Consider the following 57,671-nt stretch of genomic DNA (forward strand, 5'->3'; position numbering starts at 1 on the left):
TTTCCGGTACATCTGCAGCGCTCAGCAGTTGTAGCAATCCGCGATTGCCCTGATCGAGGCCACTTTATCGGGTCTCTATCGCTGAAACAAGCTGCGCTGCAGTGGATCTGGCTTTTTCAGGAGTCCCCAATTATGCAAGAACCAACCCAGAATTGGATTAGAAGTTGAACTATTATTGTAGTACAACAGTAAATGCCTGAGCGCTACAAATGTTAAAAACGCTGCCAAGGGAAATGGAAGTAGCAATATAAAAAGAAATTGGTTTGGGGCGTACCCCATCAGCTGGCTGATCTCTGATTGGGTAAATTGCTTACTAAAAAAGACGTGCAGGATAGGAAGAAGTGCCAAAAGCCAAACTAAAGCTGTTGCCGCCAGAACCCAGATCATAGACAGTCTCCTTGAGTTTCTCATGGTTATTCATCAGAAGGGGCAACGCGACCGAAATCGATTACAAGCATACACAACTGATCATACCTTTATTGCATAACAGGGGTAGTGCCTAACGCTGCCCCTGAGTGGCAGGCAAGGGGCTTAAGGTGGCGATGCAGAGAGTGGCTGGCGGCCTGACCACTCGAGGGGCTGGTTAGACAGCTATCATTACATTGTCAGCAATGCGTGCGGGCAATTGCAAAGCAAGCAGCGATTTAGATGTCAATACTATTGCTTGCCAGGGATTGCACAAGATTATAGACTCAGATGCAGGCTCTACTTGGAATGACCAGTAACAAATACAAATTGACCAACGCCTCTGAGTCTGGCCTTATCTCAGAAAGCAGCTCCAGCATGCTGAGGATCCCTAGAATAGAGTTTGGCATCCACATGGCCTTGAGGCGGCATGAATGTCCCGCACGAATGCATAACCACCATGGTATCAGTGCGATTTGCCCTGGATCGGAAGTACGCCAATGCATCAATCACCTTACTTACCACTACAATAGTATTAATAACTGCTTTAATAAATGTGATCTTGCCTGGTCCTGCGCGAGCAGAGATGGCCGGAGGGTTTAACGTTATATACTCCAACAAGACTTGCTATAGAAATGACATCCCTGCACGTTGCGACGTCTATTATTCACCAAAGGACGTGACATGGCGGGTTCACTGGAAGGATACTGGACTCATCGAGTATTATCTAAGGAGAGGTGGCAATTGGATTGAAGTCAGAAACTCTTACGGAGATAGAACTGGGGTCGCCGAGCTAATACCTGACAGGCAGATACTTCGCCTCATACGCACGGGGGGAGGGACGATCGGAACGGTAAAGATCTTTGACTTGGAGTAGATAGCGCTAAGCGCTTAGGTCGTGTTATTGCCTGTCTAACGCTGAATGGACGGGTCCTCATATTAAGGGCTTTTCCACTGTTTTTGCCGCCTATGCGTGGGTGCCTCTTCCGGCCGGCCCCCTTGAGAACGTCTGCTCTGCAGTGGTGCTTAGGTAAGTTGGATCCTTTCCGGCTTCGATGGGCGGATCCGCCTATAACAGTTCGGTGTGTTACAGAAGGTCGGCGGGGCTGGTCACCCCCAATGGGCCCCTGTTCAGCACGTGGGTGTAGATCATGGTGGTGTTGACGTCGTTGTGGCCCATCAGCTCCTGAATCGTGCGGATATCTTGGCCGCGCTCCAGCAGGTGGGTGGCGAACGAGTGCCGGAAGGTATGACATGTGGCAGGTGTCACGATTCCTGAGGCGAGCACCGCCCGCCGCACCGCCTTCTGGATCAGGCTGGGATCCAGGTGGTGCCGCCCCTGCTCTCCGGTATCGGCATTCTGCCAGCGGTGGTGTTGCGGGAACACCCATTGCCAGCCCCATTCCACTGGGGCATGGGGATATTTCCTCGCCAATGCGTGGGGCAGCTCGACCCTGCCATACCCCTCGGCAAGATCCTGGCGATGCATCCTGCGCACCCCCTCCAGATGTAAACGCAGCTTCTCTCCGACCGTTGCAGGCAACATCGTGCGCCGATCCTTGCCGCCTTTGCCCTGCCGCACCGTGATCTGCCGGCGCTGAAAATCCAGGTCATGCACTCGCAATCGCAACGCCTCCATCAACCGCAGCCCTCCCCCGTACAGCACGCCAGCCACCAGTGCTTCCACCCCGTCCAGTTGCTCCAGCACAGCTCGCACCTCCTCAACCGTCATCACCACCGGCAGCCGCCGCTTCGTCCTCGCCCTCACCACCCCCTCCAGATCCAGATCCCGCTCCAGCAACTCCCGATACAGAAACAGCAGCGCCGAGAGGGCCTGGTTCTGGGTGGATGGGCTCACCTGCCGTTCCACCGCCAGATGGGTGAGAAAGGCATTCACCTCCTCGCTGCCCATCTCCCGCGGATGGCGCATGCCATGGAATTGCAGGAACCGTCTCAGCCACTGCTCGTAGGTTGCCACGGTGCGCTTCGCGTAGTGACGCGCCTGCAGCTCTTCGCGGTAGCGCTGGATCAGCCCCGGCGGGCGTGGAGTGTTCGCCATCCCTCGGCTCTGGCCCACCACAACAGGATTGCCACCTCAGCCATGGACAGGCCTTTGCCCAAACCCGTTTCAGACCCAAGCCCATGGGCAGCGGTTGTTGCCCCTGTTGGCCACTGAGCTTCATGATGGAACCATGCCCTCATTCGCAAGCCGGCATCGGCCCGCACGCTCGATGGACATCCCCTTTTCCCTCACCCTCAGCTTCGACGACCTCGAAGTGCTGCTGCTGGTGGAGAACGGCGGCGCTTCGCCGCTGGAGGTGGAGGAGTCGTTGGGATTGGAACGGCATCAGACGAAAGCCCTGTTTCGCCACCTGGTACGCCGCGGTCTGCTCGATTGGCAGGGCAGCCCCCATGCCCAGGGTGCTCTGCCCTGGCCCTGGCGCTTTGGCTCCACCGTCTTTCAGCTCACCCCGTTGGCCCGCAGTCTGCGGCGCGATCACGACTTCTCTGACACAGCTTTTGCCGCTTCTATCTTGCTCCCCGCATTGAAAGACAAGGTATGAGAATGGCGATAGTCTGTTCCATTCTTCTTGCCACAAATCCGCCTGACGGCGTCGGTCAGATGTGATTCGGCCATGGCCATTGATTGGTTAGTCCTTGAAGGATGGTCCTGGCGACGAAAGCCGGCCGCGCAGCGGCCAGGCAGAGGGCCATGGCCGCTGACCCCATGCCTTCCCTGAACCAGAACCAGCGGCTACCGGGATGAGCTCGAGAATCGACTGCTGGCAATCAGATCAAAGCGAACCCTGAGAATCCCTCAAGCGCCCGCGGCCACCCAGCTGCCGTGCAGGCCGTGGGGGATGGCCAGGGGCAGCTCCAGCACCGCCTGCTCGCCCATGTCGGCGGCGTTGAGGATCACCAGATCGCTGGCGCAGCGGGCGCCGTTCCACACCACACAAAGCAGCCAGCCATCGTCCTCGGCGGCGGCATCGGCGCCGGGCCGGGGCACGAACACCGGCTCGCTCACGAACCCCCTGGGAGCGGCGCTCCATACCCGCCGCTCGCCGCTCACCAGATCAAGCTTCTCGATCGCCTGCAGGGGGTCGTTGCCCCGCTCCCGCTCGGCCACCGCCATCCAGGCGAAGCGGGGCTCGAGGCCCTGGCGGGCGGGGTGCACGGTGGCGAACTCGCAGCAGCGCTGCTCCAGCCAGTGCTGGCGCACCGCCCCGGCCGGATCGGCCTCGGCCCGCTCCAGATCGATGCGGCAGCGCAGCAGCTGGCCCTCGGGAATGCTCTCGAAGTCCACCGACCTGAAGTCGGTGTCCGGCCCGATCGAGGGGAAATCGGCGTAGTAGAGGGAATCCACCACCAGCTCGCCGCTGGCGCCATCCTCGAAGGCGTTGAGGTGGTGGAACACGAACCCCTCCGGGGCCGGCACCCGCAGGGGCTGGGGGTGGCGCTCGGCGGCGGCGCTGCCGGGCCGGGGGATCAGCCAGAACTGGCCGGCCTCGCCGGGTTTGGAGGCCAGGCACTGGGCGGCACCCTTCTGGCCGAACACGTAGGGCAGGGGGTTGAAGGCAATGGCGTTCTGCAGGAACACCGCCCACTGGGGGGTGATGGCGAAGTCGTGCAGGAAGGCGAAGCCACGAAAGCTGTCGCGGCGCTCGGCCAGGAGCTGGCCGGCGCGCACGCCGCTGCCCGGATCATCGGCAACGGCGAACTCCATCAGGCGGATGCTGCTGGTGGGGCCGGCCTTGACCCCGAAGGTCACCATCCGCCGCTCACCGTGGTGGCCGGGATCGAAGCGGGGGTGGGCGCTGAAGGCCTCGCCGGGCTTGAGCACGCCATCGAGCAGGGTGATGCCCCGGGTCTCCAGGGTGTCGGGGTCGAGGGCGTGGGGTTCAGCCGCCTCCCACAGGGCCAGGAGCTGATCGCCCAGGCGCACCACGTGGGTGTTGGCGATGTTCTTCAGCCGCAGATCGAAGGCGTTGGCCAGGGCCCCTCCGGGTTTCTGGGTGCCGAACACGCCCCGGTACACAAACCGGCCGGCCTCCTCCTCGGCCTGCCAGCCGGCGGTGCGCACGAAGCGGTTGCTGAGCTGGGCCTGGCCGCCCTCAAAGCGCAGGGCGGTGATCATGCCGTCGCCGTCGAAGGGATGGTGCACCCAGCGCCCACCCCGCTCCAGGCGGCCAGGACCGTTGCGATAGAGACAGCCGCTGAGCTCGGGGGGAACGCTGCCCCGGGCCGCGTTGAGGGACACGGCGCTGAGCTCGCTGACCACATTGCGGAAGGCGCTGGCCCAGTCGGCCCGGTTGTAACTGGCGGACGGAGTGGGGGCCGAAGCGGTGGCGGCTGGGGTCATGCGGGAGATATCGCGGCAGCGGTTGCGAATTGTGACGAAACTAAGCCCGTATAGACGCCGTCGCGAGCCAGCAGCTCGCCATGACGGCCGGTCTCCACCACCCGGCCGCCGGCGATCACGCATATGCGATCGGCGTTGACCACGGTGGACATCCGGTGGGCCACCACCAGCGTGGTGCGGTTGGCCATCAGACGATCGAGGGCCTCCTGCACCACCAGCTCAGAGGCCGAATCCAGGGCCGAGGTGGCCTCATCGAGAAACAGGATCGGGGCGTTCTTGATCAGGGCCCGGGCGATGGCAATGCGCTGGCGCTGGCCCCCCGAGAGCATGGCGCCGTTCTCACCGATCAGGGTGTCGTAGCCCTCGCTCAACTGCTCGATGAAGCCATGGGCGTTGGCGGCCCGGGCCGCCGCCACGATCTCCTGCCGGCTGGCCCCTTCGCCACGGCCCTGGCCAGGGCCGTGGCCATAGGCGATGTTGCTGGCCACGGTGTCGTTGAACAGGAACGTGTTCTGATCCACCAGAGAGATCTGGGAGCGCAGATCGGCCAGGGAGATCTCACGCAGATCGAGGCCGTCGATGGTGATCTGCCCGGCGCCGGGGTCGTAGAAGCGACAGAAGAGATCGATGATCGTGCTCTTGCCGCCGCCGCTCGGCCCCACCAGGGCCACGGTGCCCCCGTGGGGGATCTCCAGGTTGAGATCGCGGATCACCGGCTCCTGGTTGTAGGCGAAACACACCGCCTCAGCGCGCAGGGCCTGCCGGAACGGCCCCAGAGGCCTGGGCTGGAGGGGATCCACCGGGTCGGGCTCCGTATCGAGGATGGCGAACAGATCCCGGGACGCCGCCACCCCCTGCTGGAGCACGGCGTTGGCCTTGGCCAATCCCTTGAAGGGGGCGTAGCAGAGGTAGATGGAGGTGAGAAAGGCGAAGAAGCTGCCGGTGGTGCGGGTGCCGGCGATCACGGCCTCGCCGCCGTAGAGGAGCACGGCGCTGAAGCCCGCCGCACCAAGCAGCTCCATCAGAGGCTGGTTGGCGAGCTTGGCGCGGGTGGTGCGCAGGGCCGAGCGCAGCACCGAGCGGTTCTCCTGCTGGAAACGCTCCAGCTCATAGCCCTCCATGCCGAACACCTTCACCACCCGCGAGCCCACCACCGCCTCCTGCAGGGTGCCGGCCAGGCGGGCCAGGCTCGACTGGCCGCGGCTGGAGTGGCGCCGCACCTTGCGCGAGGAGCGCAGCACCGGCCAGACGCCGAGGGGGAAGAGGATGAAGGCCACCAGGGACAGCAGCCAGTCCTGGTAGAAGGCCACCAGCACCAGCACCAGCAGGGTGAGGCTGTCCTTGGCCAGGGAGGTGAGGCCATCGACGATGCCCGTCTTCACCAGGGTCACATCGCTGAGCAGGCGGGAGATCAGGCCGCTGGAGCTGCTGCGATCGATGTAGGCCTGGGGCAGCACCATCACCCGGGCGGCGAGCTGGGCGCGCAGGTCGGCCGTGATCCCCTGGCCCACGGATTCGGTGAGGTAGGAGCCCAGGTACTGGCACAGGGCCCTCAGGCCGATCACCACCAGGATCACCCCCGGCGCGGCGTAGAGCCGGGTGCGGTCACCACTGGGCAGCACCTGGTCGAACAGGTAGCGGATCACCAGGGGCACCACCCCGGTGGAGGCCCCGTAGCCGAGGTTGAACAGGAAGGCCAGCAGGAAGGTGGGCCACAGATAGGGCCGGCCGTAGGCCAGCAGGCGGCGATAGGTGGAGCGGGGGCTGGAGCCGACGCCGGAAGCCGAGGCCGAGCCTGCAGCAGTGGCCGTGTCAGAGGAAGAGGCAGTGGTCTGGCTCATGGCAGCAGCTCCAGCAGGGCATCGGCGGCGCGGCCGGAAGCGCCGGGGGGGCCCATGCGCCCGCGCAGGTCGGCGATGGCCGCCTCCACCCTGGAGCGCTCGGCCAGCAGACACTGCAGGGCCGCCACCAGCTCGGCGGGATTGACCCGCTCCTGCAGCAGCTCCGGGAAAACCACCCGGCCCAGGACCACATTGGGCAGGCCCAACAGCCGGTGGCGGGTGACCAGCCGGGCCAGCAGATAGGTGAGCCAGTTGAAGCGATACACAATCACATGGGGGCAGCCCAGCAGTGCCGCCTGCAGGGTGGCGGTGCCCGAGCTCACCAGGCCGGCATCGGCCGCATGCAGCAGGTTCACGGTGTCGTCGGCGATGCAGGGGATCGGCAGGGGGCCACCGCCGGCCGCCCGCTCCAGCACGGTGGGATCAATGGTGGAGGCCCGCAGCAGCACCACCTGCCAGCCCTGGCTGCGCAGCCGCTCGGCGGCGGCCAGCAGGGGGGGCAGCAACAGTCGGATCTCGCTGCGCCGGCTGCCGGGCATCAGCACCAGCAGGGGACGATCCGGATCCAGGCCATGGCGCCGGCGGGTCTGGGCCGGAGCGGCGGTGACCTGAATCTCATCGAGCAGGGGATGGCCCACGTAGCGGGCAAAGGCACGGCCATGGGCGTTGAAGAGGCCCTCCTCGAAGGGGAAGATCACCGCCAGGCGATCGATGAAGCCGGCCATGCGCCGGGCCCGTCCCCGCCCCCAGGCCCACACCTGGGGAGCGATGTAAAAAAACACCGGAATGCCGCGGCGGTGGGCCTCGCGGGCCACCATCAGGTTGAAGCCGGGGTAGTCGATCAGCACCACCAGGTCGGGACACCGGCGATCCATGTGGCGCTTCAGCAGGCGCATCACCCGGTGATGACGGCGGATGCTGCCGAGGATCTCCACCACCCCGGCGGCCGAGAGGCTGCTCACATCGGCCAAAAGCTCCATGCCGGCAGCCCGCAGCCGCACACCGCCCACCCCGCTCACCTGCAGATCGGGAACGCGGCGCCGCAGGGCCTGGAGCAGGGCGCCGCCGTGCAGATCCCCGGAGGCCTCACCGGCCACCAGCAGCAGCTCGCGGGCTTCAGCCACGTCGGCCCCAGCCGCGCCGGGCCAGCACGGCCTGCACCGCGTCGGCGAGCCGGGCCACGGCCTCCGGATCGAGCCGCAGGCCCACGGGAACAACGGCGGCCCGCTCATCGGGGGCGAGCACGGCCGTGAGCCGCTGCCAGTCCTTGCCGGTGGTCACCAGGGTGGCGTTGTGCTGGTCCCGGGCCAGTTTCAACAACCGCTCCACATCGGCTCGAGCATAGGGATGGTGGTCGGGGAAGGCCTCACAGCCCACCAGCCGGCAGCCTTCCTCGCGCAGGGCAGCGAAGAACTTCTCCGGCAGGCCGATGCCGCAGAAGGCCAGCAGGGGGCGCTGACGCAGGGCGGGGGGCAGCTCCAAGCGGGCGGCGATCTGAAACCAGGGCCGACCGGCCGGCCAGGGCAGACCGGCCGGAGCGGCGCCGGCATCGTCAGCGGCGGCGGTGGCGGTGGCGGGCAGCGCACCGGTGAGCACCAGCAACTCGGCCCGGGCCAGGGCGGTGCGCCGCTCGCGCAGGGGGCCGGCAGGAAACAGCAGGCCATTCCCCAGCCGCCGCTGCCCATCCAGCACGGTGACATCACAGTCGCGGGCCAGGGGCCAGTGCTGCAGACCGTCATCGAGCAGCAGCAGATCGGCACCGGCTTCCAGGGCCCGGCGGGCGGAGGCCACCCGATCGGCACCGATCCACACCGCCAGTCCGGGCAGCCCCCGCAGCAGCTCCAGGGCCTCATCACCCACCGTGGCCGCGGTCATCCGCGGCTCCACCCGCAGCGGCTCGCGCCGGCCGCTGCCATAGCCGCGGCTGAGCAGCGCTGGCCGCCAGCCCCGCCCTGCCAGCTCCCGGGCCAGGGCGATCACCAGCGGCGTCTTGCCGGTGCCGCCCAGGGTGAGGTTGCCCACTGACACCACCGGCAGCGGCGGCTGCCAGGGCCTGGACTGGGCGCGGTGAATCCCCACCCCCAGCCCGTAGAGCCAGCCAAGGGGCCGCAGCAGCCAGGCCAGGGGGCCGGGCCGGGGCCGGTACCAGAAGCGGGGGGTGGCGAGCAGCATCAGTGGGGTGGCGACAGCTGGGCTGGCTGGGGCAGCGGAGCTGGCGGTGGCAGCGGGGCTGGCAGTGGCAGGCGCTCCAGAACTGTGGCGGCAATCTGGGCCGAGGGACCCTGCAGAGGCGGGAGCACGGCGGGCTCGGGCGGTTGCCCCAGCCAGGCGATCACCGCCTCCCAGGCGGCTGCGGCACTGCTGCAGCGCCGCAGCCAGCCGGACCGCTCCAGCTGCGCACTGATCTCGGCGAAGTTGGCCATGTCCGGCCCGCAGACCACCGGCCGACCGCCGCGCACCGGCTCGAGGGGGTTGTGGCCGCCGAGCTCGCGGCCGGCGACCCGGAAGCTGCCGCCCATCAGCACCAGGTCGGCGGCGGCGATCCACGACCCCATCAGACCGAGACCATCCACCACCACCACCGGCGGCGGCGGCGGCGGTGGCGGATCGAGGCAGGGCAGGGGATCTGCGGCCTCTTGCGCGTCACCGCAGGCCGGAGCCATCCGGCTCCACAGCTGGGCATCCAGGCCACCAGAGCGCACCTGCTCGAGCAGCTGCGGCGCCCGCTGGGGATGGCGTGGCGCCAGCAGCAGCGCCGGCCGCCGGGGAGCCAGCTGGCGGCAGATCTGCGGCCAGGCCGCGAGCAACAACGCCTCCTCACCTGGGTGGCTGCTGGCAAACAGCAGCACCGGCCGCTGCGGCCACAGCCCCCGCAGTCGCTCCTGGCTGGGGCGGTGCACCGGCAGCGGCGGCGCATCCCACTTCGTGGAACCCAGGGCCAGGGCCGCGGGCGCCCCCAGCGACCGCAACCGCTGGGCATCGGCCGCCGACTGGGCGAAACAGGCCTGACAGCGCCCATAGAGCCAGCGGCTGTAGCAGGGCAGGCGGTGGTGGCGCCGGTGGGAGCGGGCGCTGACGCGGGCATTGATCAACAGCAGGCCCGGCATCGCATGCACCAGCTCCGGCCACAGCTCCGCCTCCGCCAGCAGACCCAGATCGGGGCGCCAGTGCAGGCGGAACAGGGCCATGGCCAGCCAGTGGTCGATCGGCACGAACTGGTGCAGCACGCCGGCCGGCAACAGGTTGGGGGCCAGGCGGGCGGCGGTGCGGGTGACGCTGGTGACCAGCACGGCCGGCGGCGGCCGCCGGGCGGCGTCGCAGGCCGCGGCCAGGGCCTCAAGCAGTGGTATCAGGCTGGTGAGCTCGCCCACGCTGGCGGCATGGATCCACACCAGCGGGCCAGGGGGCCGGGGCCGGCTGGCCAGCCCCAGCCTCTCCGCCAGTCGCCCCGGCTCCTCGAGGCCGCGCCAGCTGCGCAGCAGCAGCAGCAGCAGCAACGCCGGCGTGAGCAGCACCGCCAGCAGCCGGTAGCTGAGCAGCAGCGCCTGCCGCCAGTGGCGCATCAGCGGCGGCCCCCGCCCCTGGCCAGCGCCCGGGCCGCTTTGCAGCCGGTGGCCTCGAGAGCCTCGGCAAGAGCCGTGGCCTGGCCCGGCACCAGATAGAGGGGCGTGCCCAGGGCCAGCACAGCCCGGCCGAAGGGCAGGGGCAGCACGGAGCGATCCCAGGAGCTCAGCCGCCGGCGGCGACTGAGCGCCAGGCCCACGGGCACCACCGCGCAGCCCGACTGCCGTGCCAGATGGAGCACCCCGGCCTTCACCTGCCCGGCCGGTCCGCGAGGCCCATCAGGAGTGATGCACACCGACTGGCCGCTGCGCAACCGTCGCAGCAGCTGCCGGTAGGCGACCGCACCGCCCCGGGTGGAGGAGCCTTCCACCAGCTCCACCCCGTGCATGCGCGCGGCCACCCCCACGATGCGGGCATCGCGGTGGCTGCTGAGCAGCACCGCCACCGGCCGCCGGGCGTGGAGACGCAACAGCGGCATGAACAGCACGTTGCAGTGCCAGAGGGCGTAGATCACCGGAATCTGCCGGTTCAACAGCAGGTCTTCCGCCTGGGGAGTCACCCACACCCGGGTGCGACTGGTGAGCAGCACCAGCTGGCCGTAGGCATAGAGCAGGGCACCTGCCAGCCAGGCCAGGAACGGGTTGTGGAGCAGGTTGCGTTTCTTCACCGCGGCCGACTGCCGCAGGCCTCAGGCGGAGCCCACGCCGGCATAGGAGCCGTAGAAGAACAGACCCACCACGAAGATCACGGCCATGCCGCCGGCGGTGGCCACAAGCCAGAGGGGGAGCACGCCCTCGGTCCAGCGGGAGCGCCAGGCCACAGCGGGACGGCCATCGGGGAGACGGTCGGGGATGCGACCGTCGGGCATGGCAGATTTCTTGCCGCTCATCGGATGGACTCCTGTATCAGTTGAAGAAGTAACTGGTGAACAGCACACCGGTGACGAACACCACCAGCAGACCCAGATAGAGACTGGTGCGGTTCAGCTCAACCGGGAGGTTGTTGGGGTTGGGATTGCGTTGCAGGCCCATAGGTTCGGCTGGAGGTCAGCGGTGGTGAGGTGAATGAACGGCGCGCGCGTTAACGACGCACGAACTGCATCGCAGCCAGGGCCCCCAGGAAGAACACCGTGGGGATGCCGAGAGCGTGAATAGAGGCCCAGCGCACCGTGAAGATCGGGTAGTTGCGCGGGGTGGTGGTGGGTGATTGGGTCATGGGTTATTGCAGGCGCAGGTCAAGCTGGCTGCGGCCCTCATAGCGTTCGCTCACCACGGGAGCCTTGCTTTCCTGAGCCTGGAAGTAGGCGTCCGGACGGGGAGTACCGAAGGCGTCGTAGGCCAGACCGGTGGAGACGAACAGGAATCCGGCCAGGAAGATCGCTGGCAGGGTCACCGCGTGGATCACCCAGTAACGGATGCTGGTGATGATTTCGAAGAACGGACGTTCTCCTGTGGAGCCGGCAGCCATGGCAACAAGCGTTCAGCTCAGGAATCCTAAGGGCAGGCCCTGAGGGCCCGGGAGCCTGGCAGGGCCATGGTTACAGAAGTTGGCGGGACGCGCGGCTCAGCCCACCCAGCGCAGCAGCGAGCCGCGCTCGCCGAGCACGAACCCCTTGCCATCTCCCGTGAACACGATGCGGGTGAAGTTGGAGGGCTGCTGCGCACCCACCGGATCGCGGCGCCAGGTGGTGCCGCCGTCATCGCTGGCCAGCAGGGTGCCGCTGCCGCCTCCGGCCCAGATGGTGCCGCGGGGATCCCAGGCCATGTCGAGGTAGCCATAGCCATTGGTGATCGGGATGATCGCCTTGCCCCACTGCTCGGGATCACCCACCTCCGGCCCGAAGCGCAGCTGGGCGCCGCGGGCCAGCATCCACAGGGGGCCATCAGGCTGAAAGCCCATCGACTGGAGGCGCTGGCTGCTGACGCGCTGGTGAACCTGCCAGGTGGGCTGGCCTGGATCCCAGGTGGAGAAGAAGTTGCCGAGGCTGCTCACACTCACGTAGCGGCCCTCGGGGCTGCGGCGCAGTTCCCGCACGGAGCCGGCGGCGTCCTCCACCCGGGCCTGCCAGCTGTTGCCACCGTCGGCGGTGTCGTAGACGGCGCCCACGTTGGTGGCCAGTTCTGCCTTGCCCCGGCCCAGTGACGTGATCAGGTAGGGCTCCCCGGGAAGCTTGGTGTCGAGGAACAGACGGCTCCAGTTGCTGCCGCCGTCGGTGCTGTGCAGAAGCAGTCCCGGCTGGCCGGCGATCCAGCCCTCCTGGCCGTCGAAATCGATACTGATCAGGCGGAAGTTCTCCTCCTCGGGCAGATCGAGGGCGCGCTCCTCCCAGCTGGCGCCGCCGTCGTTGGTTTCCAGGATCAGCCGGTTGCTGCCCACCAGGAAACCGTGGCTGTCATCGGAGAAGGCCACGGACAGGGGATTGGAGCCGGTGGCCAGGGGCACGGGCTGCCAGGGGCTGGTGTCGGCCACCGGCAGCCCGGTGGTGACACAACCGCTGAGACCGAAGCCCAGGCCGATCACCACCACCAGGCTGAGCAGCGGCGAGAGCAGCCGGCGCAGGGAACCGAGGAGGGCAGGCGTCATCAGCGCAGGGAGTAGAGGGACAGGAAGAAAGCGAAGGCGAGGGCGAAGGCACCGAAGATCAGGACGTTCTTCTGGCCCGGGGTGAGCCGGTTCACGCCCAACCCGAAGTTGAGGTTCTCCTCAAAGCCGCTGGGCTTGCTGCGGGGGCCGATGTCCTGAAAGGCTCCCATGCGGCTGCGGCACACCGGGCAGCGGAACCTGGCCGGGTCGAGGTCGAGAAACGGCGTTCCCGCATCGATCCCCACTTTCTTCACGCCCTCGGCGGGGTCGTACACGTAGCCGCAGCTGCGGCATTCGAAGCGGTGCACGGCGGGGTCATCCGCCGGCTCCGCTGCAGCCTGCTCAGTGGCTTGCGCGGCGGATTGCGCGGCGACGGCGCCCTCCACAGACCCATCCGGCAGGGGAACCTGGCCGGGATTGCTGCTGTCGGCGGTGGTCTCGGAGGCGGTCTCGTCGGTCACCGGGATCGGGCGCGGCTACTGGACTCTAGTAACCGCTACGGATGCCAGACTGCGCGCCAGCTTGGGTTCACCCGATGTTCGTGCTCTCCGGCTACGACGCCTTCCTGGGCTTTCTGCTGATCTCGGCAGCGGTGCCGGTGCTGGCGATCGTGACCAACAAGCTGCTGGCGCCGGGCAGCCGGGCGGGGGAGCGTCAGCTCACCTACGAGTCGGGCATGGAACCGATCGGCGGTGCCTGGATCCAGTTCAACATCCGCTATTACATGTTTGCTCTGGTCTTCGTGATCTTCGACGTGGAGACGGTGTTCCTCTACCCCTGGGCGGTGGCGTTCCACCGTCTGGGTGTGCTGGCCTTCATCGAAGCCCTGGTGTTCATCGCCATCCTGGTGGTGGCTCTGGCCTACGCCTGGCGCAAGGGCGCGCTGGAATGGAGCTGATTCCGGCCTGAGCGGATCCGCCAGCGCTGATCCCGGCACCGTCGACCCCAGCCCCGTCAGAACCCATGACACCCCCAACTCCACCTGCCACCACCACTCCGGGCAGCCCCGGCCTGGGCGAGGCCCCGTCGATCCAGGCGCTCAAAGACGTGCGCGCGGCCAGCTGCGGGCCAGTCGGCTCGCCCACGGTGACCTCGGATCTCTCCGAGAACGTGATCCTCACCACCCTCGATGACATCCACAACTGGGCGCGGCTGAGCAGCCTCTGGCCCCTCCTCTACGGCACCGCCTGCTGCTTCATCGAGTTCGCCGCCCTGCTCGGCTCGCGGTTCGACTTCGACCGTTTCGGCCTGGTGCCCCGGTCCAGTCCCCGTCAGGCCGACCTGCTGATCGTGGCGGGCACGGTGACCATGAAGATGGGGCCGGCCCTGGTGCGTCTGTACGAACAGATGCCCGAGCCCAAGTATGTGATCGCCATGGGCGCCTGCACGATCACCGGCGGGATGTTCAGTGCCGACTCCACCACGGCCGTGCGGGGGGTGGACAAGCTGATCCCGGTGGATCTCTACCTGCCCGGGTGCCCGCCACGGCCGGAAGCGATTTTCGACGCGGTGATCAAGCTGCGCAAGAAGGTGGGCAACGAGGCTCTGGCGGAGCGCGGCAACCTGCTGCCCACCCACCGCTACTGCACGGTGCCGCACCAGCTGGTGCCCACCGAGCCGATCGTGAACGGCCGCTACCTGCGCGCCGAAACCCAGCAGGCGGCCCTGGCCGCCGCCGCCGGCCTGCCCCTCGGCGCCCTCGCCGCCGAAAAAGTGACCCCATCCACCCCCCCTACCTGAAGCCATGCCTGAGGACACCACCCCAGTCCCGGTTGCCGGTGCGGTGAGCCGCTGGCTGAGCAGCCAGGGCTTCGAGCACCAGGCGCTCCCCGCCGACCACCTCGGGGTGGAGGTCATCGGCGTTGAGCCGGCTTTCCTCCCCCTGCTGGCCACCGCCCTGAAGGCCGACGGTTTCGACTATCTGCAGTGCCAGGGCGGCTACGACGAGGGACCCGGAGGGCGGCTGGTGAGCTTTTACCACCTGGTGAAGCTGGGCTGCCTGGCCGATCAGAGCGAGGCTGTGCAGCATCTTCCGGCCGACGTCACACCCCAGGAGGTACGCCTGAAGGTGTTTCTCAACCGCGACGGCGATCTCACCATCCCCACCCTCTATGGCCTGTTCCGGGGGGCCGACTGGCAGGAGCGCGAAACCTTCGACATGTTCGGCATCCGCTTCGAGGGCCACCCCCATCCCAAGCGGCTGCTGATGCCCGAGGACTGGAAGGGCTGGCCGCTGCGCAAGGACTACGTGCAGCCCGACTTCTACGAAATGCAGGACGCCTACTGAACCGGAGCGAGGCGACTGCGGCTGTTGCGGTAGAAGCGCATCACCGCCATTGCCAGGCTGCGGGGATCGTGGCGCAGGGCGTCACTGGATCGCCCGCCGTGCAGTGGCGCCTGCATCACCGTGTAACCGTGCCGGCGCAGGCGGCCGGCGTCGCACCCCACCGGTTTGGCCCCCTTGCGCCGGTATTGATCCAGCAGTTCGGTGTGCGGCAGGGTCTCCTGGGCCAGCACGGCCGTGAACAGGCGCTCCTCAACGCCAAGGCTGGCGAGCTGGGCCTCGATGGCCCTCAGATGGCCCTCCACATCAAGACCGTCGGTTTCCCCCGGTTGGGTCATCAGGTTGCAGATGTAGAGCCGCGGCGCCTTGCTGGCGGCGATGGCCTTCACCAGCTCGGGTACCAGCAGGTTGGGCAGCAACGAGGTGTAGAGGCTGCCCGGCCCGAGCACGATCAGATCGGCGTTGGCGATGGCCTCGATCGCCCGCGGCAGCGCCGGTGGCCGATCCGGCAGGCAGCCCAGGCGCACGATCGGGCTGGGTGCCCGGCTGATGGCGGATTCGCCCTCGATGCGTTCGCCGTTCTCGAGCTCGGCCCAGAGGCGCACATCGGCGGTGGTGGCGGGTACCACGTGACCCTGCACCGCCAGCACCCGGCTGCTGGCGGTGATCGCGGCCTCCAGGCTGCCGGTGATGGCGGTGAGGGCCGTGAGGAAGAGGTTGCCGAAGCTGTGGCCCTCCAGGCCGGTGCCGGCCGTGAAGCGGTACTGGAACAGGCGGGTGAGCAGCGGTTCCTCCCGGGCCAGGGCGGCCAGGCAGTTGCGGATGTCACCGGGGGGCTGCACCCCCAGCTCGCGGCGCAGCACGCCACTGCTGCCGCCGTCGTCGGCCACGGTGACGATGGCGGTGAGGTTGGAGCTGTAGCGCTTGATGCCGCTGAGGAGGGTGGAGAGGCCCGTACCGCCGCCGATGGCGACGATGCTGGGTCCGCGGTTGAGTCGGCCCTGGGCGGCGAGGGCGTCCACCAGCAGGGTGTCGCGGTCGGGAGCCAGGGCCTTCTGGATTGTGCCGAAGCTACGGCTCTGGCCGAGCCAGATCAGGCCCGCACCGATCGCCAGCACCAGCGGGCCGGTGATCTTCCGCGGCAGCACCTGGGTGATGGCCTGCAGCAGCCACTGGATACCCGCCAGGGTCCAGTAGATGGGCTGCAGATCGGCCCACACCGCGGCCCCGAGCAAGGCGATCAGCAGGCCCAGGCCCGAGGTGAGCACCCAGCGCTTCACCACCAGGCCCGGCTGCAGCCAGCGCACCGCCCGACGGGAGCGGCTCACCAGGTCGCGCTGACGGCGATCACCGCGGCCCACCCAGCCCGGCCGGGATCGCCTTCGGAGCAGCCGGCGCGGTGGGGAGGGCGAGGCGGGAGGGTACAAGGCTGAGCGGATCGGGAAGGAAGGGAGCCGGGAGGGGGGGACGGATCGAGGACTGTGGAAACTGTAGGCAGGGCAGCCGGTGCCCCCCATCGAAGCTGGCAGGATCGACAGGCATCGGGTCGCAGCCCTGAACCAACCCTCCGACACCCTGGCGGAGCTCCGCAACGTGACCATGCAGTGGGGGGACAACCGCGTGCTCGACGCGGTGGATCTCAGCCTGCGGCGGGGCGAGCAGCTGGTGGTGGTGGGACCGTCGGGATCGGGCAAATCCACGATCCTGCGGCTGCTGGCCGGGCTGCTGCTGCCCACCCGGGGCAGCGTGCTGATTCACGGCGAACAGCAGCGCTACCTGCGTCTCGATCAGCACGACCCCCCGGATGTGCGGCTGGTGTTCCAGAACCCCGCCCTGCTGGCCTCGCTCAGCGTGGAGCAGAACGTGGGCTTTCTGCTCTATCGCTTCGGCCACCTCAGCCAGGGGGAGATCCGCGAACGGGTGCGCCAGGCCCTGGAGGCCGTGGGTCTGGGGGGGATCGAGGAGCAGATGCCAGGCGAGCTCAGCGGCGGCATGCAGAAGCGGGTGAGCTTTGCCCGCGCCCTGATCCAGGACCCCAACCAGCCCGGCGATCGCATGCCCCTGCTGCTGTTCGACGAACCCACCGCGGGGCTCGACCCGGTGGCCTGCACGCGCATCGAGGATCTGATCGTGCGCACCACCGACCTCGCCGGTGCCAGCTCGGTGGTGGTGAGCCATGTGCACAGCACGATTGAGCGCACCGCGGAGCGGGTGGTGCTGCTCTACGAGGGCCGCTTCCGCTGGCAGGGAGACCTGGAGAGCTACCGCAGCACCGACAATCCCTATGTGGTGCAGTTCCGCAGCGGTAGCCTGCTTGGACCCATCCAGCCGGCGGAGGCCTGATCGATGCGCCGCTCCGTGCGTGAGGCGATCGTGGGCTTCTCCCTGCTGGCCGCCATCACCGGTGCCGTCAGCCTGACGCTGTGGCTGCGGGGACTGTCGCTGACGCGCCAGCACTGGACGCTGGAGGCACGGTTCGAGGAAGCCGACGGCCTGGCGGTGCGCTCACCGGTGGTGTTCCGCGGCGTGATGGTGGGCAGCGTGCGCTCGGTGCAGATCACGTCGGAAGCGGTGATCGCCCAGCTGGAGATCACCAACCCGTCGATCCGCCTGTCCCGGCCCACGGTGGCCGAGATCGGCCAGGTGTCGCTGCTGGGTGGGGAGGCCCAGGTGGTGCTGGTGAACCAGGGGGAGCCGCTGCCCGCCGACGCGCCCAGCCCCCGCTCGCGCGACTGTGACAGCGGGCGCATGCTCTGCGACGGCGCCACGATCCGCGGCACCCAGGGCGCCAGCCTGGCCGCCGTCACCACGAAGCTGTTCCAGCTGCTCAACCAGGCCGAAGAGGAGAAGCTGTTCAGCAAGGTGTCCGATGTGGCCGCCAGCGTGGAGCAGACGGCCCGGCAGGCCGATGCCTTTCTCCAGGAGGGCCGCGGCCTGATGCAGGAGGGCAGCGGCCTGGTGCGTGAGGGGCAGTCGTTGCTGGGCAGCCTGGAGGGCTCGGTGCAGGAGGTGCAACCCACGGTCGCCAACATCAAAGCCAGTTCCGAACGGCTGCGGCAGCTGATGGCCCGGCTCGACGACCCGCAGATGGTGGCCGACCTGCAGCAGACGGTGGCCAACGCCGAACGGCTCACGGCCCAGTGGCGGGCGGTGGGCGGCGACTTGCAGCAGCTGACCGCCGACCCCACCTTCATGAACGGACTGCGCAGCGTGTCCGTGGGCCTGGGGCAGTTCTTCGAGGAGCTCTACCCCGCCCAGACGGGAGCGGCGCGGGAGCGGGCGGAACGGGATGGCGCCGGCGACGCGCTCCCATCGGCGGGCACGCCGATCCAGGCGCCAACCAAAGCGCCAGGCCCGAAAGAGCCGGCTAAACAGCGCTGATCGCCTCCATGGCGATGGCGGCGATCGCCTGGTCGCTGGCCTTGGGCAGCTGCACGTATTTGCCACCGGCAGCCTCGGCCAGGTCTCTGCCCATGCCGCTGCCGATGAACTTGCGCTCGGTGTCGATCACCAGCAGCTTGAGGCCGAGGGCTCGGTAGCGACTGGCCACCTGCTTCGCCTCCTCCTTGAGGTCCACCGGCTTCTCCCCCTCCAGCTGGGGCTGGCCGAGCGAACGGCCCAGGGGGACGTTGCCGCGGCCATCGGTGATGGCCACCACCACCACCTGGCCCAGATCGCCGGTGGCCAGGGCGTTGGCACCCACGCGCGCGGCCTGGGAGAGGCCGTGGGCCAGGGGGGAGCCGCCACCGCAGGGCATCGATTCGAGCCGCCGCCGGGCGGCGGTGATCGAGCGGGTGGGCGGCAACAGCACCTCGGCCTGCTCACCGCGGAAGGGGATCAGGGCGACTTCGTCGCGGTTTTCATAGGCCTCGGTGAGCAGCCGGATCACGGCCCCCTTGGCGCTCTGCATGCGGTTCAGCGCCATCGAACCGCTGGCGTCCACCAGGAAGATCACCAGGGCGCCGGCCTTGCGCTGCAGCAGCTTGGCGCGCAGGTCGCCGTCCTCCACCACCACCTTGCGGTGGGGCTGCCGCTCGCGGCGGGATTTCTGGTAGGGCGCCGCCGCGCGCAGGGTGGCGTCCACGGCAATGCGCTTCACCGGGCCGCGGGGCAGCATCGGCTTCACGTAGCGGCCGCGGGAGTCGCTGAACACCGCGGCCCGGCTGCCGCTGCCGCCGGTTCGGGCCTTGGCGGCGTTGAACACGAGCAGGTCGGGGTCCACGGCCACCGCTTCGGGATCGAGCAGGAATTCCTCCGGCACCTGGGGCGGCGGCTGATCCTCCGGGGTGTCGTCGGGATCCTGCTCATCGGGCTCGTCGGGCTCGCTCTCGGGCTCTTCGGGCTCCTGCTCGTTCTCCGGCGGCTGGGGATCCTCCGGCGGCTGCTCGCCCTGGGGCGGTGGCGGAGGTGGTGGCGGCTCCAGCGGCTGCTCGGGATCGGGGGGCGGCAGCTGCAGGGCCCGCGGGGCGATCACCAGGCGCACGGCCACCTGCAGATCGTCGGCCTCCACCCGGTCACGGCCACTCAGGGCCGCGTGGGCCCGGGCCACCCGCACGGCGTAGAGCTCACTGCGGTGACCCTCCACACCGCCACGGATCGCCTCATTCACCAGATAGGCGATCTGCTCGCTGGCGATCTGCACATCCGGCAGCCACTGGCGGGCCAGGAGCAACTGGGTGGCCAGGGCATCGCTGTCCTCCTGCCAGCGGGCGCGGAAGCGGCCTGAGGCCTCGGCGTGCTCCATGGCACCGCGGCTGATTTCCACCCGCTGCTCCAGCTCCAGCACCTGGTTGGCACTGAGACAGATCGCGAAGCGATCGAGCAGGTGGTCGCGCACCGCCCCCTCCTCGGGGTTGAAGGTGGCGATCAGCAGGCAGCGGCAGGGGTGGCTCAGGCTCAGCCCCTCGCGCTCGATGCGGTTCTCACCGCTGCCCACCGCCGCCAGCATCAGATTGGTGATGCCGTCGTCGAGCAGGTTGAGCTCATCCACGTAGAGCACACCGCGGTGCGCCTCGGCCAGCAGCCCCGGCTGAAACACGGCCTGGCCGCTGGCCAACGAGGCGGTGACATCCACCGAGCCCAGCAGCCGGTCTTCGGTGATGCCCAGCGGCACCTGAACGAACGGCGCGGGGATCACCTTGGTGGGCTGCAGGGCACTGGGGTCGGCCCTGTCGGGATCGGCCCCGAGGGCAACCAGGCGGGTGCGCGTGGCGTCATCCCACTCGTCGGGTCGCTGGGGGTCGATGTTGAGGGCCGCCGGCACCGGCTGGCCGGGGGCCGGGGTGCCCAGATCGAGCACGTCGATGGGCGGCAGCAGGGCATGCAGGCCGCGGGCCAGCACCGACTTGCCGGTGCCGCGGCCGCCGGCGATCACCACCCCGCCCAGGCCAGGATCCACGGCGGCCAGCAGCAGGGCCAGCTTGAGGGTGCCGTGACCGGTGATCGCCGCCAGGGGGAAGGCGCGAGCCGCTGCGCTGGCCGCGCCGGGGGTGGCCGTGCCGCTTGCAACCATGGAACGGTCCAGCCCCTGCGTCGTGCGCGCCAGTCTCGCTGATCAGGCCGAAGCCGCTGCGGGCGGCGCCCCAGACCTGGCCATCGCCCTGGGAGCCAACCTGCCCAGCCCGGCGGGTCCACCCCTGGCCACGCTGCTGGCGGTGCGGCCCCTGCTGGCGCGGGTGCTGGCCGACTGGCAGGCGGCGTTCTGCCGTCCAGCTCCCGGCGCCGGGGGCCGTCTGATCTGGTCGCCGCTGTTCCGCACCGCACCGGTGGGTGGGCCGGCGGATCAGCCGGCCTATCTCAATGCCGTGCTGCTGGTGCGGGGTGCCGGCAGCCCCGGCTGCGCCGCCGCCTGCGCCCTTCTCGAGCGCCTGCACCAGCTGGAGCGGCGTTTCGGCCGGCAGCGGCGCGAGCCGTGGGGGCCGCGCAGCCTCGACCTCGATCTGCTCTGGTGGGGCCGGCTGCGCTGCCGCGGTGGCGACCTGGAGCTTCCCCACCCCCGCTGGCGGCAGCGGGCCTTTGTGCTGGCGCCCCTGGCGGCGATCGCGGCAGCGCCCCCCCGGCCGGAGGCCCCCACAACCTGCGCCGCCCGGCAGATCTGCGCTCCGCTGACAGGCGAACACCTGGCCGAGGCTCTGGCCGCGGCCCTGGCTGCGGCCGACGAACCGGCACCGCTGCGGCTGGCGGGCCGGCCAGGCTGGCCTGACTAGGGTGCCTGGAGCCAGGTGCTTGCCGTGGTCAGTGCCGCCGACCGGGCCCACATGCGTCAAGCCATCGCCCTGATGCGCCAGGCCGGGGTGGTGGATCGCAGCGGTGGCCCCTTCGGAGCCGTGGTGGTGCGCGATGGGACGGTGCTCGGCGCCGCCGGCAACAGCGTGCTGCGGGACCACGACCCCACCGCCCACGCCGAGGTGAACGCCATCCGCCAGGCCTGCCGCGCCGTGGGCAGCCACGATCTCAGCGGCGCAGTGCTGTATGCCAGCGGTGAGTGCTGCCCGATGTGTTACGCGGCGGCCTACTGGGCCCGCATCGCCAAGGTGTATTTCGCCTCGCGCTGGAGCGACTACGCCGATCTGTTCGACGACGCCCGCATCCACGCCGACATGGCCAGCCCGGCCGAGCAGCGACAGCTGGCTCCCGAGCCGCTGCTGCGGGAGGAGGCCCTGACGGTGTGGGCGGAGTTCCGGCAACTGGAGGACGGCGCCCGCTACTGACGCTCCGGCGGCCATGCTGGTGGCAACCGCCCAGCCGCCATGGCGCCCCTGCCGCCCCCCGAGCCCGCGCGCCACCTGGAAACCACCGCGGCCCTCGATGCCCGCAAGTTGCGCTTTGAGATCAACCGGGTGGAGTTGCCCATGGGGGTGGAGGGCCGCTTCGGGGTGATCAAGCATCCCGGCGCCTCACTGGCGGTGCCGGTGCTCAACGACGGCCGGGTGGTGATCCTGCGCCAGTACCGCTTCGCGGTGGCCGCCCGGCTGCTGGAGTTTCCGGCCGGCACCCTCGATCCGGGCGAGACGCCGCTCAGCACCATGAAACGGGAGCTGCAGGAGGAGGCGGGCTACAGCGCGACGCGCTGGGATCCACTCGGGGCCCTGCTGCCCTGCCCGGGCTATTCCGACGAGGTGATCCACCTGTTCCTGGCCCGCCAGCTCAGCCCCCTGGAGCAGCCCCCCGCCGGCGATGACGACGAAGACCTGGAGGTGCTGCTGTTGGAGCCGGCCGCGCTGGACGCCGCCCTGGCCAGCGGCGATGAATACCTCGACGGCAAGAGCGTGGCCGCCTGGCTGCGCGCCAAGCAGGTTCTGGGGCTCTGATGAGCCCAGCGCGCTGGCTGTTCTGGCACCGCCGCGATCTGCGCCTGGCCGACAACCTGGGCCTGGCGGCGGCGGCCGCCGCCACCCCTGCAGTGACGGGGGTGTTCCTGCTCGATCCGGCGATCCTGCAGGGCCCGGCCCAGGCGGGGATTCCCGGCGATCTGGCGGCGGTGGCGCCGGCCCGGCTGTGGTTTCTGCAGGAGAGCCTGCAGGAGCTGGCCGAGGCCTGGCGGGCGGCCGGCAGCCGGCTGCTGGTGCTGCAAGGCGATCCCGAGCAGCTGCTGCCCCGCACCGCCGCCGCCCTGGGCGCCGCGGTGGTGGCCTGGAACCGCGACGTGGAGCCCTTCGCTCGCGAGCGCGACCGGCGGGTGGCGCGGGCGCTGCAGGCCGATGGGCGCAGGGTGCTGGCCGGCTGGGACCAGCTGCTGGTGGAGCCCGAGGCGCTGGCCACCGGCGCAGGGGATCCCTACCGGGTGTACGGCCCCTACTGGCGCAGCTGGCGGCGGCGGGTGGAGCAGCTGGAGGCCCTGGGTTCGGCCGCCTCGGGGGGCATGGATCCCCTGGCGGCCCCGAACGCCCTGATCGACTGCGACCCCGCCCAGCTCAGCGGGCTGCCACTGGTGAGCCCGGAGCTGGAGCACGGCTTCAGCGGCGCCGACCTCTGCCCCTGCCGGCCCGGGGAAGCCGCAGCCCAGCAGCAACTGGCGGCCTTCTGCGCCGGCCTGGGCGGCAGCGGCCGCGCGGCGCCCCTGCTGGCCTACGACGAAGGCCGCAACATCCCGGGCGAGGCGGGCACCTCGGCCCTGAGTGCGGCGCTGAAGTTCGGCACGCTCAGCCCGCGCCAGGCCTGGGGGGCGGCCCAGCAGGCCCGCGGCACCGTGGCCGTGCTGGGCGGAGCCGAGGAGGCCATGGCCTCGATCGGGGTGTGGGAGCAGGAGCTGGCCTGGCGCGAGTTCTACCAGCAGGCCCTGTTCCACTTCCCCGCCCTGGCCGAGGGGCCCTACCGGCCCCAGTGGCGAGCCTTCCCCTGGGAGAACAGCCCCGAGCGCTTCGCCGCCTGGCGCCACGGGCTCACCGGCATGCCGATCATCGATGCGGCCATGCGTCAGCTGAATGAGAGCGGCTGGATGCACAACCGCTGCCGCATGATCGTGGCCTCCTTCCTGGTGAAAGACCTGATCTGCGACTGGCGCTGGGGCGAGGCCGCCTTCATGGCCCGGCTGGTGGACGGCGATCTGGCTGCCAACAACGGCGGCTGGCAGTGGAGCGCCAGCAGCGGCATGGACCCCAAGCCCCTGCGCATCTTCAACCCGGCCACCCAGGCCAGCAAGTTCGACCCCGAAGCCCGCTACATCCGCCACTGGCTGCCGGAGCTGAAGCACGTGGCCACCCGCGATCTTCTCAGCGGCGAGATCGCCCCGCTGGAGCGCCGCGGCTACCCGGCGCCGCTTGTGAACCACAAAACCCAGCAGGCGCGCTTCAAGGCGCTCTACGCCGGCATCCGGGGCTAGGGATCAGGCCACCAGGGGCTGCACAGCGGGCATCAGCCTGTGCAGGGCCTCGATCACCCGCCGCTGTCGGGCCTCGCCCAGCTCGGGGAAGATCGGCAGGCTGAGCACCTCCTCGCAGAGACGCTCGGTGACCGGCAAGGACCCCGGGCCATAGCCGAGGCTCTCGTAGGCGGGCTGGCGGTGGATCGGGATCGGGTAGTAGATGATCGTGCTCACCCCGGCCTCCTGCAGCTGCTGCTTGAGCCAGTCGCGGCAGTGCAGCTCTTCGGTGGGGGTGACCCGCAGCACGTATTGGTTCCAGCTGTGGCCCACCGGGCCGGGGGCAGGCAGGCTGAGACCGGGCAGATCGACCAGCTGGCGCCCGTAATGGCTGGCCAGCTCACGGCGGGCTTCGAGCCAGCGCTGCAGATGGGGCAGTTTCACCGCCAGCACGGCGGCCTGGATGGCATCGAGGCGGCTGTTGTAGCCGAGGGCGGTGTGCAGGTAGCGGCGCGGCATGCCGTGCACCGCCAGCTCCCGCACCCGCTGGGCCAGCTCCGGATCACGGCAGCTAACGGCGCCGCCATCACCGGCAGCCCCGAGGTTCTTGGTGGGGAAGAAGCTGAAACAGCCGGCATCGCCCCAGCTGCCCACGGGCCGGCCCGCCCAGGTGGCGCCGGTGGCCTGGGCACAGTCTTCGATCACATGCAGGCCATGGCGCTCGGCGATGGCGCACACCCGCTCCATGTCCACGGGCCGGCCGAACAGGTGCACCGGCAGCAGGGCACGGGTGGCCGGGGTGATCGCCGATTCCAGCTGATCGAGGTTGATCAGGTAGCTGCTCTCCAGCACGTCCACGAACACCGGCGTGGCGCCCACGGCACTGATCGCCTCGGCGGTGGCAAAGAAGCTGAAGGAGGGGGTGATCACCTCATCGCCGGGTCCGATGCCCAGCCCCCGCAGGGCCAGCACCAGGGCATCGGTGCCGCTGTTGCAGCCCACGGCGTGGGGAACGCCGCAGGCGGCGGCGAAATCGCGCTCGAAGTCGGCGGTGACGGCCCCGCCGATGTACTGCCCGCTGCGCAACACCCCCAGCACGGCCTGATCAAGGGCGTCGCCGAGCTCCTGGATCTGGTCGCCCAGGCTGAAGGGAGGCACAGTCATCGCAGGACTTTACGCGGCCCGGCCGGTGGGGATCAGCGGGCCCATTCCGGTTCCTCGCCTGGATGCCACTTGATGTTGCAGCCGATCGCCGGGCGCTGCTCCGCCGCCACCGGCTCACCGGCCAGCACCGCCGCGATGGCGGCGCGGATGTCGCGGCCATCGCGGGGCTCGGCGTTGCCGGGGCGGCTGGCGTCGAGCTGGCCCCGGTACACCAGGCGCGACACGCCATCAGCCGCCGGGGCGAACAGGAAGGGGTCGGGGGTGCAGGCGGCCCGGAAGGCCCGGGCCAGCTGCTGGCCTTCATCGAACAGGTAGGGGAAGCGCCAGCCATGGCGTTCGGCCTGGGCGCGCAGGCCCTCCGGGCCGTCCTGGGGATGGGTGGCGGTGCTGTTGCTGGAGATCGCCAGCAGGGCCAGGGGCGGCTGGGGGGCCGCTGCAGTGGGGGTGGCGACGTGGGCCTGCAGCCGGGTGATCTCCGGCTCAACGTGCTTCACGAACGGACAGTGGGCGCAGAGAAACAACACCAGCAGGGGCCGCTGGCCCAGGGTTTCGAGCTGCAGCGGCTCGCCGCTCACCTGGCGGGCGCGGCCGGCCGCCAGCACGGCGCTGATCGCCGTGAACGGCAGCGCCGTGCCCAGGGGAAGCATGGTGGAGGGCGTCAGCGCCATGGGGCCGTTCAGCGAGCAATGCCAGCAGTCAAGTTAGGGAGGGTGCGACACGGGGGATCGCTGGCCGGAACCCTGGTGGCGGCCCTGCTGGCCAGTGGCTGCATCCCAGCCCATCGCGCCCCCAGCTGGGCCATCTACCCGCTGCAGCGGCGCACCGCCCACGACGGCCTGGCGGTGGTGAGCCAGCCCAATGGCTACGGGCTGCACATCTGGATCGGCACCGACACCAGCGAGAGCGGCATCTGCCAGCCGCGCTGGAATCCCGACCCGGCACGGCTGTTCAACGGCAATGGCACGGCCCCGTTCAGCTCAGGACTGGCCAGCCGGGAGGAGTTCTTCGCCGCCGTGGCCCGCAGCGACGTGCGGCGCGCCCTGCGGGAGCAGAGCGAAGCCCTCTGCCAGGCCCGCGATCCCCGCCGCAGCTTCCGCTGGCTGGAGCCACCCCGCTCGGCCGATGAGGTGAAGGCCGAGGCGTTGCCGCTGCTGCAGGAGGAGGACCTGCTCAGCGACCCGGAGACCGTGCAGCGGCAGGAGGAGCAGCTGCTCAACCCTGACCGGAGCGACTGAACCCCGCCCAGACGAGAGGCTCGACCCGGCGCCAGTAGCGCGAGAAGCGGCGCAGATCCGGGGCACCGGCACCATCCAGCGGCAGGTCCACGAAGGGGTCGGGCTCCAGCACCTGCAGCGGCAGAGCCCCAGCCACCTGCCGGGCGATCGCCGCGAAGCGAGGGTCCACGGCCCGGCTGGTGACGATGCCGTCCGAGCCCGCCGCGGCCGCGGCCGCCAGCAGCTCGGCGGCCACATCGCCTTCGCCCACGGCCACCGGGAGCTCCGCCAGGCATGCGCGCAGAAAGCGCAGCCGCCCCGGTGCCAGGGGCTCACCGCCCGTGGTGCTGGTGCGTCCGGCGATCAGCTCGGCATCGAACACGAACAGCGCCGGCGCAGTGGGGTGGGCCTTGAGCGCCGGGTTGGCGGGACCGAGGGCCTCGCCGTGTACCCACACCAGCGGCCGATGCGGCGGGGCGGCACACGGGGCGGCACAGGGGGTGATCCGCTGCGGCTCCGCGTCGGTGGGGGCGCCGAAGCGGCTGGAATCCTGGACCATGACAGGCCGGAACAGCCGCGCCTGCAGCTCTTCATAGGGGGCCTCGAACGGGCAGTCGCGGCCGGCCCGGGGGCAGTGGCGGCAGTAGCGACCGCCGCTGTAGCGCTCGAGGTTGTCGCGGTTGAAGATGTAGGGCTTGCTGCTGAAGCTGCTGGCCAGCCACTGCCAGCTGAGGTTGTTGCTGGCCGGGTCGCCATCGAGCAGGTGCTGCAGGAACCAGGCGGCACCGGCCTGCCAGCGCACCCGGCGCCAGTGCACCAGATAGCTGGCGAGCCACATCCGGGCGTGGTTGTGCAGCCAGCCCGTGGCCATCAGCTCCGTGGCAAAGGCGTCGATGCAGGCCAGGCCGGTGCTGGCAGCGGCCACATCGGTGGGCAGGTCCGGCGCGTAGCTGGCCGGGTGATGGCCGGTCTTGAGGGGCTCGAGGTCGCTCCAGATGCCATCCCCCAGCAGCAACCAGAGCCGCTGCCAGTAGTCACGCCAGCCCAGCTCGTTGATCAGTTTTCCGGCAATCCGGCGCCCCTCGGCCTGGCGCTCGGGCTGGCCGTAGCCACGGGCCCGCAGCCAGGCGAACACGGCCTCGCGCACCTCCGCCAGGGTGAGCACGCCATGGCGGATGTACGGCGAGAGGCGGGTGACGGCCCCGTCGAGGTGGTTGCGGGTGGCGCCGTAGGCCCGCGGATCGATCGCCGCCAGGCGCTGCTCAGCCGCCCGGCGGCCGCCGGGAAGCGGAGGCACATTCGCCGGTTCCATGGCCAGCCTCGGCAACCCGGCCACGATCCTCGCTGCAGCACGGTCATGGCGGTGCTGGAGCCGGAAGCATCGCGACAGCGCCCACGTACCCCTCAGGAAGGTGGAGGCGCCAATGGCGCGTCAGCTGGCAGAGGCCAGGGGGCGGTGCGGCGGCCAGACCCCAGCCTCCGGCCTTGAGTTCGGCCTCGAGCTGGCACCAGGCCTGCAGGAAGGCTGCTCGTTGTTCGGCCTGGGGCTGTTCGAGGAGGGCCTCAACCTGTTGACTCGAAAACAGCCGGCGTGCAATCGGCTCCCAGTCCAGATCAGCCCGCTGCTTCTCCACATCAACCCCGACGGGCCGATTCGGATGCAGTGCCAGAAGAATGAGTGCTCCGGAATGGCTGATGTTGAACTGTGGTCCACCCGGACAATAGGGTTTGCCGTTGAAACCCACTTCAACAGGAACAGACGACGCGGGAGTATTCAGGACATGCGCGAGGAGGTGGCGCAATAATCCTCGCCCCAGAAGAAAGCGATCCCGGTCACCAGTAAGGCGATACGCTGAATGCCGCTGTCGCTCCTCAGGCGAGAGAGTGGAGGCAAAGTCGGCCATAAGATCCTGCGAGACACCACTGCGTCGATCCAGACAGAAGAGAAGAGGTTCACTCGGAAAACCGATCAAGAACCGCAGGGATTCGGCAATGGAAGCGGGATGACCCGAGGTCAACATCAGAGGACTCAAATCCATAGATAGCCTCCCTGGCCCATATCTCCGCGGCATATCTTCAAAGATTAATCAACGCCGGACAGGCTCCAGAAACAATCTAGAATAGGCATCCCGAGCAAGGCATAATTGATATCACGCTAGGACAGAACAATGGCTTTGATCGTGTCTGCCAAGCCTCGAAGATTGGACGACTGAAAGAAAGCGCCATGCACCCCAGGGATAAATGACACCGAATGCGATCCGCGCCCAAACGACCGCCTGAGCGATCGCCGAATAATCTCTTCAGGCAACTGGCGAGAAGCAATTGATGCAGTGCCCTGCTCATCGATCTCTCCAGAAGGAGCGCGGAAGGGATTCTGAAAACTGTCAGTGCCGTAAAGAATCACCGTACCTTTACTCCAACACAAAACCCGCTGTTGAATCAGCCACATCGAGGGCTCCATCAGGATAAGCGTTCTTACACTCCTGCCATGGGCGACCAAGTGCCAAGCAATAGCATTGGCAATAATGCCCGCCTGGCAATTACCACCGATCACAAATGGCTCAATTGATGGCTGAATCTCGAGAATCTCTCGTGCGTACAAGCCAGCCACCTCATACAGAAGAGCAGGGTCAAAATAAATTTGGCGAGCGTTGTCAAGTTCATGGGCAGACCTCATGCCATGCACACGCACTGCCCCCATCAATGCCCCAGCAAGACCCTCAAACTCATCAGCTCCCTGAAAACACCAGAACAAACTTGGAAGGGACGATTCACTGCCAATCGTCCGGATAAACTGGTGACCTGGTGCAAGCAGTCCAGGCCAATGCGCAAGCATTGTCAACTGCTGTTCTACAAACTGATGCACCTGAGCTGGACCTACAAGTCGCTCCAGACCGGGCCGCTCCGACTCGTGCCATGAATACTCCAAGCCCTTGGAGCCATTAGCTTTTTGAAGAAACTCCGAGAACGCATTAATTGTTGGGAAAGAAAAATACCGCGCAACGGGTACCTGCACACCCAATGCCGCATCTACGATTTCCTTCAGCTGCATGGTAAGGAGCGAATGCCCCCCAACCGCAAAGAAGTTGTCGGTGATTCCGAACTCCCCGTGCCCCAGCACCTCCGTCCAGATCTCGTGCAACATCCGCTCAAGCTCCGTCGTCGGCTCCACCCGACGCTCCAGATCACCCGCGAACGACGGCTCCGGCAGAGCCTTTCGGTCCAGCTTGCCGTTGCTCGTCAGCGGCAGTGACTTCAGTTCAAACAGTGCCGCAGGCACCATGTACTCCGGCAGCCGCTCGGCCAGAAAGCTCCGCAGCTCCTCCCCCGATACCTGGGCTGCTGCCTTGCCAACCCAGTAGCCAATCAGCCTCGGATTGGAAGGATCGTCCTGCCGCATCACCACCACCGCCTGCGACACGCCAGGGTGCGCCAGCAGGTTCGCCTCGATCTCGCCCGGCTCGATCCGGAAGCCGCGCAGCTTGATCTGCTCATCCATCCGCCCGTGGAAGGCCAGCGTCCCGTCGGGGTTCCAGCTCGCCAGATCTCCCGACTTGTACAACCGAGCAGTGGGATCAGATGAGAACGGATCCGGGATGAACTTCTCTGCCGTCAGCTCGGGCTGATTCAGATACCCACGCGCCAGTCCCGCTCCGCCGATGTGCAGTTCGCCAGGCACTCCGATCGGGCAGGGGTGACCAAAGTCGTCGAGGACTTGCACCGCCGTCATGGCGATGGGCCGGCCCAGCGGCACCCCCCAAGGCTCCTCCAGCAGTTCGCCTGCACCCAGGCTCTTGCACGAGGTGAAGGTCGTGTTCTCGGTAGGGCCGTAACCGTTGATCAGCTCATGGCCAGGCGGGAAAGCTCCGAGCAGACGTCGCACATGCTCAACGGAAAGCACGTCTCCACCCGCCAGCACCTGCCGCACACCGGCCAGGGCCGCCAGTTGGCTGTCCACCATCGCGTTAAACAGGCCTGCGGTGAGCCAGAGGGTGGTGATCCCCTTGGCTGTCAGCAGCTCAGCCAGCTCAGGCAGGGCCACCTTCCCCGCTGGCGCAACCACAAGCGTGCCGCCATTCAGCAACGGACCCCAGATCTCGAAGGTGGCGGCATCGAACGCCACCGGCGCCAGCTGCAGCACCGCACTGCCGGCCCCAAACTGGAATCCATTCACCGGATCCACCAGCCGCAGAATGGAGCGGTGCTCGATTGCCACACCCTTGGGAGTCCCGGTGGAACCGGAGGTGTAGGTGACATAGGCCAGTGGACGCATGGATGCGGCAGCGGCGGGTGGAAGGGGAGCGTTGATGACGGCTAGTCCCTCTTGGTTGATCAGAACCTGGCCGCCTGCCTCTTTCAGCAACAGCTGCCGCCGGGCATCCGGCCACTCCGGATCCAGCGGCAGGTATGCCCCACCCGCCTTCAGGACCGCCAGCAGCGACACGATCAGCTCCACCGATCGCTCCAGGCACACCCCCACGATCACCTCAGGGCCCACTCCCAGTTCCCGCAGGTGATGCGCCAGCTGGTTCGCTCGCCCATTCAGCTCGGCATAGCTCAGCTCCTGGTCCTCAAACACCAGCGCCGTCGCCTCCGGTGTTCGCTCCACCTGCTGCTCGAACAGCTGGTGCACGCACACCTCCGGCACCTCGATCCGCGGGCCCTCCTGCCAGCTCTCGATCAGCTCGCGCTCGGCCTCAGGCAGCAGATTCAGCGTCTCTGCGGCCGCATCGGGTGTCTGCAGCGCCGAGCTGAGCAGCGTGATCAGATGCCGGCTCAGACGTTCGATCCGTTCCCCATCGAACAGATCCCTCGCGTAAACGAGATTTCCCTGGATCCCACCATCCTTTCTCCTGCGCAGGAAGAACTCCAGATCAAAGCGTGAGGCCGCCGCCGCCGCCGAAAGCGACTCCACCTCCAGGTCCGCGAAGTTCTGCAGAGTCGACCCCGGCAGCTCCATCAGCTGCACCATCACCTGCACCAGCGGGTTCCGGCTCGTGTCCCGCTCCACCTCCAGCGCCTCCACCATCTGCTCGAACGGCAGCTCCTGGTGCTCATACGCTCCAATCGACCGCTCCCTCACCTGGGCCAGCAGCTCCCGGAAGCTCTGGCCAGCCGCAAAACGGGTACGCACCGGCAGCGTGTTGATGAAAAACCCGATCAGCGCCTCCAGATCCGAGTGGTTCCTCCCCCAGATCGGCACCCCGATCGCCACATCCTCCTGCCGGCTGTAGCGGTGCAGCAGCAGCGCCACCACCGCCACCAGACCCATCTGCAGCGTCGCTCCCTCCCTCCGGCACAGCTCCTCAAACGGTCCCAGCAGCTCCGCACCGATCGCGAACGACACGCTCCCGCCACGGTGCGACGGCATCGCCGGACGGCCGCGGTCCCCCGGCAGCTCCAGGGGCTCCAGACCCTCCAGCTCACCGGACCAATACTGCGTCAGCTTCCGCAGACGCTCGCCGCTCAGGCGCTGCCGCTGCCACGCCGCGTAGTCCTGGTACTGCACCCGAAGCGGCGCCAGCTCGGGGCTTCGGCCCGTGCAATGCGCGTTGTACAGCTCCGTCAGATCGCGGGCAAGAACAGATTGCGACCACCCGTCCGAGGCGATGTGGTGGTGGTTCACCAGCAGCACATGCTCGTCGGCAGTCACCTGGAGCAATCGTGCGCGGAGCAGCACTCCGGAGGTCAGATCAAAGGGCGTGCTGCGCTCCTCCTCCAGCCACTCCTCGATCACTGCCTCTGAATTGCGCTCTCCCAGCTCCTCGGTTGCCAGAACAAAGGCCCCCGGCGGATGGATGATCTGCAGCACCTCGCTCCCCTGCAGCCGGAACGACGTGCGCAACGTCGCATGACGCTCGATCAGACCCCCCAGCGCACGCTCCAGTGCCCGCATATCCAGAGCACCACGCAACCGCCACAGCCTTGGCATGTGATAAGCGGTGAGCCCTGGCTCCAGCTGCTGCAGAAACCACAGCCGGCTCTGTGCATACGACGCCGGAAAGGCCTGCACCTGCACTGCTGTCATGGGAGCTCGAACGGGATGGGCGTGGCCATGGGGATGGCAGTGGCTGGTTCATTCCCCTCAGTACTCCAGTCTGCAGATTCCACCAAGGCAGCCAGACCCGCAATCGTGGGGCTCTGGAAGACCGCCGCCAGCGACGGCCCGCGGCCGAACGCCTGCTCGATCCGCGTCACCAGGCGCACCGCCGCCAGCGAATGCCCCCCGACCGCAAAGAAGTTGTCCGTGATCCCGAACTCTCCGTGCCCCAGCACCTCCGTCCAGATCCCGTACAGCGTCCGCTCCAGCTCGCTCGTCGGCTCCACACGCCGCTCCAGATCACCCGCGAACGACGGCTCCGGCAGCGCCTTGCGGTTCAGCTTGCCGTTGCTCGTCAGCGGCAGGCTCTCCAGTTCCACAAACCCCGCCGGCACCATGTACTCCGGCAGCCGCTCGGCCAGGAAGCTCCGCAGCTTCTCGGCGCTGTCTGCTCCGGCAGCACCTTTTTCGGGAACCCAGTAGGCGATCAGACGCGGGTTGGACGGATCGTCCTGCCGCAGCACCACCACCGCCTGCGACACAGCCGGATGCTCCAGCAGGTTCGCCTCGATCTCGCCCGGTTCGATCCGGAATCCACGCAGCTTGATCTGCTGATCAATCCGCCCGTGGAACGCCAGTGTCCCGTCTGGATTCCAGCTCGCCAGATCTCCCGATTTATACAGCCGAGCTGCCGGATCTGATGACAAAGGATCCGGGATGAACTTCTCCGCCGTCAGCTCGGGTTGATTCAGATACCCGCGCGCCAATCCCGCTCCGCCAATGTGCAGCTCGCCGGGGACACCAATAGGGCAGGATCTCAGCGCCCCATCAAGAATCAGGATCGTTGTATTATGCAGCGGCCTGCCAATCGAGATTGCGGCAGAATCCCGGACTCGCTCATAGCTGATTCCGGCGCACCCAGGGGCTTCCGTTGTTCCATACAGATGCAGAAGGCTGACGCCCTGCTTTTCGCAAAGCCGAGCTGCAAGGGAAGGCTTTAGCGATTCTCCGATCGCTATCAGCCTGGAAGAATTCAGCCCGTGCAGTCCACAACTGACCAGCTCCTCCCAGTGACTTGGTGTCGCCTGGATACGCGTGATGCGCCTGTCAGAGACCAGCATGGCCAGCCCGCCAGGAGACATTCTCTGTGATTCAGATGCCAGAATTGCGACGCATCCCTTGGTGAGAGGGAAAATAGTTTCCCGAAGGGATATGTCAAATCCAAAGGAACTAAGCCCCAATATGGCCTCCGATCCCGTCAGCCCCCATTCCCTGCATACGGAAAGGCATTTCAGCGTAGCCACTCGGTGGGTGATTTCGATCCCTTTCGGCGTACCGGTCGACCCCGACGTAAAAATGACGTAAGCCAGTCCACCTACGCTTTCTGGCCTTGACTGCAGATTGTCGGCAGACTTTATCCAGACTGCATCTGAAGCCACACCGATGAAGCAAATAGTGCCGCCCTCTAAAGCCATCCTGGCTTCATTCTTGCTTCCAATCATGTATTGACAGCTCGCTTGATTCAAGACAAGCCCGGTGCGGCTCTCTGGCCACTCCGGATCCAGCGGCAGGTAAGCCCCACCAGCCTTCAAAATCGCCAGCAGCGACACGATCAGCTCCACCGATCGCTCCAGGCACACCCCAACAATCACCTCAGGGCCCACTCCCAGATCCCTCAGGTGATGGGCCAGCTGGTTCGCACGCGCATTCAGTTCGGCATAGCTCAGTTCCTGGTCCTCAAACACCAGCGCCGTCGCCTCCGGCGTGCGCTCCACCTGTTGCTCGAACAGCTGGTGCACGCACACCTCGGGCAGCTCGATCCGCGGGCCCTCCTGCCAGCTCTCGATCAGCTCGCGCTCCGCCTCAGGCAGCAGATTCAGCGCCTCTGCGGCCGCATCGGGGGTCTGCAGTGCCGACCTCAGCAACGTCTGCAGATGCCGGCTCAGACGCTCGATCCGTTCCCCATCGAACAGATCCCTTGCATAGGCGATCGAACCCCTCAGGCCCCCATCGGCACCGCGGCGCAGATAGAACGACAGATCCAGCTTCGACGATTCACTCTTGGTCGGCAGGCTCTCCACCTCCAGATCCTCACAGTTCTGCAGCGTCGACTCCGGCAGCTCCATCAGCTGCACCATCACCTGCACCAGCGGGTTCCGGCTCGTGTCCCGCTCCACATTCAGCGCCTCCACCATCTGCTCGAACGGCAGCTCCTGGTGCTCATACGCTCCGATCGACCGCTCCCTCACCTGCGCCAGCAGCTCACGGAAGCTCTGGCCGGCCGCAAAACGGGTACGCACCGGCAAAGTGTTGATGAAAAACCCCATCAACAGCTCCAGATCAGGGTGATTCCGACCCCAGATCGGTACACCGATCGCAAAATCATCCTGCCGGCTGTAGCGGTGCAGCAGCAGCGCCACCACCGCCAGGAGCCCCATCTGCAGCGTTGCCCCCTCCCTCCGGCACAGCTCCTCAAAGAGCTGCAGCAGCTCCGCACCGATCTCGAACGACACGCTCCCGCCACGGTGTGAAGGCATCGCCGGTCGGGCACGATCCCCAGGCAGCTCCAGAGGCTCGAGGCCCTCGAGCTCCCCGATCCAATACTGCGTCAGCTTCCGCAGACGCTCGCCGCTCAGGCGCTGCCGTTGCCAGGCCGCGTAGTCCTGGTACTGCACACGCAGCGGCGCCAGCCGTGGCTCCCGGTTCCCGTGCTGGGCGTTGTATAGCTCCGTCAGATCACGGGCAAGAACAGAGCGCGACCAGCCGTCCGAGGCGATGTGGTGGTGGTTCACCAGCAGCACATGCTCCTCAGCTGTCACCTGCAGCAGTCGTGCACGCAGCAACATTCCGGAGCTCAGATCAAATGGGGTGCGGCGGTCCTCCTCCAGCCACTCCTCGATCACCTCCTCCCCATCCCGCTCTCCCAGCTCCTCCACCGCCAGCGCAAAGGCTCCCGGCGGATGGATCAGCTGCAGCACCTCGCTCCCCTGCAGTCGGAACGAGCTCCGCAACGTCCCATGCCGCTCGATCAGGCCTCCCAGCGCACGCTCCAGAGCCCCCTCGTCCAGCTCACCCCGCAGACGCCACACCGCTGGCATGTGGTACGCCGTCAGATCCGGCTCTAGCTGCTGCAGAAACCACAGACGGCTCTGGGCGGAGGACGCATGAAAGGCCTGTAGTGCGTTCACGGGAGATCGAGCTGGATCGGGGCGGCAATCTGGATGGCGGTGGCTTGGTCGAGTTTCTCAGCTACCCATTCTCCTCGATCCGGCAATGCAACCAGCCCCGCAATCGTGGGGTGCTGGAACACCGCCGCCAGCGCTAGCGCGCGCCCGAACGTCTGCTCGATGCGAGACACCAGCCGGGCAGCAGCCAGGGAGTGACCACCGATCTGGAAGAAGTTATCCGTGATCCCGAACTCTTCATGCCCCAGCACCTCCACCCAGATCCCATGCAGCGTCCGCTCCAGCTCGCTGGCGGGCTCAACCCGCTGCTGCGAATCGCTGGCAAAGGACGGAGCGGGCAGGGCCCGCCGATCCAGCTTGCCGTTGCTCGTCAGTGGCAGCGCCTCGAGCTGCACGAAAGCCGAGGGCACCATGTAGTCAGGCAGGCGCTTAGCGAGGAAGGAGCGAAGCTGTTCGCTCGTGGCTGAGGGGGAGGATGGAGTAGTAGCCTCCCCTACCCAGTAACCGATCAGGCGCGGATTGACAGGGTCGTCCTGGCGCAGCACCACCACCGCCTGCGACACACCGGGGTGCTCCAACAGATTCACCTCGATCTCTCCAGGCTCGATCCGGAAGCCCCGCAGCTTGATCTGGTGATCAATCCGGCCGTGGAAAGCCAGTGTCCCGTCGGGATTCCAGCTCGCCAGATCCCCCGACTTGTACAGCCTAGCCACTGGATCAGATGAAAACGGATCCGGAATGAACTTCTCGGCCGTGAGCTCGGGGTTGTTGAGGTAGCCGCGTGCCAAACCCTTTCCTCCGATGTGCAGCTCCCCGGGGATGCCAATCGGGCAGGGGTGGCCTGAACCATCCAGAACCCGCGTAACCGTCTCAGGCAATGGAACACCGATGGGAGCAAGTTTGGCCTGCTGACCAACAGATATGTCATGGGTTGTTGAGTATATGGTTGTCTCTGTTGGCCCATAGGTGTGAGTAAGTCGATGCCCCTGTGTCAGAGGGAATTTTCCCGCAAGGTCAGCGGTCAATGGCTCAGCCGAGGCAAAGGCATGGGTTGGAATGGAAGGGACAAATCCGGCATCGAAGACTGCCTGCCATTGCGAAGATGACATCGACAATCGATCGCACCCAGCTCTATGGATCAGGCCGATCAGACACCTAGGATCCTGACATTCATCCAAGGTGGCGACAACCACGCTTGCACCGGCTGCAAGTGGAATCAGTGTGGTTCTCAGCGTCATGTCGAAGCTGAACGAACCGTTGCAGAGAACACGCCGATCCAGGCCTAGATCCCAGCGCAGAAGCAGATCTTGACCCCTAAGCAGCAATCCCCCATGCTCAATAAGAACCCCCTTTGGAGCCCCGGCTGAGCCTGACGTATAGACAACATAGGCAAGCTGATTCCTGTCAACAGGGATCGAAGGATTCCGCCCTGATGGAGCCGAGGCTGCCGGAAGAGAGGGGTACAAAGGCATCGCCAGAATGCCTATTCTGTCCTCAGCCTGATCGTCATCGACAACACGGAGCCTCGGGGAGGCATCGTCAGACACGAGATTCTTTCTGGAAACAGGCCAAGCAGAATCAATCGCCAGGAAAGCAGAGCCAGCCTTCAGACAGGCAAGCGTTGCAACGATCCAATGGTGAGGACGAGATAGCTCAAGAGCCACAATGTCTCCAGGGCCAGCACCACAATCAATCAGCTTCCAGGACAGAACATTGGCCCAGATATTCAGATCGGCATAGGTGAGCTCGATATCATTTTGCAAGTCTTGCTGCGAGTTGTGAGAGCTGGTCGGCTGCGATCGTCGGGGGACCTGAAAGATCAGCGCAATGGCATCCGGCGTCCGTTCCACCTGCTGCTCGAACAGCTCATGCAGGCAGAGGTCCGGCACCTCAATCTCGGGGCCCTGCTGCCAGCTCTCGATCAGCTGCCGCTCAGCTTCCGGCATCAGGTTCATGGAGCCGGCAGGGGCATCGGGAGCCTCCAGCAGCGACGCGAGCAACGTCTGCAGATGGGTGGTGAGCCGCTCAATCCGCTCGGCCTCAAAAAGATCGCTGGTATAGCTGACAGTTCCTTGCAGGCCTTGATCAGCCGTGCGGCACAATTGAAATGACAGATCAACCTTGGAAGCAGTGCCCTTGGCCGCAAGCTGCTCCACCTGCAGACCCTCCATGCCCTGCAGCGAAGCATCCGGCAGTTCCATCAGCTGAAGAATCACCTGCACCAGCGGGTTCCGGCTGGTGTCCCGCTCCATCTGCAGCGCCTCCACCATCTGCTCGAACGGCAGCTCCTCGTGTTCGTAGGCCTGGACTGAAGTGTCCTTCACCTGCCGGAGCAGCTCCCGGAAGCTCTGCTCGCGCTGGAAGCGGGTACGGATCGGCAGCGTGTTGATGAAAAAACCGATCAACGGCTCCAGATCAGGGTGATTCCGACCCCAGATCGGTACACCGATCGCAAAGTCATCCTGGCGGCTATACCGGTGCAGCAGCAGCGCCACCAACGCCAGCAGGCCCATCTGCAACGTTGCTCCTTCCGTGCGGCACAGCTCTTCGAATGGCCGCAGCAGCTCAGCCTCGATCCGAAACGACACGCGCCCGCCCACGTAGCTGGGCGACGCTGGCCTCGTGTGATCCCACGGCAGTTCCAGTGGCTGCAGACCGATCAGCTGAGGCATCCAGTAGTCCTTCAGCTGCTGCAGCCTCTGCCCTCCGAGGCGCTCACGCTGCCAGGCCGCATAGTCCTGGTAGTGAACGGTGAGCGGCGGGAGCTGAGGCGAACGGTTGGAGTGGTGGGCGTTGTACAGCTCAATGAGATCTCGATGCAGCACGCTGAGCGACCACCCATCCGAGGCAATGTGGTGGTGGTTCAAGAGCAGCACATGCTCCTGGTCATCCACCGCCAGAAGACGAGCTCGTAGCAGCACACCTGAAGCCAGATCGAACGGGGTGCTGCGCTCCTCCTCCAGCCAGCCCTTGATGACCTCCTCCGCATTCCGACCGCCCAAGGTGTCGGCTGTCAGGGGGAAAGCAACGGAAGGGTGAAGGATCTGCAAGACCTTTCCTTGCTCCAGCCGGAAAGAGGTGCACAAGGTGGGATGGCGCTCGCTCAGCGCGACGAGAGCCGCATGCAGGGCCTGAACATCCAGCTCACCCCGCAGCCGCCACAGGGCTGGCATGTGGTATGTCGTCAGCTCCGGCTGCAGCTGCTGCAAAAGCCACAACCGGCTCTGGGCAAAGGAGGCCTGATAGGCCTGGCAGCCCGCCGGCCAGTCACCTGCCAGAGGCTCCGCGGCGGGAATGACAGGAGTCGCCGCCGATCGCCCGGGAGCGGCAGACACGAACGAGGCCAGCCGCCGGAGGCGTTCCAGCCGGGAAGACTGAGAGGAACCGCTCATGGCCACAGTGAATCCTTGAGCACCTCCTGGCACTCGCTGAGCGACACCCCATGCCTGAGGCTGTCGGAGAAGGGCAACTGCTCCTCGGTCAAACTCATCAGCTGCTGTTCGATTGCCCGCTGGGCGGCGAACAGACACGGGGTGCTATAGAGGAGTAGGTTGAGACCCAGCCGGCCCAGGGTTTCACGATCGCAGGGTGGAGTGCGGCCACCGCCGATCACGTTGGCCACTACTGAGCAGCGCACCGAAGATCGGATCGCTGCAAGCAGATCGAGATCATCCAGCCCATCGGCAAGAACCGCGTCGCAGCCCTCGGCTTCGAAGGCACGGACGCGCCTGAGGATCTCCTCAGGGTCGGTGGCGTCGGTGCGTGCCACGACGACGAGACTATCACGTGCGTCAAGGACCGCTCGAAGCTTCAGCAGATACTCCTCCAGCGGCAGAATCTCCTTGCCGTGAAGATGCCCGCAGCGACGGGGGCGGCGCTGATCCTCGAGCACGATCCCCGACGCTCCTGCCCGTTCCACCGCATGCGCCACGTGAGCCGCCATCGTGGCGTCACCGAAGCCATCGTCGAGGTCCACCAGCAGATGGTGGTGGGGAAAGGCATGGCGGAGCCTGTGCACGAAGGTGAGTAGATCACTCCAGGCCATGAAACCCACATCGGGAAGGCCATAGGTACTGGCTGCCAACCCGAAGCCACTGACGAAGAGGGTGTCGAACCGGGACGCAGCCAGCCGGGCGCTGAATAGGTCGTAGATGCCGATGAACGGAACTGGACGGACCACATTGGCGGCCTGATCATTTGCAGCCAGCAGCTGACGCAGAACAGATCCTGGTGTTTTCATCGTGAGGCAATCTCAGGCATTGGTGACCACCAGACCGCGGTCTGGGCCATCAAGCAAACCGCCAAGAAGAGCTTTCATTCTTTCGAATAGAACGTCGATACCTTGCTCGGAAAAGCGATCCGTTGAGTAGATGATCTTGACCTGAAGAGAACCGCCAGGAAGGTGACGAAAGCGAAATTCCAGTTCATGGCGAGCCCGCTGGGATGGGGAAGGGAGCCTCCGAACGGCAAGCCTCTGAAGGGCGGGCCGCCAGGGCAGATCCATGAGCTGAACCACCACAGGGACACAGGCATGGGGAGGCTGCCGCGGCCAGAGGGCATCTTCCAGAATCGCGTAGGGGAGATCCTGATGGTCGTAGGCCTGCAGGCAAGAGCTGCGAACCCGACCCAGAAGAGTCCGAAAGGATGGAGCCCTAGACAGATGAATACGGATGACAAGAAGGTTGACGAACGACCCCATCAGACTCTCCAGAGAAGGATGGCGGCGTCCGGCCACCGGGATGCCGATGCCGATGTCCTCCTGACCGCCATGGGTGTGGAGCAGCGCCGCGACCAGGGCGAGAAGCCCCATGGAGAGGGTGACTGCGGCACTGCTGCAGAGATTCGCCAGCCCCGCCACAAGCGATGGCGCCAACTGGAAGTAGCTGGAGCGGCCACGGTACGTGAGTTGGGGCTGCGCCGGGTGGTCGGCCGGGAGGATGATGCTGGGAAGGTGATTGAGGACCATTCGCCAATGCCTCAGAAGGGTGTCGCGATCCCTTGGGGCGAGGCTCCTCCGTTGCCAGCGAGCGAAGTCGACATAGCGGAGCGGCAGCTTTGGCAGCGGACTGCCCGCACCCTCCAGAGCCGCGGCATACAGAACCGCCAGCTCCCGGTAGAGGACGGTTCGGGACCAGCCATCAAAGACGCTGTAGTGGAAGACGAGCAACAGCACGTGCTCTCCCTGACGGCACTGGAGGAGCAGAGCGCGCATCAGCGGTCCGTGGTCGAGATCGAAGGGGCGCTCAAGCTCCTGCTGCATCCTTGCCGTGAGCTCTTCCGAGCCTGCGCTGTGTCGCAGCGTTTCCACCTGCAGATCCACGCCTTGGGCCGGGGCCACGATCTGCATGAGGTCCTCACCGCCGGGCTGGTATGTGGTGCGCAGAGGTTCATGGCGCTCGACCAGACGTTCCAGAGCCAGCTTCAGCGCCGCCGGTTGGAGCTCTCCCTGCAGATGCAGGGCGTCAGGGATGGCACAAGCCGTGCCATCGCTGTACTGGTCGAGGCGCCAGAAGCGGAGTTGGGTGAACGAGGCCGCGAACGCCGGGTGACCGTGCGGCGCGGGAAAGCCCAGAGGGCTGGCAGGAGGCAGGGGGCTCGGGGCGAGCTTACGGAGCCGCTGCAGGCGTGAGCGTTCAGGGGCCATGCTGCCCTTCCTCCATGGCAGCGAGGGCATGGTCGATCCGCTCCTCCAGCTCAGCCGCCAGCATCCGGAGCGTGGGGTAGCGGAACAGGAGAGTGGCCGGCAGGTCAAGCGGAATCTCGCTGTTGAGGCGGGAGATCACCTGCTGACCTGTGAGCGAATCACCGCCCAAGGCGAAGAAGTTGCTCGCGCGCGACGGCACAGGGATGCCCAGCACGGCAGCGAAGATCTGCCCCACCAACTCCTCCACCTCTCCCTGAGGCGGCTCCTCCATCGGAGAGAGGAGATTGTCCAGCTTCGCGGCCAGGCCGATCCGCTGGAACTTTCCTGTCGGGCCCTTCGGCACCTCATCGACCGTCACAATCCGACTCGGCACCTGATGAGGAGCCAGGCGGGCAAAGCAGTGGACACGAAGGTCCTCTTCAGAGGCAAGCGCACCCGCTCGAAGAACAACGACAGCTGCCACGTCCTCGCCAAGGGTGGGATGGGGCACGGAGAAGCAGAGGGCCTGCTCCACGGCGGGGTGCTCCATCAACGCCTCATCAACCTGCCGGGGAATCACCTTCTCCCCGCCGCGATTGATCATCTCCTTGAGGCGGCCTGTGAGCCGTAGAACACCATCGTGATCCAACGATCCCTCGTCTCCGGTGAGGAACCAGCGTTCTCCGCTGGGGCTCACAACCCATCCGGATTCCGTACCTTCGTACCCAGTTGTGACGTTCTCTCCGTTGATCGAGACTTCCCCGTAGGTACCGGGGGGAAGCGGATGAAAGGCCTCATCGAGAATGGCCACTTGGGGCCCCGCCGAACGGCCAACGCTGCCATAATATCGTAGAGAAGGCGGCAGACGGTTGCTACAGATTAGTGAAGCAGTCTCTGTCATTCCATAGGCCTCAATCACGGGAACGCGGAAGGTTACCTCAAGGGCTTGCTGCAGCGATGGCGACAGGGCAGCTGAAGCGGAGCGAAGGAATCTCAAGGCGGGGACTGTCATGTCATGGCGATTATCTGATTTCTGCTCAGATAAAACCGATCTTAGGAGCGCCTGAAGAAGGGTAGGACTGGCAGACATCCATGTGGGAGCGCGGCAGAAGAATCTCTCGACAAGGCTCGGCAAGAGTGCGTTGGCAGGGAACAAAATCTTGCCTCTGCTCACGAGAGGAGCGAGAAGACATGTAACAATGCCATGAATATGGAAGAAAGGCATAGCCACAAGACAGCAGTCGTCGGGCCCGAGGTTCAGTACCTCAGCTGTGCCCGCAGCCGCAACTAGCAGGTTGGCATGGGTGAGGGGCACCACTTTGGGACGGGAAGTGGTGCCTGAAGTCTGCAGCACGAGGCAGGGTGATGTGCAAAGAGCATAGTCTTCAACTTGATTGTACAAGCCACTATTAGAAACACCCTGGCATGCGACGAATCGACTCGAATCGAGGAGGGGCAGTCCTATGCCCTGAACGACACGATCCAGGCGAGGTGGAGCAAGTCCGGCAATGAGTACGGCACGAACATGCATTCTCTCGAGTTCCTCTCGGAGGGCGTCCTCGTTGAGGCTTGGGTCCACCGGTGCGGCCACTGCTGCTGCCATTGCGGCAAGTAGGGCGACAGCGGTATCCCGGCCATGAGTACCCCACACAGCCACTCGGTGCTCCCTAGATACACCGGCCTCTCGAAGACCTTGGATCACAGCATCGACGGCACCCGCCAACTCTGCAGAACTGAGGGTCCCCTCCGCTCCGAAAAAGACTGTCTGATCGGGGTGACTGAGGGCTGCGTCTCTGAGCAGGTCCCTAATCGTGGCGGGATGCCTCAAGGAGAAAAAACAAGGTGGATCAGATCATCATAGCGAGATGTTCATAAAACTTGAATTCCAGCAAGTTATTAGAGGGATCTAACAGGAAGAATGTAGTGTGCTGTTCGGGCTGACCAGAGAAACGAACGAATGGCTGCCTGAAGAAGGGGATTCCTCGAGACCTTGCCCGCAGCAGGATGTTCTCATAATCATCTCTCTGCCGAAAGGTGATTCCGAAGTGGCGGGGATACATCTTTGGCTCCGGTGCCACGTCATCCGGGGCTAGATGACAGACCAGCTGATCACCGAAGAAGTCTATGGTAATGCGATCTTGGTAACGGCGAGCAACGCTACACCCGAGCTGAGTGTAGAAGGACGCTGTCTGCTCCAGCTCTGCGCAGGGTATTGCTAGGTGAAAAGCATTCGCTGGATCTCTCATGAGGAGTAAATACCGAAGGTGTCGGCTCGCAGGCCCAGTCGAAGGCTTTCGAGGGCCAAGCTATCAGTGAATCGAATGTTGGCGAGATTCACACTCGGACCCAGCGCATGAATGAGGAGGGCTTGTTGGTCTTTTGCCGGGGCCTCGAAGATGAGGCGATCAATAGGCAGATCACTATCGATGATAGCATCGAGGAGATTCCTACGCAGTTCGCCATTCGGGTGATATAACCCGCTGGTTCCGCTCTCCCGGGACTCGAGAATCACATAGGAAGCGCCGGCGTCTAGGTCTGCGCGGATCTGCCGGATCCACTCCGCAGGGGGGTCGCCACCAGCAGCAGGTCGCTTGGAGCCGACCTCGCTGAGGACACTAAACTCGTGGGCGAAGCTGGAAATGTAGCGCGCTCGGTCATGAGGCTCAAGCTGAATAGAGTCCGTTGAGATCTCAACCAACCTGCATCCGAATGCGCGGCACCATTGCCGAAAAGCATCCACTCGGAGACTTGCCACTGCCTTTTCGAAAAGTGTGCCCCCGAAGAATCCATAGACCTGATTCGCTTCTAATATCTCAAACTTTCTGGGGAGATCCTTTGTGATCAAGGAACTACCCCAGCCGAACTTTACATGATCAATGCACGGGCCATGACTCTCAATCACGTCACGAAAATGGCCATCGGGCACGCCTGGATCCAAGAGGCTGGTGAGACCCTTCAGCCTAGGCTTGCCAGCACGTTGAGGGAGATCAATGGGCAGCAATTGCTATCTGCACTCCCGTCAGTATTGCTCAATGATACCATGCACGAGGCATCGCGATAGGCTTGCCATTGAGTTTCCAGCCAATCGAATGTGAACAAGCTGGACGAGCAGAGTTGCTGCAGCTGCTCGGGGTTGCATACACTATGGCCGTCTAGTTGAAGACATCAGGCGGCAGGTGCACGGCTGCTTCGTGGGGTGCAGAAAGCCAAGCTGATGGCGGCTAAGCGGGTACTGATAAGGTCCTGAACTGCTAGCAGGCCTCCTGGCCCGGTCCAGACAGTCCCGCACGTTTCCATAGAGAAAGGCCCTCACATCAGCTCTGGCAGGCCATCGGCATAAGGCGAGTGTACCTGCAGCCAGCGGCTACAGGGAACGCCAATGAGGGACGATGCGACGCGCGAAAACCCTTGGCGCGACACCTAAAAGGTTTCCCTTCCATGCCAGATAGGTGATATACCGCATAATGCTGGTAGGCAGTGTCAGCTTCCCCATGCAATCCATGACCCGATCACTAGCCGCCTTCGCTGAGGCGTCTCGCTCCATGATCGGGGTACGCTCGGAAGAGCGGCCTCCATGGAACACGGTCGCAACTCCCGATGCCATCCGTCAGTTTGCCTTCTGCATTGGCGATGACAATCCCCTATGGGTAGATTCCACCTATGCAGAATCAGGACCTCATGGGTGCCTGAGTGCGCCTCCCACCTTTTTGCTCTCCGTACTTTATCCGGTCCTGCATGGAGCAGCTGTTGACTTTACTCCAACCTTCTTGATAAGTGAACTTGAATGCCACTTTTACCAGCCTATTCTTGTTGGTGATGCTCTTGACCCGGAAGCGATTCTTCGAGATGTGTTTGCGGGAATTGATCGAGCCGGGCGCCAGGTGGTCTACCTCGTTACGGAAACGAATTACCATAACGAGGCCGGGAGCGTGGTTGGCTCTATCAATACAACTCTGGCCGTCATAGATCTCAGCGCCGACGAGTTATTGGTGGATAGAAATATTCATGCCTACACTCCATCAGAGTTGAATGACATTGCTCACTCCCTAAAGGCAGAAACCCGGTCAGGTGGACATGGGATTGAGCCCCGATCTCTTCGAGTTGGGCATCGTCTCCCGTCTAGGGTCCGCGGGCCATTGACGATTGGCGACCTGATCTGTTGGCAAGCAGCCATCGGGCCTCCATACAGAGGAAATCGCCTTGCATACCTGGACCTTCTTGATCGACCCCACACCTCCACGACTCTCCCAGGGGTGGGTTGGCCAGTTCGCTACTCCCAGCAGCATGAGGATGGGCGGATTTCAACGCAGCGAGGTATGCCTGCGCCCTTCGACAACGCCACCATGCGTGCCGCATGGATTGGAACTATGGTCACAGACTGGATAGGTGACAGAGGTATCTTACGAGGACTCCGTGTGAACGCAACGTCCCCGGTTCTCTACGGGGATGTGACCAGGTACGAAGGGAGTGTAACCCGGCTGTCTCACGATCTGAATCAGAGTTTCTTGGAGGTGGCTGTAGAGGGACGGAACCAACTTGGTGAATTAACAACTGTGGCCCTCGCTGAGGTTGCTGTTCCGTGCCCGCGCCTAAGCACCTCTTTCAGCAGGCCAAGCCGCACGCCTAGGGTGGCTTCTTTGAGTGCGAATCCTGATGTGACGCAACGGTGCACTGCATCTGATCTCCTCCACGCTGCTGCAATGGCTGGGCCATCCGCTCCAGCTATTCGAGCGAATGGAAAGCTCCTGAAGCATGGAGAGCTTGATATCAGAATCAATCAGATGTCCAGAGCTCTATTGGAGAACGGGGTCAAGCCGGGAAGCTTAATCGCCATCTGCTTGGATCGCTCATTGGAATCATTCATTCTGCTGCTCGCTTGTGCCCGGGCAGGAGCCGCGGCGGTCCCCTTGGACAATACCTATCCAATCGATAGGCTTGCGCGCATCCTTGAAGTTGTCAAGCCTACATATGTCGTGACGAATCCTGGAGCACTTGATCTGCCGCTGGTCACTCAAGTGGACGCCTTAGCATACAAAGATCTCAGTGAGTTGGCCGTCCAGCAAGTCGAAACTCCACCTAGTGTTCGGCCTAGTCCTGCAGATCCTGCTTACGTCCTGTTCACATCAGGCTCCAGGGGAGTGCCTAAGCCAGTGACGATTTCACATGGCTGTCTCGGCAGCTATCTGGGCGCTCTATCTCGTCGAATAACTCTCACCTCGGAGGACGTATTCCTTCACACAGCCTCTCTTGCTTTTTCGGCCGCTGTGAGACAGTTATGGCTGCCGCTTGTGCGAGGGGCTTGCCTGGAAGTGGCTGATGACGAAGCCAGGAGATCGCCTCAACGAATCCTGGAACTAATTCAGACCCGAAAGATCTCTGCCTGGGACACTGTCCCGAGCATACTGGAAGCCACTCTTGATTACATCGAGACTGCACATCAGAGTGACCAGCCAAAGGCGGTGGCCGATTCTCTCATGAGCATCTACTTAACAGGAGAACCACTAGAATGGCAGACAGTGCGTAGCCTTCAGCGCATTACAGGCACTCGTATATCAATACACAACCTATATAGTCAGACCGAAACGGGTGGAACGATCAGCACTTTTGACATTGCAAGTGACCAGATTACAGACTCCGGAATGGTACCACTTGGCCAGCCTTTAGACGATGTAGTGATTGACATCTTGGATGCCGATTATAACCGTCTTCAGCGGGGGAAGCCGGGAGAAATAGCTGTTACTGGAACGCGCTTTGAAGATGAAACTCACCTGGAGCAGCTGATCAATGCCCAATCTATTAGAACGGGTGATCTCGGGATTCTGCACAGCAATGGAGCACTGGAGGCACTCGGTCGAGTAGACGACCTCATCAAGATACGAGGCTTTCGAGTGCAGTTAGGTGACGTTCAAGCTGCACTGATGGCCCACCCCCTAGTGAGCAAAAATATTGTGCTTGTTGATCAAGATGGGCACCTTGGCACCGAGCATAAACTTATTGCCTATTGGGTTTCGAGCGCAAAAGGGAAAGCGACAACGGAGGAACTTCAGGCTTTTGTCCGTCCACGCCTGCCAGATTACATGATACCAGCAGCATTCGTGGAACTTGAAGCACTTCCTCTAACTATTAACGGGAAGGTGGATCGCAACGCCCTGCCACCTGCTTCCTTCACCGGCACAAAGCAGACCCGAGTGCCACCCCAAACACCACTCCAAATCAAGCTCCATGCCATATGGGCTGAAGTCCTCGGACATCACGACTTCGGAGTCACCGATAATTTCTTTGAAGTTGGTGGCCACTCACTGGCCGCAACACGAATTGCATCTCGTATTCAGATCGAATGGGGAAAGGCTCCACCATTGGCCTTTTTCTTCCAGAACCCCAACATTGCGGCACTGGAAAAAATACTGCTTGCCACCGCGCAATAGACGTCGACTGTACCCTGCAGTAGAATACATGTCCGCAGCCTGTATGCCCCGGAAATCTATTCTTAGCAAGATATCTTGCTCGTTTTGCAGGGACTAACACTACCTGCGCCTTGCAGTCATCGCAAACGCATTGCCTTTGCTGAGTTCCTGCCATGGCTGGGAGTCCACTCCCTTGCAGTCGTCCGACTTCCCTCAAGGCATGTTTACTGCCAGAGGCCCACCCCTCCGCCATGAGGAGCACAGAAATCCGAGCCTTCGATCCATCTCCGAGTCAGCAAGCACTCAGCCCCAGTTCGCGCTCAGCTCCGGTGTGGATCACCAAGCTGTTCTGCTGACGAATGTGATTTGACACAACACCGGCGGAGCTGCACAAGACGTGAGCGCTCAGGGGCCATGCTCCTCCTCCAGAGCAGCCAGGGCATGGTCGATCCGCTCCTCGAGCTCAGCCGCCAGCGTCTTGGGCGTGGGGAAGCGGAACAGGAGGGTGGCGGGCAAGTCGAGCGGAATCTGGGTGTTGAGCCTGGAGATCACCTGCTGACCCGTGAGGGAATCGCCCCCCAGGGCGAAGAAGTTGCTCGTGCGCGACGGCAGTGGAACCCGCAGCACGGCAGCGAAGATCTCCCCCACCAACTCCTCCACCTCTCCCTCAAGCGGCTCCTCCAGCGGCGCCAGCAGGGCGCTCAGCCTCTCGGCCAAACCGATCCGCTGCAGCTTGCCTGTGGGTCCCTTCGGCAGCTCATCGGTCAGCAGGACCCGGCTGGGCACCTGATGGGGGGCCAGCCGGGCGAAGCAGTGGCCCCGCAGTTCGTCTTCGGAGGCGGACCCAGGGGATCCCAGGACCACGGCGGCAACCACGTCCTCTCCGAGACTGGGATGGGGCACGGCAAAGCACACGGCCTGCTCAACGGCGGGGTGCTCCAGCAGGGCCTCATCGACCTGGCGGGGGATCACCTTCTCCCCGCCCCGGTTGATCATCTCCTTGAGGCGACCTGTGAGCCGGAGCACACCGTGGCGATCCAACGATCCCTCGTCTCCGGTGAGGAACCAGCGGGACCCATCCGGGCTGGTGACCCAGCCATCGCCCGCCGTCTCGAGATAGCCCGCCGTGACGTTGACGCCACGGATGGCAACCTCACCCACGTCCCCGGCAGGCAGCTGTTGGTGATTGGGCCCGAGCACGGCCACCTGCGGCCCGGCCGCGAAGCCGACACTGCCGGACAGGCGCAAGACCGGGGGGAGGCGGTTGCTGCAGATCTGGTGGGCCGCTTCGGTCATGCCGTAGGCCTCGATCACCGGCACACCGAACATCAATTCCAGCCGTTGCGCGAGCGCAGGGGCCAGCGGCGCCGAGGACGAACGGATCAGGCGCAGTGCATGCCCCGGCCCAGCAGTGCCCTCCGGCCCGCAGGCTCTCACCAGGCCCTGCAGAAGCGTGGGCACAGCCGACAGCCAGGTGGCCTGAGACCTTCGGATCAGCTCGAGCAGCTCAGCCCCGGGGAGCGGCTCGCTGCAGATCACGCTGCCACCGGAGAGCAGGGGGGCGAGCAGGCCGGCAACGATGCCATGGATGTGGAACAGCGGCATCACCGCAAGGCTGCGATCCACCGGCTTCAGTTGCAGCACCTCAGCCACATGGCCGGCAGAGGCCAGAAGATTCGCGTGGGAGAGGGGCACCACCTTCGGCCTCGAGGTGGTGCCGGAGGTCTGCAGCAGCAGGGCCAGATCCGAGGGCTGGGGTGCAGACAGGAAAGGCTGCGGCAAAGAGGTCGCCTCACCGCTTACGGGCAGGGGGGCAAGCCTGCGCACACGAAGTCCCAGCCCAGCCGCCGCCGCGAGCAGGGCCGGCGGCGGCTGGGAATCGGTGAGCACCAGGCTGACCGCCAGGCGCTGGAGGTCGTCCCGATGGGTGGATTCCGGGGCCCGGGGGTTGAGGGGAGCCGCAACGGCCTGGGTCATGGTGCCGATCAGGGCGGCCGCAGCCTGGGGGCCCGGTGCAGACACCAGAGCCACCCGGTCCTCCCGGCCGATACCGTCCGCCTGCAGCGTCCCCCACACCTCGGACATGGCTGCGACAAGGCCAGTCCAATCGAACCTGGCTCCGGCGGGATCGAGCAGAACCGGATCTCCGGTATTCACGCGCTCACCCGCCTGCAGAAGCTCGAGCAGGGTGCGAGGAGCAGTGCCCGGAGAGGAGGAGGCGCTCATGCTCCGTCCGCTGCCGTGGAGGATGGGTCCACAAGCGTATTGACGAGCAGGGGCTTTCCACTGCCCAGACCCGTGGACAGGGCTTGGTGCAGATGCTCAGCCGTGCTGGCCTGGCAGGCGGGGAACCCGAGGCCAGTGGCCACCTGGTCGTAGGCGAGGGCGCTCTGGAAGGCATGCACCCTTTCCGGATGATCGGGGGGGAGCTTGGTGATCTGATTCAGCGAACCCACGGCGCCGTCGTTGTTGACGACGAGCACCACGAAGGGCAAGCGATGTCGAACGGCGGTCTCCAGTTCGATGGCGCCCATCCCGAAGGCGAAATCCCCCGTCACCAGCAGCAGCGGCCGGGTGGGGTGGTGGAGCCGGGCGGCCATGGCAAAGGGAACTCCGGTGCCCATGCAGCCATTCCAGCCCGGATCGAGGAAGAGGAACGGGTGCTCGCGATCCAGGAAGCGGTGAGCTGCTTCGAGGGTGATCTTTCCATCGACCACAAGAAAGGCCTCGGGGGGGATGACCGCCCGGATGATCTCGAACACCTCGCGGATCGTGAGACGGGCGGCTTCTGAGGCGGATGATTCGCTCGCAGGCCGTGCATCACCAACGGGCTCGCAGGCCCGCAGCATTGCCCTCTGGGGTGCCTCAGGCGCCGGGGAGCGCTGCGCCAGACGGTTGAGGAGCAACCCGGGATCAGCTGCCCACCGCTCCCCACGCTCCGCCAGCGTGGGGGGGAGCTCCGTCACGTCGCTGACGAGAATCACGGCCGCTCCCGGATCGATCTCAGCGCCGAAGCGCAGGCGCCAGTCGAGATCAGCACCGAACAGCACCACCAGATCGGCCTGGGCCAGCACCCCGGCGCGGGATTCCGCACCATGCACGGCGAAGGGATGACTCTCCGCCAGCACGCCTCGCACCAGGGGGAAGCTCACGACCGGCAGCGACAGCCGCTCCAGCCACCCACGGACCTGTGCGAGGTCGAGTCGCCAGCGCACCCCATCGCCGAGAATCAGAACGGGATTGCGGGCGGCCCGCAGCCGCCGAGCGAGCCCATCGACGAGCCGATCCTCGAGCGAAGGGGAGTCCCAAACCAACGGTTCGACGGGCCCCGGATCCACGATCCTTGCGCCAAGCACGTCTTCCGGCAGGTCGAGGTACACGGGGCCGGGCCGACCACAGCGTGCAGTCCGCACAGCCTCGTGGAGTAGCCGGGGAATGTCAGCTGGGGCGTGGGCACAGCCCGTCCATTTGGCGATCGGTTGGATCAGGCTGGCGGCATCAAGCTGCTGGAAGTGCCCCCTCTGCCCTCCATGAGCGGCACGCCGACCACCGAGAACCAGGAGGGGCCAGCCGTTGTCCCGTGCCACCAGGATGCCGGTAATGGCATTGGTCACCGCCGGCCCGGGTGAGAGCACCACGGCACCGCACTGGGTTCCCGCCACAAAGGCCGCCGCGGCCGTCATCAGCGTGGCCCCCGCCTGGGTTCGGGTGCCCAGCACCCGCAGGCCCCTCGCGGCACAGGCGCTGTAGATGCCATGCACGGGCGTCCCGCCCACACCGGCGATCCACGTGAACTCCAGCGCAGCGAGAGTGCTCGCCACCAGTTCACTGCCACTCACCAGGGCAGGCTGGCATTGGCCCCTCTGCCGCAGGAGACCGAGCCGGCCCGCTCTGTCCCACCGCGGGGAACCTTCAGGATCGACAGGGGCCGTCGGTGGCTCGGGAATTGCCGTCATCTGGATTGTCAGCACAGCGCGAATCCGGGCGGGTGAAGCCGGGTGGGGATTGGCTGCACATCGCTCGTGGTGCCGGGGTGATCATGGCCTGGATTCACCCACCGGAACAGGGCGGCAACGTTCCGACCCTGCCGGCCGGGGAAAGCGGGCCTTCCCTGGAGGAGAATCGCCGGATGGCACCACCACGCCCGTTCCTGCACGTTCTCCCATGCTCCTCGATCTGCGCGGCAAGAAGGCCCTGGTCACCGGCATCGCCAACAACAAGTCGATCGCCTGGGGCATCGCCCAGCAGCTGCACGCGGCCGGCTGTGAGCTGGGGGTCACCTATCTGCCGGATGAGAAGGGACGCTTCGAGGGCAAGGTGCGCGACCTCACCGCGCCGCTGAATCCCTCGCTGTTCGAGCCCCTGAACGTGCAGGAGCCGGCCCAGATCGAGGCGGTGTTCGCGAAGGTGAAAGACCAGTGGGGCGGCATCGACGTGCTGGTGCACTGCCTGGCCTTCGCCGGCAAAGAGGAGCTGATCGGCGATTACTCCGCCATCAGCCCCGAGGGCTTCGCCCGCGCCCTGGAGGTGAGCGCCTACTCGCTGGCGCCCCTGTGCCGCTATGCCAAGCCCCTGTTCAACCCGGGCGGCAGCGTGATCACGCTCACCTACCTGGGGGCCGAGCGGGCGATCCCCAACTACAACGTGATGGGGGTGGCCAAGGCGGCCCTGGAGGCCTCGGTGCGCTACCTGGCCGCCGAACTGGGCCCGGAGCAGCAGGTGCGCGTGAACGCCATCAGCGCCGGCCCGATCCGCACATTGGCGAGCAGCGCCATCGGCGGCATCCTCGACATGATCCACAACGTGGAGGGGAAGGCCCCCCTGCGCCGCACCGTGACCCAGGAGGAGGTGGGCGCCACCGCCGCCTTCCTGGCCAGCCCCCTGGCCTCCGGCATCACCGGCCAGGTGATCTACGTGGACGCCGGCTACTGCATCACGGGGATGTGAGCGGGTTGCGAACGCGCAAGCCGGGGAAGCGGCGGAAATCGCTGTCGACCGAACAGAGCGTGCAGTCGTGCTCGATGGCCAGAGCGGCCAGATGGGCATCGCTGGTGAGATTGCCGGCCGTGCCGGCCTCCTGGATCAACAGACGCAGCACACTCCAGGGAAGGGCAATCGCCTCATTTCCGTTGAACGTGGTCTCCAACCAGGCCTTGGCCTGGTTGTGCTGGGGACTCTCCTGCAGAGAGGCATAGAGCCAGAGATTGGTGTCAATCAGAATCAACGGCCCTGCCGCAGTTTCTCGATCAGGAGTTCAGCCTCCAGGGCTGCCGCCAGCTGATTGGCTTTGGTGAGATCCACCCCCGGAGCCAGGGCACCGATCGAGAACGTGGGACAGCGGTAAGGATTTCGCTGGGGGGACGCTGGCTGATTGAGGCCCGCCCGCAGGGTGTCGTTCACCACCTGCTTGAAGGGCTTGCCCATGTCCAGTGCCTTCTGGCGCAGCTGGCGCAGCAGGGCAGCGTCGATGGTGAGGGTGGTGCGCATGGCATCAAGATGCGTATGCCACAGGCATCGTGGCATCATCCATGGCTCGGCGCCGTGGTCCGCCTGGCGGCTGGCTTCGGCATGATCAACAGGCGTTGATCGCCGCCCCTCCCCTCACCACGGGTTCCCCATGCAGAACGGCACCGCCAGACCGCCAGCCCGCACAGGCGACATCCACCGCGTCACCGGCGAAACCGATGTGCGCGTGCAGCTCAACCTCGACGGCAGCGGCCGCTGCCAGGTGGGCACCGGCGTGCCCTTCCTCGATCACATGCTCCATCAGCTCGCCAGCCATGGCCTGCTCGACCTGGAGATCAGCGCCGAGGGCGACACCCACATCGACGATCACCACACCAACGAGGACGTGGGCATCGCCGTGGGTCAGGCCCTCGCCCAGGCCCTGGGCGACCGGCGCGGCATCCAGCGCTTCGGGCATTTCCTGGCGCCCCTGGATGAGGCCCTGGTGCAGGTGGCGCTCGACTGCTCCGGCCGGCCCCACCTCAGCTACGACCTGGCCATTCCAGCCCAGAAGATCGGCAGCTACGACACCGAGCTGGTGAAGGAGTTCTTCGTGGCGGTGGTAAACAACAGCGGACTCACCCTGCACATCCGCCAGCTGGCGGGGGCCAACGCCCACCACATCGTGGAGGCCTGCTTCAAGGCCTTCGCCCGGGCCCTGCGCCTGGCCACCGAGATCGACCCGCGCCGGGCCGGCGCCGTGCCCAGCAGCAAGGGGGTGCTGGAGCGGGCCGGAGCGGGCTAACGCAGGGCGGGTCGGGCCCAGAGAAACAGGCCGTGACGCTCGGCCTCCGCCATGGTCTGGTCGGCATCGAGCAGCAAAACGCCGCGGGCCTCCCAGGCGATGCCGGCAAGGCCGGCTGCGGCCGCCTTGGCCACGGTGACCGGGCCGATGGCCGGTAGATCCATGCGCCGGTCCTGGTTGGTTTTGGGCGCCTTGTAGAGCACGCCGGAACGGGTGCCCTGCGGGGGCCGCTCGCGGGTGCTCGCCACCCACTCGAGCATGGCGTCGGTGCCGGGCAGGGATTCGGTGGCCAGGCACAGCCCAGCGGCCACCACCGCCCCCTGGCCCACGTCCACCGCCGAGATCACCTCAACGATGTCGGCCGCCCGCTGCACATCAGCGCGATCCATCTCACTCGGCACGCAGCTGGCGTAGAGGCCCGGCTCCGGCAGCAGGTGGGGGGCCACCTCCTCCACGCCCACCACCTCCAGGCCCAGTTCCTCGATGATCTCGGCCAGGGAGCGCAGGGAGGCGTCGTCGCCCTTGCGCAGGGAGGCCAGGATGCGCGGCGCGGCCATCAGGGTGGAGCCCTCGAAGCGCAGGGGGTTGAGCACGCGGGGCCGCTGGAACTTACCCACCATCACCACCTGGCGGATGCCGCGCCGCTCCAGCGAGCGAAAGAAGGAGATAGAGCGCTCGAAGTAGAACTCCTCGGCCTCGTCGAGCTCCACCTCCACGCCGTGGGGATGGAAACAGAGGTGGGAGCGGCCGGAGGCCTCCAGGGCGCGGGAGAGCATGCGGGGCAGCACTCCAGAACCGGCGATGATGGCGAGGTTGGGATCTCCCATCCGGGCCGGTTGCTCTGGCGGGGTGTCGCTGGCAGTCAACAGCCCGCAACCCGGCCCCTGCCGTCGTGAGTGGACAGGTGCTGGGGCGTCATGCCACCGGCTCCCGGCGCGCCAGGAGCTGCCTGAGCACATCCACCAGAGCGGCGATGGCCAGCCGCTGCTCGGGGCGCTCCCCGCGCAGATCCTTGAGCACCGCCAGCCCCTCGCTGGCCTCGGCGTCGCCGATCACGGCGGCGAAGCGGGCTCCGGAGCGGTCGGCGCGGCGGAACTGCTTGGCAAAGGCGGCACCGCTGCCATCGAGCTCCACCACCAGCCCGGAGGCCCGGCAGCGGCGCGCCACCGGCAGGGCCAGGGCCTCGGCGGCCTCACCGCGGCTCACCACATAGAGATCGGGCACGGCGGCCGGGGCGCTGACGTGGGCCGCCTGGCTGAGCAGCAGCACCAGCCGCTCCATGCCCAGGGCCCAGCCGATCGCCGGGGTGGGCGCACCGCCCAGCTGCTGCACCAGGCCGTCGTAGCGGCCGCCGCCGCACACGGTGGCCTGGGCCCCCAGCTGGCTGCTGGTGATCTCGAAGGCGGTGTGGCTGTAGTAGTCGAGGCCGCGCACCAGCCGGGGGTTGAGCTCAAAGGGGATGGCCAGGGCCTCCAGCCCCTGGCGCACCCGGGCGAAGCGCTCGTGGCTCTCGCCGCACAGGGCATCGGCCAGGGTGGGGGCACCGGCCAGCAGGGTCTGGGTGTCGGGCACCTTGGAATCGAGCACCCGCAGGGGGTTGGTGGCGATGCGCTGCTGGGAGTCGGGATCGAGGCGCTCGCGGTGGGCCTCGAGCCAGGCCACCAGCTCACCGCGGTAGCGGGCGCGGTCGTCGGGGCTGCCGAGGGTGTTGAGCTCCAGGGCCAGGCCCCCCACCCCCAGATCGGCGAGCAGATCCCAGGCGATGGCGATCGCCTCCACATCGCTACGGGCATCGGCGAAGCCGAGCAGCTCCAGGCCGATCTGGTGGAACTGGCGCTGGCGGCCGGCCTGGGGCCGCTCGTAGCGGAACATCGGCCCGCCGTACCAGAGCCGCTGCGGGCCCTGGCTGAGCAGGCCGTGCTGAATGGCGGCCCGCACCACCGAAGCGGTGCCCTCGGGCCGCAGGGTGCAGCTGCGCTCGCCGCGGTCGAGGAAGGTGTACATCTCCTTGCCCACCACGTCGGTGGCCTCACCGATGCCGCGGGCGAACAGCTCGGTGACCTCCAGCAGCGGCGTGCGGATCTCGGCCACGGCGGCGCGGCGGAAGTGCTCGCGGGCGCTGGCCTCCACGTGCTGCCAGAGCCCGATGGCGTCGGGCAGCAGGTCGACCATGCCGCGCAGGCTCTGGAGCGAAGGCAAGCCGGATCGGGGCGAATGGATTGAGTCTGCCTGGCTCACGGGGCAGCGCTCAGCCGTGGTGCCTGCGATACCAGGCCGCGAAGCGCTCCACCCCCTCCTCCAGGGGCGTGAACGGCCGGAAGCCCACCCAGGCCTCCAGCAGGGTGGTGTCGGCCGCGGTGGCCTCCACATCGCCGGGCTGCAGGGGCAGGAAGGTTTTGATCGCCTCGCGGCCCAGGGAGCGCTCCAGGGCAGCGATGAAGCGCAGCAGCTCCACCGGCTGGCTGTTGCCGATGTTGAACAGGCGGTGCGGCGCCCAGCTGGTGGCGGGATCGGGCGCGGCGGCATCGAAATCCGGATCGGCCGTGGCCGGTTTGTGGAGGCAGCGGATCACCCCCTCCACCACATCGTCGATGTAGGTGAAGTCGCGCCGCATGCGGCCGTGGTTGAACACCCGGATGGGCTCGCCGGCCAGGATCGCCTTGGCGAACAGCATCGGTGCCATGTCCGGCCGGCCCCAAGGGCCGTACACGGTGAAGAAGCGCAGGCCCGTGGCGCTCAGCCCATAGAGGTGGCTGTAGCTGTGGGCCATCAGCTCGTTGGCCTTCTTGGTGGCGGCGTAGAGGCTCACCGGGTGGTTCACCGGCTGGCGCTCGCTGAAGGGCAGGTTGGTGTTGCCGCCATACACCGAGCTGCTGGAGCTGTACACCAGGTGGGCGACGCCGTGGTGGCGGCAGCCCTCGAGAATGGCGCTGAAGCCCACCAGATTGCTCTGGATGTAGGCGGTGGGATTGTCGATCGAGTGGCGCACGCCGGCCTGGGCCGCCAGGTGGATCACCCGATCGGGCCGCTCCCGCGCAAACAGCTCCGCCACGGCCTTGGCGTCGGTGATGTCGATGGCGTGGAAGCCCCAGCCGCCCCCCCCCTGAGCGCCCGAGGCGGCCCCGGCGGCGGCGGCGATCCGCTCCAGCCGGGCCCGCTTGAGGGCAGGGTCATAGTAGGGGCTGAGGTTGTCGAGGCCGATCACCCGCTCGCCGCGCTGCAGCAGGCTTTCGCACACGGCGGCGCCGATGAAGCCGGCGGCGCCGGTGACCAGGACCGGGGCCGGCATCAGCCGATCAGCGCCTCGCGGAACCAGGCGATCGTGGGCTCCAGGCCCTGCTCCAGGCTCACCGTGGGCTCCCAGCCCAGCTCGGCGCGGGCCAGATCGATCAGCGGCTGGCGCTGCAGGGGGTCGTCGGCTGGCAGCGGTTTGCAGATCAGCTCCAGCTGGGGGTTGATGCGCTCGCGCACCCGTTCGGCCAGCTGGCGGATCGTGAATTCCCCCGGATTGCCGATGTTGATCGGCCCGCTGTGCGCCCCATTCATCAGCCGGATCATGCCCTCGATCAGGTCGTCCACATAGCAGAACGACCGCGTCTGGCTGCCGTCGCCATAGAGCGTGAGCGGCTCGCCGCGCAGGGCCTGCACGATGAAGTTGCTCACCACCCGGCCGTCATCGGGGAGCATGCGCGGGCCGTAGGTGTTGAAGATGCGCATCACCCGGATCTCGGTTCCGTGCATGCGCTGATAGTCGAAGCACAGCGTTTCGGCGATGCGCTTGCCCTCGTCGTAGCAGCTGCGGATGCCGATCGTGTTCACGCAGCCCCGGTAGCTCTCCGGCTGGGGATGGACCTCCGGATCGCCATACACCTCACTGGTGCTGGCCAGCAGCAGCCGCGCCCCCACCCGCCGCGCCAGGCCGAGCATGTTGTAGGTGCCAAGAAAGCTGGT

48 protein-coding genes and 1 pseudogene (1 of these 49 running past the window's edge) are annotated in these 57,671 nt (G+C 66.0%); 14 read left to right on the forward strand and 35 right to left on the reverse strand.

Annotated elements, in window-relative coordinates; all coding sequences use genetic code 11:
- Window positions 1–1,492: 1,492 nt before the first annotated feature.
- A complete protein-coding gene (locus KBY96_RS12390) occupies window positions 1,493–2,464 on the reverse strand; it encodes an integron integrase (protein WP_254979749.1) in 972 nt (323 codons plus the stop codon).
- A gap of 133 nt (window positions 2,465–2,597) precedes the next feature.
- Between KBY96_RS12390 and KBY96_RS12395 the strand changes: the two genes are divergently transcribed.
- Window positions 2,598–2,969 (forward strand): hypothetical protein, encoded by a 372-nt coding sequence (locus KBY96_RS12395; protein ID WP_254979750.1) that lies wholly within the window; start codon window positions 2,598–2,600, stop codon window positions 2,967–2,969.
- Between the two features lie 254 nt (window positions 2,970–3,223).
- On the opposite strand, the gene KBY96_RS12400 is transcribed toward KBY96_RS12395, so the two are convergent.
- The 12 genes from KBY96_RS12400 to KBY96_RS12455 all read right to left on the reverse strand — a co-directional run bounded on the left by KBY96_RS12400 (window position 3,224) and on the right by KBY96_RS12455 (window position 13,142).
- Entirely contained in the window at window positions 3,224–4,768 is a 1,545-nt protein-coding gene (locus KBY96_RS12400) for a carotenoid oxygenase family protein (protein WP_254979751.1), read from the reverse strand.
- On the reverse strand, window positions 4,765–6,609 hold the full coding sequence (locus tag KBY96_RS12405; protein WP_254979752.1) for an ABC transporter ATP-binding protein: 1,845 nt from the start codon (window positions 6,607–6,609) through the stop codon (window positions 4,765–4,767). Before KBY96_RS12405 ends, KBY96_RS12400 begins: the two co-directional genes overlap by 4 nt.
- On the reverse strand, window positions 6,606–7,733 hold the full coding sequence (gene lpxB / locus KBY96_RS12410; protein ID WP_254979753.1) for a lipid-A-disaccharide synthase: 1,128 nt from the start codon (window positions 7,731–7,733) through the stop codon (window positions 6,606–6,608). The genes KBY96_RS12405 and lpxB overlap by 4 nt, the downstream gene beginning before the upstream one ends.
- Window positions 7,726–8,781: a tetraacyldisaccharide 4'-kinase gene (gene lpxK, locus KBY96_RS12415; RefSeq protein WP_254979754.1), complete on the reverse strand. Its 1,056-nt coding sequence runs from the start codon at window positions 8,779–8,781 to the stop codon at window positions 7,726–7,728. The genes lpxB and lpxK overlap by 8 nt, the downstream gene beginning before the upstream one ends.
- Window positions 8,781–10,172, reverse strand: a complete 1,392-nt coding sequence (locus tag KBY96_RS12420; RefSeq protein WP_254979755.1) for a 3-deoxy-D-manno-octulosonic acid transferase — start codon at window positions 10,170–10,172, stop codon at window positions 8,781–8,783. Before KBY96_RS12420 ends, lpxK begins: the two co-directional genes overlap by 1 nt.
- On the reverse strand, window positions 10,172–10,840 hold the full coding sequence (locus KBY96_RS12425; RefSeq protein ID WP_254979756.1) for a lysophospholipid acyltransferase family protein: 669 nt from the start codon (window positions 10,838–10,840) through the stop codon (window positions 10,172–10,174). The genes KBY96_RS12420 and KBY96_RS12425 overlap by 1 nt, the downstream gene beginning before the upstream one ends.
- Window positions 10,841–10,861: 21 nt before the next feature.
- The gene (locus KBY96_RS12430; protein WP_254979758.1) at window positions 10,862–11,062 is read right to left on the reverse strand and encodes a photosystem II reaction center protein J; all 201 of its coding nucleotides are present in this window, start codon (window positions 11,060–11,062) and stop codon (window positions 10,862–10,864) included.
- A gap of 16 nt (window positions 11,063–11,078) precedes the next feature.
- Window positions 11,079–11,198, reverse strand: coding sequence for a photosystem II reaction center protein L (locus KBY96_RS12435; protein ID WP_254979812.1), 120 nt, complete (start codon window positions 11,196–11,198; stop codon window positions 11,079–11,081).
- Between the two features lie 55 nt (window positions 11,199–11,253).
- Entirely contained in the window at window positions 11,254–11,388 is a 135-nt protein-coding gene (gene psbF, locus KBY96_RS12440; RefSeq protein WP_254979759.1) for a cytochrome b559 subunit beta, read from the reverse strand.
- A 3-nt stretch (window positions 11,389–11,391) separates the two neighbouring features.
- The gene (gene psbE, locus KBY96_RS12445; RefSeq protein WP_254979760.1) at window positions 11,392–11,640 is read right to left on the reverse strand and encodes a cytochrome b559 subunit alpha; all 249 of its coding nucleotides are present in this window, start codon (window positions 11,638–11,640) and stop codon (window positions 11,392–11,394) included.
- 96 nt (window positions 11,641–11,736) lie between these two features.
- Window positions 11,737–12,732, reverse strand: coding sequence for a photosynthesis system II assembly factor Ycf48 (locus KBY96_RS12450; RefSeq protein WP_254979813.1), 996 nt, complete (start codon window positions 12,730–12,732; stop codon window positions 11,737–11,739).
- Between the two features lie 23 nt (window positions 12,733–12,755).
- Complete coding sequence (locus KBY96_RS12455) at window positions 12,756–13,142, reverse strand: rubredoxin (protein ID WP_254979815.1); 387 nt, start codon at window positions 13,140–13,142, stop codon at window positions 12,756–12,758.
- 149 nt (window positions 13,143–13,291) lie between these two features.
- Here KBY96_RS12455 and KBY96_RS12460 point away from each other — a divergent pair, with 149 nt between their 5' ends.
- The 3 genes from KBY96_RS12460 (at window position 13,292) to KBY96_RS12470 (ending at window position 15,043) form a co-directional block, all read left to right on the forward strand.
- Window positions 13,292–13,654, forward strand: a complete 363-nt coding sequence (locus tag KBY96_RS12460; protein ID WP_254979761.1) for an NAD(P)H-quinone oxidoreductase subunit 3 — start codon at window positions 13,292–13,294, stop codon at window positions 13,652–13,654.
- A 65-nt stretch (window positions 13,655–13,719) separates the two neighbouring features.
- Window positions 13,720–14,496, forward strand: coding sequence for an NADH-quinone oxidoreductase subunit NuoB (gene nuoB, locus KBY96_RS12465; protein ID WP_254979762.1), 777 nt, complete (start codon window positions 13,720–13,722; stop codon window positions 14,494–14,496).
- 4 nt (window positions 14,497–14,500) lie between these two features.
- The gene (locus tag KBY96_RS12470) at window positions 14,501–15,043 is read left to right on the forward strand and encodes an NAD(P)H-quinone oxidoreductase subunit J (RefSeq protein WP_254979763.1); all 543 of its coding nucleotides are present in this window, start codon (window positions 14,501–14,503) and stop codon (window positions 15,041–15,043) included.
- Here KBY96_RS12470 and yvcK read toward each other — a convergent pair.
- Complete coding sequence (gene yvcK, locus KBY96_RS12475) at window positions 15,037–16,401, reverse strand: gluconeogenesis factor YvcK family protein (protein WP_254979816.1); 1,365 nt, start codon at window positions 16,399–16,401, stop codon at window positions 15,037–15,039. The genes KBY96_RS12470 and yvcK overlap by 7 nt on opposite strands.
- Before the next feature lie 238 nt (window positions 16,402–16,639).
- Between yvcK and KBY96_RS12480 the strand changes: the two genes are divergently transcribed.
- Both KBY96_RS12480 and KBY96_RS12485 read left to right on the forward strand, forming a co-directional pair.
- The gene (locus tag KBY96_RS12480; protein ID WP_254979817.1) at window positions 16,640–17,383 is read left to right on the forward strand and encodes an ABC transporter ATP-binding protein; all 744 of its coding nucleotides are present in this window, start codon (window positions 16,640–16,642) and stop codon (window positions 17,381–17,383) included.
- 3 nt (window positions 17,384–17,386) lie between these two features.
- The gene (locus KBY96_RS12485; RefSeq protein WP_254979765.1) at window positions 17,387–18,421 is read left to right on the forward strand and encodes an MlaD family protein; all 1,035 of its coding nucleotides are present in this window, start codon (window positions 17,387–17,389) and stop codon (window positions 18,419–18,421) included.
- Here the strand turns inward: KBY96_RS12485 and bchD are convergent.
- Window positions 18,408–20,552: a magnesium chelatase ATPase subunit D gene (gene bchD, locus KBY96_RS12490; protein ID WP_254979766.1), complete on the reverse strand. Its 2,145-nt coding sequence runs from the start codon at window positions 20,550–20,552 to the stop codon at window positions 18,408–18,410. The genes KBY96_RS12485 and bchD overlap by 14 nt on opposite strands.
- Here bchD and folK point away from each other — a divergent pair.
- The 4 genes from folK to KBY96_RS12510 are packed head-to-tail and all read left to right on the forward strand — an operon-like array spanning window position 20,551 to window position 23,861.
- Window positions 20,551–21,246, forward strand: coding sequence for a 2-amino-4-hydroxy-6-hydroxymethyldihydropteridine diphosphokinase (gene folK / locus KBY96_RS12495; RefSeq protein WP_254979767.1), 696 nt, complete (start codon window positions 20,551–20,553; stop codon window positions 21,244–21,246). The two genes, bchD and folK, sit on opposite strands and share 2 nt — an antisense overlap.
- Window positions 21,247–21,261: 15 nt before the next feature.
- Window positions 21,262–21,750 (forward strand): nucleoside deaminase, encoded by a 489-nt coding sequence (locus KBY96_RS12500; protein ID WP_254979769.1) that lies wholly within the window; start codon window positions 21,262–21,264, stop codon window positions 21,748–21,750.
- A gap of 39 nt (window positions 21,751–21,789) precedes the next feature.
- Window positions 21,790–22,350: an NUDIX hydrolase gene (locus KBY96_RS12505; RefSeq protein WP_254979770.1), complete on the forward strand. Its 561-nt coding sequence runs from the start codon at window positions 21,790–21,792 to the stop codon at window positions 22,348–22,350.
- Complete coding sequence (locus KBY96_RS12510) at window positions 22,350–23,861, forward strand: FAD-binding domain-containing protein (protein ID WP_254979771.1); 1,512 nt, start codon at window positions 22,350–22,352, stop codon at window positions 23,859–23,861. Before KBY96_RS12505 ends, KBY96_RS12510 begins: the two co-directional genes overlap by 1 nt.
- Window positions 23,862–23,864: 3 nt before the next feature.
- On the opposite strand, the gene KBY96_RS12515 is transcribed toward KBY96_RS12510, so the two are convergent.
- Window positions 23,865–25,004, reverse strand: a complete 1,140-nt coding sequence (locus KBY96_RS12515; protein ID WP_254979772.1) for a DegT/DnrJ/EryC1/StrS aminotransferase family protein — start codon at window positions 25,002–25,004, stop codon at window positions 23,865–23,867.
- 32 nt (window positions 25,005–25,036) lie between these two features.
- Complete coding sequence (locus KBY96_RS12520; RefSeq protein ID WP_254979773.1) at window positions 25,037–25,672, reverse strand: thioredoxin family protein; 636 nt, start codon at window positions 25,670–25,672, stop codon at window positions 25,037–25,039.
- Window positions 25,673–25,714: 42 nt separating this feature from the next.
- Between KBY96_RS12520 and KBY96_RS12525 the strand changes: the two genes are divergently transcribed.
- Window positions 25,715–26,239: a hypothetical protein gene (locus tag KBY96_RS12525; protein ID WP_254979774.1), complete on the forward strand. Its 525-nt coding sequence runs from the start codon at window positions 25,715–25,717 to the stop codon at window positions 26,237–26,239.
- A 541-nt stretch (window positions 26,240–26,780) separates the two neighbouring features.
- Here the strand turns inward: KBY96_RS12525 and KBY96_RS12535 are convergent.
- From KBY96_RS12535 to KBY96_RS12575, 10 genes and pseudogenes are all read right to left on the reverse strand, one after another.
- Window positions 26,781–27,509: pseudogene (locus KBY96_RS12535) on the reverse strand (FAD-binding domain-containing protein); the annotation flags it as partial.
- A 64-nt stretch (window positions 27,510–27,573) separates the two neighbouring features.
- Window positions 27,574–28,236 carry a 4'-phosphopantetheinyl transferase superfamily protein gene (locus KBY96_RS12540; protein WP_254979775.1) on the reverse strand — a complete coding sequence of 221 codons (663 nt, stop codon included), beginning with the start codon at window positions 28,234–28,236 and terminating at the stop codon, window positions 27,574–27,576.
- 137 nt (window positions 28,237–28,373) lie between these two features.
- Complete coding sequence (locus KBY96_RS12545; protein ID WP_254979777.1) at window positions 28,374–32,246, reverse strand: amino acid adenylation domain-containing protein; 3,873 nt, start codon at window positions 32,244–32,246, stop codon at window positions 28,374–28,376.
- Entirely contained in the window at window positions 32,243–35,446 is a 3,204-nt protein-coding gene (locus tag KBY96_RS16430) for an amino acid adenylation domain-containing protein (protein ID WP_254979778.1), read from the reverse strand. Before KBY96_RS16430 ends, KBY96_RS12545 begins: the two co-directional genes overlap by 4 nt.
- On the reverse strand, window positions 35,443–38,835 hold the full coding sequence (locus tag KBY96_RS12555; protein ID WP_254979779.1) for an amino acid adenylation domain-containing protein: 3,393 nt from the start codon (window positions 38,833–38,835) through the stop codon (window positions 35,443–35,445). Before KBY96_RS12555 ends, KBY96_RS16430 begins: the two co-directional genes overlap by 4 nt.
- On the reverse strand, window positions 38,832–39,623 hold the full coding sequence (locus tag KBY96_RS12560) for an oxaloacetate decarboxylase (RefSeq protein ID WP_254979781.1): 792 nt from the start codon (window positions 39,621–39,623) through the stop codon (window positions 38,832–38,834). The genes KBY96_RS12555 and KBY96_RS12560 overlap by 4 nt, the downstream gene beginning before the upstream one ends.
- Window positions 39,624–39,695: 72 nt before the next feature.
- A complete protein-coding gene (locus tag KBY96_RS12565) occupies window positions 39,696–41,087 on the reverse strand; it encodes a condensation domain-containing protein (protein WP_254979782.1) in 1,392 nt (463 codons plus the stop codon).
- Complete coding sequence (locus KBY96_RS12570) at window positions 41,077–42,894, reverse strand: AMP-binding protein (protein WP_254979783.1); 1,818 nt, start codon at window positions 42,892–42,894, stop codon at window positions 41,077–41,079. Before KBY96_RS12570 ends, KBY96_RS12565 begins: the two co-directional genes overlap by 11 nt.
- A 19-nt stretch (window positions 42,895–42,913) precedes the next feature.
- Entirely contained in the window at window positions 42,914–43,312 is a 399-nt protein-coding gene (locus KBY96_RS16560; RefSeq protein WP_396122323.1) for a VOC family protein, read from the reverse strand.
- Window positions 43,309–44,067, reverse strand: a complete 759-nt coding sequence (locus KBY96_RS12575) for a phosphosulfolactate synthase (RefSeq protein WP_254979784.1) — start codon at window positions 44,065–44,067, stop codon at window positions 43,309–43,311. The genes KBY96_RS16560 and KBY96_RS12575 overlap by 4 nt, the downstream gene beginning before the upstream one ends.
- A gap of 541 nt (window positions 44,068–44,608) precedes the next feature.
- On the opposite strand from KBY96_RS12575, the gene KBY96_RS16565 reads away from it, so the two are divergent.
- Window positions 44,609–47,491: an AMP-binding protein gene (locus KBY96_RS16565; RefSeq protein ID WP_396122324.1), complete on the forward strand. Its 2,883-nt coding sequence runs from the start codon at window positions 44,609–44,611 to the stop codon at window positions 47,489–47,491.
- A 384-nt stretch (window positions 47,492–47,875) separates the two neighbouring features.
- Here the strand turns inward: KBY96_RS16565 and KBY96_RS12585 are convergent, their stop codons facing one another.
- Window positions 47,876–49,696: an AMP-binding protein gene (locus tag KBY96_RS12585; protein WP_396122325.1), complete on the reverse strand. Its 1,821-nt coding sequence runs from the start codon at window positions 49,694–49,696 to the stop codon at window positions 47,876–47,878.
- Window positions 49,693–51,426 carry a thiamine pyrophosphate-binding protein gene (locus KBY96_RS12590; protein WP_254979787.1) on the reverse strand — a complete coding sequence of 578 codons (1,734 nt, stop codon included), beginning with the start codon at window positions 51,424–51,426 and terminating at the stop codon, window positions 49,693–49,695. The genes KBY96_RS12585 and KBY96_RS12590 overlap by 4 nt, the downstream gene beginning before the upstream one ends.
- 208 nt (window positions 51,427–51,634) lie before the next feature.
- On the opposite strand from KBY96_RS12590, the gene fabI reads away from it, so the two are divergent.
- Entirely contained in the window at window positions 51,635–52,417 is a 783-nt protein-coding gene (gene fabI / locus KBY96_RS12595) for an enoyl-ACP reductase FabI (protein ID WP_254979791.1), read from the forward strand.
- On the opposite strand, the gene KBY96_RS12600 is transcribed toward fabI, so the two are convergent.
- Together KBY96_RS12600 and KBY96_RS12605 are read right to left on the reverse strand one after the other, a co-directional pair.
- A complete protein-coding gene (locus KBY96_RS12600; RefSeq protein ID WP_254979792.1) occupies window positions 52,404–52,694 on the reverse strand; it encodes a hypothetical protein in 291 nt (96 codons plus the stop codon). The two genes, fabI and KBY96_RS12600, sit on opposite strands and share 14 nt — an antisense overlap.
- Window positions 52,691–52,957, reverse strand: coding sequence for a hypothetical protein (locus KBY96_RS12605; RefSeq protein WP_254979793.1), 267 nt, complete (start codon window positions 52,955–52,957; stop codon window positions 52,691–52,693). Before KBY96_RS12605 ends, KBY96_RS12600 begins: the two co-directional genes overlap by 4 nt.
- 130 nt (window positions 52,958–53,087) lie before the next feature.
- On the opposite strand from KBY96_RS12605, the gene hisB reads away from it, so the two are divergent.
- On the forward strand, window positions 53,088–53,720 hold the full coding sequence (gene hisB, locus KBY96_RS12610; RefSeq protein ID WP_254979794.1) for an imidazoleglycerol-phosphate dehydratase HisB: 633 nt from the start codon (window positions 53,088–53,090) through the stop codon (window positions 53,718–53,720).
- On the opposite strand, the gene KBY96_RS12615 is transcribed toward hisB, so the two are convergent.
- From KBY96_RS12615 to KBY96_RS12630, 4 genes are all read right to left on the reverse strand, one after another.
- Window positions 53,717–54,547 (reverse strand): LpxI family protein, encoded by an 831-nt coding sequence (locus KBY96_RS12615; protein WP_254979795.1) that lies wholly within the window; start codon window positions 54,545–54,547, stop codon window positions 53,717–53,719. The genes hisB and KBY96_RS12615 overlap by 4 nt on opposite strands.
- A gap of 88 nt (window positions 54,548–54,635) precedes the next feature.
- Window positions 54,636–55,919 carry a histidine--tRNA ligase gene (gene hisS / locus KBY96_RS12620; RefSeq protein ID WP_254979796.1) on the reverse strand — a complete coding sequence of 428 codons (1,284 nt, stop codon included), beginning with the start codon at window positions 55,917–55,919 and terminating at the stop codon, window positions 54,636–54,638.
- Window positions 55,920–55,968: 49 nt separating this feature from the next.
- Entirely contained in the window at window positions 55,969–57,009 is a 1,041-nt protein-coding gene (locus KBY96_RS12625) for an NAD-dependent epimerase/dehydratase family protein (protein WP_254979797.1), read from the reverse strand.
- Window positions 57,009–57,671: the 3' portion of a UDP-glucuronic acid decarboxylase family protein gene (locus KBY96_RS12630; protein ID WP_254979798.1), read on the reverse strand. The gene runs 282 nt beyond the window's last position; the window shows 663 of its 945 coding nt (coding positions 283–945); its start codon lies off the right edge, out of view — the gene reads right to left on this strand; it ends in the stop codon at window positions 57,009–57,011. The genes KBY96_RS12625 and KBY96_RS12630 overlap by 1 nt, the downstream gene beginning before the upstream one ends.

Source organism: Cyanobium sp. ATX 6A2 (assembly GCF_024346355.1).
Taxonomy (GTDB): domain Bacteria; phylum Cyanobacteriota; class Cyanobacteriia; order PCC-6307; family Cyanobiaceae; genus NIES-981.

Coding starts and splice junctions, on each gene's coding strand:
- KBY96_RS12390 (WP_254979749.1), bottom strand. CDS start 2,464: ATGGCGAACACTCCACGCCCGCCGGGGCTGATCCAGCGCTACCGCGAA.
- KBY96_RS12395 (WP_254979750.1), top strand. CDS start 2,598: ATGCCCTCATTCGCAAGCCGGCATCGGCCCGCACGCTCGATGGACATC.
- KBY96_RS12400 (WP_254979751.1), bottom strand. CDS start 4,768: ATGACCCCAGCCGCCACCGCTTCGGCCCCCACTCCGTCCGCCAGTTAC.
- KBY96_RS12405 (WP_254979752.1), bottom strand. CDS start 6,609: ATGAGCCAGACCACTGCCTCTTCCTCTGACACGGCCACTGCTGCAGGC.
- lpxK (WP_254979754.1), bottom strand. CDS start 8,781: ATGCTGCTCGCCACCCCCCGCTTCTGGTACCGGCCCCGGCCCGGCCCC.
- KBY96_RS12420 (WP_254979755.1), bottom strand. CDS start 10,172: ATGCGCCACTGGCGGCAGGCGCTGCTGCTCAGCTACCGGCTGCTGGCG.
- KBY96_RS12430 (WP_254979758.1), bottom strand. CDS start 11,062: ATGAGCGGCAAGAAATCTGCCATGCCCGACGGTCGCATCCCCGACCGT.
- psbF (WP_254979759.1), bottom strand. CDS start 11,388: ATGACCCAATCACCCACCACCACCCCGCGCAACTACCCGATCTTCACG.
- psbE (WP_254979760.1), bottom strand. CDS start 11,640: ATGGCTGCCGGCTCCACAGGAGAACGTCCGTTCTTCGAAATCATCACC.
- KBY96_RS12460 (WP_254979761.1), top strand. CDS start 13,292: ATGTTCGTGCTCTCCGGCTACGACGCCTTCCTGGGCTTTCTGCTGATC.
- nuoB (WP_254979762.1), top strand. CDS start 13,720: ATGACACCCCCAACTCCACCTGCCACCACCACTCCGGGCAGCCCCGGC.
- KBY96_RS12470 (WP_254979763.1), top strand. CDS start 14,501: ATGCCTGAGGACACCACCCCAGTCCCGGTTGCCGGTGCGGTGAGCCGC.
- KBY96_RS12480 (WP_254979817.1), top strand. CDS start 16,640: ATGCAGTGGGGGGACAACCGCGTGCTCGACGCGGTGGATCTCAGCCTG.
- KBY96_RS12485 (WP_254979765.1), top strand. CDS start 17,387: ATGCGCCGCTCCGTGCGTGAGGCGATCGTGGGCTTCTCCCTGCTGGCC.
- folK (WP_254979767.1), top strand. CDS start 20,551: ATGGAACGGTCCAGCCCCTGCGTCGTGCGCGCCAGTCTCGCTGATCAG.
- bchD (WP_254979766.1), bottom strand. CDS start 20,552: ATGGTTGCAAGCGGCACGGCCACCCCCGGCGCGGCCAGCGCAGCGGCT.
- KBY96_RS12505 (WP_254979770.1), top strand. CDS start 21,790: ATGGCGCCCCTGCCGCCCCCCGAGCCCGCGCGCCACCTGGAAACCACC.
- KBY96_RS12510 (WP_254979771.1), top strand. CDS start 22,350: ATGAGCCCAGCGCGCTGGCTGTTCTGGCACCGCCGCGATCTGCGCCTG.
- KBY96_RS12515 (WP_254979772.1), bottom strand. CDS start 25,004: ATGACTGTGCCTCCCTTCAGCCTGGGCGACCAGATCCAGGAGCTCGGC.
- KBY96_RS12520 (WP_254979773.1), bottom strand. CDS start 25,672: ATGGCGCTGACGCCCTCCACCATGCTTCCCCTGGGCACGGCGCTGCCG.
- KBY96_RS12545 (WP_254979777.1), bottom strand. CDS start 32,246: ATGACAGCAGTGCAGGTGCAGGCCTTTCCGGCGTCGTATGCACAGAGC.
- KBY96_RS12555 (WP_254979779.1), bottom strand. CDS start 38,835: ATGAGCGGTTCCTCTCAGTCTTCCCGGCTGGAACGCCTCCGGCGGCTG.
- KBY96_RS12565 (WP_254979782.1), bottom strand. CDS start 41,087: ATGGCCCCTGAACGCTCACGCCTGCAGCGGCTCCGTAAGCTCGCCCCG.
- KBY96_RS16560 (WP_396122323.1), bottom strand. CDS start 43,312: ATGAGAGATCCAGCGAATGCTTTTCACCTAGCAATACCCTGCGCAGAG.
- KBY96_RS16565 (WP_396122324.1), top strand. CDS start 44,609: ATGATCGGGGTACGCTCGGAAGAGCGGCCTCCATGGAACACGGTCGCA.
- KBY96_RS12585 (WP_396122325.1), bottom strand. CDS start 49,696: ATGAGCGCCTCCTCCTCTCCGGGCACTGCTCCTCGCACCCTGCTCGAG.
- KBY96_RS12590 (WP_254979787.1), bottom strand. CDS start 51,426: ATGACGGCAATTCCCGAGCCACCGACGGCCCCTGTCGATCCTGAAGGT.
- fabI (WP_254979791.1), top strand. CDS start 51,635: ATGCTCCTCGATCTGCGCGGCAAGAAGGCCCTGGTCACCGGCATCGCC.
- KBY96_RS12605 (WP_254979793.1), bottom strand. CDS start 52,957: ATGCGCACCACCCTCACCATCGACGCTGCCCTGCTGCGCCAGCTGCGC.
- hisB (WP_254979794.1), top strand. CDS start 53,088: ATGCAGAACGGCACCGCCAGACCGCCAGCCCGCACAGGCGACATCCAC.
- KBY96_RS12615 (WP_254979795.1), bottom strand. CDS start 54,547: ATGGGAGATCCCAACCTCGCCATCATCGCCGGTTCTGGAGTGCTGCCC.
- KBY96_RS12625 (WP_254979797.1), bottom strand. CDS start 57,009: ATGCCGGCCCCGGTCCTGGTCACCGGCGCCGCCGGCTTCATCGGCGCC.